The organism is Bacillus cereus group sp. MS39, assembly GCF_040448665.1.
In the GTDB taxonomy this organism is placed as follows: Bacteria; Bacillota; Bacilli; order Bacillales; family Bacillaceae_G; genus Bacillus_A; species Bacillus_A wiedmannii.
Window position 1 is genome coordinate 115,343 of record NZ_CP123058.1, and the last position, 57,671, is coordinate 173,013.

Here is a 57,671-nt window from a genome sequence, read left to right on the forward strand (position 1 = left end):
TTCAGCAATAGGATCAGCAAGTGGTGTGTCATATAAAATTGCTCTCGGGATTTCAGGAGCTATTTCTGCTAATAATGAAACAGAGTCGTGGTTAAATGACGAGAATACAATTTGATTAGATAGATGATATTCACGAACGAGAGCGATAGCTTTTTCTTCAATAGTTGGATAGTGGATAACATCTGTCTTCAACTCAATGTTGAGCTGTAAATTTGTCGTAGATAACCAAATGAATACTTCGCGTAACGTTGGAATTTTTGCTTCATGGAAAGAAGGGTCTTTATGGCTACCGGCATCTAAAGCTTGTAATTCCGCTACCGTTTTTTCAGAAACAAGACCTATGCCATTTGTTGTGCGATCTACTGTTTCATCGTGAATCACGACAAGTTCACCATCTTTTGATAGGTGGACATCAAGCTCAATTCCGTGGGCACCAATGCGTTCTGCTTCTTGGAAAGCAATCATCGTATTTTCTGGATGTGTTCCTTTTACCCCGCGGTGGGCGAAAATAAGTGGTTTATTCATACGGAAATCTCCTTATCGTTTCTTTTCTTTCATTATGAAACTGCTTTTGGAAAAATACAATTGAATGGGATAAACATTTACAAAAGTCTAACAGTTGCACAAAAGTTAACGTTAACGTAAAATGTAATAATCAAGTGAAGGGAGGAATAAACATGTATAAAATTGATGAAGTCACAAAGCAAGTTGGTTTAACAAAACGTACACTTCGTTATTATGAGGAAATTGGCTTAATTCATCCCCCTGAACGTAGTGAGGGGAACATTCGCCTGTATACAGACGAGGACATCGCCAGAATTAAAAGGATTGTAGAAGCGAAAGAAGTGTTAGGAATTACGCTTCAAGAAATGCAACATTTCTTATCGTTAAAAGAAAGAATGGAGCAAAGAAGAAATAGTGAGAATCCTCGTGACTGCGAAGTGATTCAAGAAATTAAAGAGATGCTTGAAAAACAAGTGCAAACGCTAGACGAGAAAATGGAGCAAATGCAGCGTGTAAAGGCGGAACTCGAAGATAGCCTACATCGTGCAGCGACATTTTTAGAGAGTACAAAAGGAGAATGATCAAAATGGAGAGCAAACAAAAATTAGGGAGATTGATTACAGTGGTGGCTACCTTCCTTGCCTTTTCGGGTATAGGGGTAGTCGACCCAATCTTACCAAGTATTGCTGAGCAAATTGGTGCATCGCATTGGCAAGTAGAGATGTTATTTACAGCATATATTTTAACGATGGCAATTATGATGTTACCAGCTGGAATATTCGCATCAAGATTTGGTGATAAACGAATGATGACGATCGGTCTTGCGATTGTAACTGTATTTGCGTTTATATGCGGTATATCGCAAACGATTGCCCAATTATCTATTTTCCGCGCGGGGTGGGGATTAGGAAATGCGATGTTCTTCGCAACGGCGATGACATTATTGATTGCATTAAGTAAAGAAGTTCATGAAGCAGTAGGACTATATGAAGCAGCTATCGGTTTAGGGATGGCAGGCGGACCGTTATTAGGCGGGATATTAGGTGGACATTCTTGGCGTTACCCATTTTTTGCGACGAGTATTTTAATTTTCTTAGCATTTATTTTAGTTTTCTTTTTTGTAAAAGAACCGGAGCGAAAAGTGAAACGTAAAGCGGCAGGCGTAGGGGAATTACTTAACCTGGTGAAATATAAACCGTTTATGCAAGGTGCGATTTCAGGAATGTTATACTACTACGGATTTTTCGTTGTGCTAGCATATTCACCACTTATTATGCATTTATCTGCTATTCAATTAGGGTTTGTATTTTGCGGATGGGGATTAGCGTTAGCTTACGGTTCTGCAATTTTGGCCCATAAGCTAGAAGGGAAATATGAACCGAAAGCATTGTTGAAAGGTAGTTTACTCGTATTTGCGCTTTTCTTAATCGCACTATTCTTCGTGAAAGTTATGTGGCTACAAATTGTATTAATTGTTCTATCGGGATTAGCATCTGGATTAAATAATGCATTATTTACAAGTTATGTAATGGATATTTCACCTTATGAAAGATCTGTTACATCAGGTGTTTATAACTTCGTTCGTTGGTTAGGTGGCGCAATTGCTCCAATCTTATCAGGAATCATTGGCCACACTGTTTCACCGCAAAGTCCGTTTTTAGTCGGTGGAATTGTTGTGTTAGTCGGTTTTGTAATGATTTTAATTCCGGTTCGAAAACCGGTAGAAGTAGAGACAAAAGCCCTTTCTTAAGAAAGGGTTTTCTTTCCTATTACAGGGCAATCCCTTTTCGTACATATGTTAGAACCCTCTGACTAAAATATATTTTCGGTATTTTTGTACTTTTAACTATACTTTTTGGATGTTTTGTTTTATTTTTGTTAGGGGACATTAATGATGTCCCTATTATAAATTTGCATTGAAAGGCGTGATTGTACGATGGAACTATGGTTCACTGAAAAACAAACAAAACATTTTGGGATTACGGCGCGTATTAACCGCACATTACATACGGAGCAAACAGAATTCCAAAAACTTGATATGGTTGAAACGGAAGAGTTCGGAAACATGCTTATTTTAGATGGCATGGTTATGACAACAGAAAAAGATGAGTTCGTTTATCATGAAATGGTAGCGCACGTACCTTTATTTACACATCCAAACCCTGAAAACGTATTAGTTGTAGGTGGTGGCGATGGCGGTGTTATTCGTGAAGTGTTAAAACACCCAAGCGTAAAGAAAGCAACTCTTGTTGAAATCGATGGAAAAGTAATTGAGTACTCTAAACAATACTTACCATCAATTGCAGGCGCACTAGATAATGAGCGTGTAGAAGTAAAAGTAGGAGATGGTTTCCTACACATTGCAGAAAGCGAAAATGAATATGACGTAATTATGGTAGATTCTACTGAGCCAGTAGGACCAGCAGTAAATCTATTTACAAAAGGCTTCTACGCTGGAATCTCTAAAGCGTTAAAAGAAGATGGTATTTTCGTTGCACAAACGGACAACCCTTGGTTCACACCAGAACTAATTACAACTGTGTTTAAAGACGTAAAGGAGATCTTCCCAATTACTCGTTTATACACAGCGAACATTCCAACTTACCCAAGTGGTCTTTGGACGTTCACAATTGGATCTAAAAAACATGATCCATTAGAAGTGAGTGAAGAGCGTTTCCACGAAATCGAAACGAAATACTACACAAAAGAATTACACAATGCAGCATTCGCATTACCGAAATTTGTTGGCGATTTAATTAAGTAAGAGCGTTAAATTGAAATAAATAAAGTGTAAGTTACTCATTTAAGGTGTTTGTCTAGAGGGCTTGAACATGCTAGTTACTTACACTGCTACAAATGAAGTAGTCTTCTTGTAAGAAAAAGAAGGCACAGGTAAATCGAGAAAGAGGAGCAGCTCGCTCCAAATTTGAGAAATAATGAAAGGTTGGGATACCTTAAGTTCCACACAAGGAGGAAAAGAGTATGCGTTTTGATGAAGCTTATTCAGGTAAAGTATTTATTAAAAGTCATCCAAGTTTTGAAGAGTCAGAGGCAGTTATTTACGGGATGCCAATGGATTGGACAGTAAGCTACCGTCCAGGTTCTCGTTTTGGCCCTGCACGTATTCGTGAAGTGTCAATCGGTCTTGAAGAATATAGCCCATATTTAGATCGTGAACTAGAAGAGGTAAAATATTTTGATGCGGGTGATATTCCATTACCATTTGGAAATCCACAGCGTAGCATAGACATGATTGAAGAGTATGTATCAAAACTTTTAGATGCCGATAAGTTTCCACTAGGTCTCGGCGGTGAGCACTTAGTGTCTTGGCCAATTTTTAAGGCAATGGCAAAAAAATATCCGGATTTAGCAATCATCCATATGGATGCTCATACTGATTTACGTGAATCGTATGAAGGGGAGCCTTTATCCCACTCTACACCTATTCGTAAAGTGTGCGATTTAATTGGTCCGGAAAACGTATATTCTTTCGGTATTCGTTCTGGAATGAAGGAAGAATTCGAATGGGCAAAAGAAGTAGGTATGAACTTATATAAATTTGACGTATTAGAACCGTTAAAAGAAGTATTACCGAAACTTGCAGGACGCCCAGTTTATGTCACAATCGACATTGACGTATTAGACCCAGCTCACGCTCCAGGAACAGGAACGTTAGAAGCTGGAGGTATCACATCTAAAGAATTATTAGATTCCATCGTGGCAATTGCAAATTCAAATATAAATGTAGTTGGAGCAGACTTAGTAGAAGTAGCTCCTGTCTACGACCATAGTGATCAAACACCAGTCGCAGCAAGCAAATTCGTGCGGGAAATGCTGCTCGGTTGGGTAAAGTAAAAGCGGAATCGGCTCGCTCAGAATCGCAGGTCATTGGAACGCCCGACCGAGAAGCACCTTTGGCTTCGACCGAGAGTGTGAAATGGCCGGAGATTCTAGCCGCTGTAGCTGGATAAAAAAGAGCTATTCTCAAACGATGAGAATAGCTCTTTTTCTTATGCAACCTTCTCTTCCGAAGTAATGCCGCGAATTTCATCAGCAGAACGAATTGGATATTTACGGAACACGATTGATCCGATGTATCCAACAATCGTGGTAACGATTCCACATAATACAGCAGCAATTGTTACTTTTACAACGTCATTAAATCCGAATAAGACAAGAAGTCCTGGGATTGGTGATGCTGTTCCTGGCGCATTATTAACGAGCTGGAACAGAGATGTAATAATACCAGCAAGGGCACCGCCAACGAAGTTTGTCGCATAAATTGGAATTGGATTTGCTGAAACAACATCGGCTTGTGTTAAAGGCTCGATTGCTACAGCGATTGTGTCTTTCTTTGAACAAATTTTTAGTCGTTTAAAGAAAATAAAGTTCATTGGGGCTGAGGCTGCTACGGCAAGACTACCAATTGCCATTGGTAAACCTGTTAATCCTAGCATTGCAGTTAGTGCCATAGAACTTAATGGAGAGGTAGAAATAACTGTTATTAATCCACCAAGCATAATACCCATAATGATAGGACTTTCTGTAGTTGCAACTGAAATCATAGAACCGATTTTACCGAGCGTTGCGTTCACGAGCGGATCCATAAGCATGGCCATTCCGCGTGAGATTGGTGCGGCAATAAATAAAATTGCTAAAAACTCTACACCAGCCGGTAATTTCTTTTCGAGAAATTTCACGACGAAAGCGCAAACGTATCCAGCGAAAAATCCTGGTAAAATACCGAATCCGCTAGTAGCGATACCGATTAAAACAGCATATACGGGTGAAACACCGATTGCTAGTGCGACTAAAATTGCCGCTGCGACACCGCTCATACTACCAGAAGCTTCTCCTACTGATTGTAAAAAGTCATTATGAAACATCTCTCCACCGATATAACGGTGAAATGCTTCAATAAGAAAACTTGCGATTGCTGCATTAGCTAAAGCACCCATTGCTTTCATTCCATAAGGAGCACGGTAACTAAAAAGTGTAAATAGACAAAGTACAACAAGTAATAGTGCTAAACCTTGCAAGATAGCCATTTGAAAACTGTCTCCTTTGATTTTTGTAATAAAAATTTGTATCATTCAATAATAATATAAAAGTTCATGAAACGGAAAAATTTTTTATTGGGAAATTGCTATAAGTTGAAAAACCCTTACAATAATGTAAGGAAAGTGTAAGACTTTTCAATAGAGTATAGTATGCCTTTTTCCGTATAATACAGGTATAGAAATAAGATTAGTGAGAAAGAAGTGCAAACAGGAGGCGCATGTATGAAATTGGTAATTAAAGTTTTAGCTGTATTCGCCATTATTTTAGGTGGAACAGCGTACTATTTAAACACGAAAACAGAAGGTGTGCATGCTTTTGTAGACAACTTCTTTTCAAATAAAGAAATACAAGATTATTATGCGGTTATAAATAAAGGTGAGAAAAAAGACGGTGAATACTTGTATACATTTAAAGGGTATACAGAAGACGGAAAGTTACAAGTTGTGAAAAGAATGATGAACCGTGAATTGCATACGGGGGCGTTTATAAAAATTTATGCAAAAGGTATGCAAGGAAAAGGATGGGCTGAAATCCCAAAAGAATCAATTCCGCAAAAAGCGTTGGAAAAAATAGAAAAACCGTAAAAGGAGCGAATCGTTCGCTCCTTTTTTAGTGCGTTAAAATGGTGATAGCTGAATTCTCTTTATTAGAAATGATTTTTGCACGTCCACCAATTGGGAAAGTGAAAATCGGGGTTGTATGCCCGAAACTTGCGTTTGCAATGATAGGGATATGTGTAAGTTCAGGCTTTGAAGCAATCATTTCTTGAATGTCTTCTATCGTACATTCTGCTCCTTTTTGCATTCTTCCTATAACAATGCCTTTTACATGTTCAAAGTTAGGTTGCTGCATAAGAGAATGTAAATAACGATCAAAAGTTTTAAGGGTAGCTGTTCCAGTTAAACTATCCTCTTCAAGAAATAAAATTTTATCCTGTAAATTTGGCATATATGGTGTACCTTGTAGTAAATTCAATGTGCTCATATTACCACCGATAATCTCTCCAGTTGCTTCGCCTTCGTGAATTGAAATGTATCCTTCATTTTTAATGAACTCTCGATTTTCCTGATCGATGTACCAAGAATCATCGCTCCACGTTTCAGATGGCAGGACTTCAATAGGCTCATTAGAAGTTAAGCATTTTAAAAAGTAATCGTTCGTATACTCGAGTCCTTTCTCCATTCCAAATGAAGAGAAATGGGGTCCTGAATATGTAACGAGTCCTGTTTTTGCATAGATGACATTATTTAAAGCGGTAATATCAGAATAGCCACAGAAAAACTTCGGATTTTCTCGAATTAAATTATAATCGAGATGTTTCAATAAACCATTAGAGTTGTATCCGCCAAGTGTCGTTAAAATGGCTTTTACATTCGGGTCTCTAAATGCTTCGTGGAGGTCTTGAATGCGTGAAGAAATAGAAGAGGAAGCAAATCGATCTATCTCATCAGCATATGTTGAGAATGTAACTTGAAAGCCCATGTCGGTTAATCTTTTTATAGCAAGCTCTTGATTCGTATTTGAGACAATACTTAAACTACAAGAGGGTGAAATAACTCTAATTTCATCACCTTTTTTCAATTTTGTTGGTAGCACATAACTCACCTCTTTAAATGAAAGAATATTTAGATTTAAAAAATATTTTATCATATGAAATAAGGTGAAGGTGAATTATCTTTTGAAAAGGAGTTTTCCTGATTTTTCAGCAGACAGACAGAGGTTTTTTTTGATATGATAGGAAAAGTGATTTATTATAAGTAGTATTTAATATCTATAACATTTGAAAGGTGTGCAAGACGTGGAGAAACAACTTGCAGGCTTGCCGGTACACGTTCATTTCGTAACAGAAATCCGTGAAGGGGCGAGGAAGGAAACCGTTGCTTTTGAAGCAAATGGTCAATACTATGTAAAAGGTCAAGGTACATATGTAACATTCCAAGAGCCGAACGAACAGGGCGAAGTGAAAACAATTATTAAAATTCAAGATGAACAAGTTCTCATTATGCGTTCAGGTGCTGTTTCAATGCGTCAAACGCATGTGAAAGGTGAATGGACAACTGGTACGTATACGAGTGAACTTGGTACGTTTGCATTGCAAACGAAAACTGATAATGTTCTTTTTAAATGGTCGGATGAAAAGAAAAAAGGACAACTTTTCTTAACGTACGCATTGCTTCTAAGTGAACAAGAAGCTGGCAGATATACAATTACACTTAATTTGAAGGAGGCAAAATAATGAATTCTTTAGAACAAGTAAAAGGATTAATTAAAGAAGAAATTCAAGCTGCTGTATTAAAGGCAGAATTAGCGACAGAAGAACAGATTCCAAACGTTGTATTAGAATCTCCAAAAGATAAAACAAATGGTGACTTCTCTACAAATATGGCAATGCAACTTGCACGCGTTGCGAAAAAAGCACCTCGTATGATTGCAGAAGAATTAGTTGCAAACTTCGATAAAGCAAAAGCTTCTATTGAAAAAATTGAAATCGCAGGACCTGGTTTCATTAACTTCTACATGGATAATAGCTACTTAACAGACTTAATCCCAACAATCATTAACGCTGGCGAAGCTTACGGTGAAACGAATACTGGTAAAGGTGAAAAAGTACAAATTGAGTTCGTATCTGCGAACCCAACAGGTGACCTTCACTTAGGACATGCACGTGGTGCGGCAGTGGGTGATACTTTATGTAACGTATTAGCAAAAGCAGGATACGATGTATCTCGTGAGTACTACATTAATGACGCTGGTAACCAAATTCATAACTTAGCTCTTTCTGTTGAAGCTCGTTACATGCAAGCTTTAGGTCTAGAGAAAGAAATGCCAGAAGACGGATACCATGGTGCGGACATCATTGGAATCGGTAAGCGTTTAGCTGAAGAGTTTGGCGATCGTTATGCAAAAGCTGATGCTGAAGAAAGCTATGAGTTCTATCGTTCATACGGTTTAAAATATGAGTTAGCAAAACTTCAAAAAGACTTAGAAAGCTTCCGTGTTAAGTTTGATGTATGGTTCTCAGAAACATCATTATACAAAAACGGAAAAATCGATGCTGCACTTGCAGTATTAAAAGAGCGTGACGAGATCTTTGAAGAAGGCGGTGCAACTTGGTTCCGTTCTATGACTTACGGTGACGACAAAAACCGTGTATTAATTAAAAACGACGGTTCTTACACATACTTAACGCCAGATATCGCTTACCATCGTGATAAATTAGAGCGTGGTTTCGATAAGTTAATCAACATTTGGGGTGCTGATCACCACGGTTACATTCCTCGTATGAAAGCTGCTATTCAAGCGCTAGGTTACGATAAAGAAACACTTGAAGTAGAAATCATCCAAATGGTACAACTGTACCAAAATGGTGAAAAAATGAAGATGAGTAAGCGTACAGGTAAAGCAGTTACACTTCGTGAGCTTATGGAAGAAGTAGGCGTGGACGCAATGCGTTACTTCTTCGCAATGCGTAGCGGTGATTCTCATTTAGACTTCGATATGGACTTAGCTGTATCAAAATCTAATGAAAACCCAGTATACTATGCACAGTATGCTCATGCTCGCGTATGCAGTATCCTTCGTCAAGGTGAAGAGTTAGGACTAGCTGCAGGCGGAGACGTGAATTACAAGCTTGTTACTTCGGAGAAAGAAGTAGAGTTACTGAAAAAACTTGGTGAATTCCCAGCTGTAGTTGCGGATGCAGCACAAAAACGTCTGCCACACCGCATTACAAGCTATGCATTTGAATTAGCAGCAGCATTACACAGCTTCTATAATGCAGAAAAAGTATTAAACCAAGATAACTTAGAATTAAGTAAAGCTCGCTATGAGTTAATGAAAGCAGTACGCACTACACTTCAAAATGCATTAGCAATCGTAGGAGTATCTGCACCAGAAAAAATGTAATTAAGAAAAGCGAAGCCGATTTTTCGCTTTCAGTAAAAGGCAATCACACGATGTTGTGATTGCCTTTTTGTATGGAGATAATAAAAAAATAAAATTTTATCAAACAAAAGGAGAATTTGCGTCGTCTTATATAAATGACAGGAGGTTTCCGATGGAAGAAAAGGTAGAAGAATTAATTGATATATATAAGCAGCAAATATATTCCTTATGCTATAAATTAGCGAAAACGAAAGAAGATGCAGAAGATATTTTTCAAGAGACTTGGATAAAAGTTTTTTCCTCTCGGCACCAGCTTTCTTGCGTGGAAAATTATAAAAAATGGATTACTACAATTTGTGTTCGTGCGTTTTATGATTTTTATCGTAAGAAGAAAAGGTGGAAAGATCGCGTATTGGATTTGTTTCATAAAGAGGATGGTGGAGAAATCGATTTCGCAGATGAAGTGAATATATCAGAAGAATTTATTCAAAAAGTGGAAGCGGAAATGATACGGGAAGTTATACAGCTATTGAATGAAAAATATAAAACCGTGCTCGTACTCTACTATTATGAACAATACTCTTATAAAGAAATGAGCGAAATATTAAATATACCGATTGGTACGGTGAAATACCGCCTTAATTATGCGAAGAAGCAAATGCGGGAACATTTGGAGGGGTTCGTTTATGACGGAAGATAAGTTTGATCAGAAGATAAGGAGCAGCTTAGCTGAAGACATGATTCCAAGCGAAGAGCTGATAAATAATACGAAACAGAGCGTACGAAATGCTCGAAAATTAGAGAAAAGATGGGTTATTTGTATTCATGCGATTTGGATTATTTTATTAACAATTGTTATGGAGCAGTTTGTCACTCATTTGAATCATAAAGTCCCTATGTTGATAGCAAGTGTGATTATGATGCATCTATACGTTCCTATATATGTTGTCATACAGTCATTTTTAAAGAAGGAGTATAAATTACATGATAGAGTTCGCTAAGCCATTTGTAGTATTTGAGATAGCTGGGATTACAATGCTTTTAACTTTTATAGCACTTTTAGTATGTGTAGCATCATGGGTGTATACAGATGCGAAAACGCGTGGGATAAGTAAGTGGTGGAGTGTTATAGCGATTGTATTACCATTTTTTATTGGAGTTTTGTTATATATGATACGAAGAAGTAACAAGAAAATAGAAGGAGAACATACGATGAAGGCTATGAAAAAACAAAAGATAACATTAGTTGTCATATTTGCAAGTACGATGTTTGTATTACTGAGCGGCTTTGCTTTCGTTCAAACGTTAGATGATATGTGGAGAGCTGGTGATATATATTTAGAAAATGAGAAGAAAGGGGAGACCAGCTACGAGGCAAAATTCTTATCATGGGATATTGCTGGGAAAGATATTGAACTAGAGTATGCGAAAGATACAGAAGTAACATTTTCTTATGAGACAGATGCAAAACGTGGGAATTTATGCTTTAGCTTGTATGAAAGACAAGGAGAAGGTATAAGAGAGTTAAAAGAGATCTGTGAATCGAAAAAAGGTACTTTCAAAGCTACATTAAAGGCAAATGAAAAGTATGTATTTAATATAAGTGGTGTATTGGTGAAAGATGGTTTTGTAAAAGTGAATTGGGAAATAAAATAAAGGGCCTTGAGAAAGGCCCTTTATTTTATTGGATTGTATACGTAACGGAAAAGCTAACAGGACTATAGTAAACGAAAGGTGCATGAAATTGAACATACATATTTCCATCTGTTTTTGCAGTGAAAATTCGGCCGTAACCATCAGAATAGCGCCCAATAAGGTTATGACTTGAGTCATAAACACTGTAACTAGGAGTTTTACTGTTAGGTTGAATTGTTAGTTCCTGTCCTTTTTGAAGGAAAATAGGTTCTTGTTCAGAACTACTTCCAGTTTGTAAAGAATAAAATTTTGTAAAACTTTGTTCTTGAGTGGCAGCAGCGACTTTTGTTTCAGGAATAAAAGCGGTAGCGCCAGTAATTCCTGCTAAAGTTAAAGCACTGGCTAAAATCATTTTTTTCATAGTAGAAAAAACCTCCTTATTAGTTGTAATCATTTTTGTTACACTTAATATTGTATAGGATAATGAGCAGGAGGAAATATGCTTTTATGCATATATGTATTTTCTCAATAAAAAATCACCACTTTAAAGTAGGTGATTTTTGTTATAACTAATTGTTTTTTTCTTTTGGACTGACAAAAGAAGACGGATAAAGGCTTTATATCTGTTTTTTTAAAAAAATTAATTTGTATTGAGAAATAGAAAAGTGCAACCTGAATTATTTGTATATTTTTAATGAGGATATAGATGTTATCACTTTTAAAAGAAAGGTGGCTTTTTCTGAAAAACCTAAACATATAATGTTGTGTAAATTAAGGAGAATTATATGAGGGTGGTCAACCTTAGCCAGAATATGATATGTAAAATAGGATAATTGGTTAACCTAAAGATGCCTTATAATAATGAAGTAAAAATGGGGAGCAACAATTAACTATTGATTTTTGGTAACAATTCTAGAATAATAGACTATGGAAAAAATTTGTTGTTTTTTTGGGGGAATTACGAAAAAAGGCATGTCTGTATTATTTATTGATGAAATGCTAATAGGGAATGTTGTAATTGCTTTAAATCATGTTATTACAATCAAGGTAAGTGTACTTAAAATTATAATCTATCTAACAACTGAGTAGGTAATCCTCAAAACTTCTTATTTAAGGAGTCAAGGATTTGGTGCTAATCAACTTGATTTTTTAGATTCGATAAAAATAATGAGGAGATATACAACTCTTATTTTTGATTTAACATCATTTATATATATATATATTAATACATAAACTTATATAAGTATATATAAATATTTTATTATTCGTAAAGAAATTAAAAATTTTTAGCGGATAGATGATATGTAGGTTTATTTTAATTTTTTGACATAGCTCTAGAATCAGATCCATCAGGAGAAACCCTTTTTCTCGACACCCATTTATATACTCCAAAAATGAAAAGACTGATTCCCGTATTTCTGCAAAATTCACATGAAATCAGTTGAAAATCACAATCGTTTTTAGTTACCCCCAAACTTGTTTCACTTTATTCAGATTTGGAGAATATTTCTTTTATCTTCATAGACAAATAATACTTCGTCCGTAATATTTTAATCATATAGCGCTGATGTTAAAATGTTTTTTGCATCAATTTATTTCGGTATTTAACTAAATATCAAATGTTTTAATACATGGACATTGTCAGCCGTACTTATGATGACAGAAAGCTTATCTTCTAATGATATCCTGTAAAATATGAGTATTTTAACTCGTTCCACATTTATAAGCTTTTTTGCTGGTATGCTGAGTGCGACTATAATCCGTAATTTTCGTTATTTTTCAGAATGATAAGTATGGAAGTTGATAGGATGCATATTTGCTGTGAAGTAGTTAGTCTATATTTGCCCGCACTAAAATCTTTTACACATAGAATAATCATTTTATAATCCCTAAGGCACAAAAAGAAGAATGGTTGTCATGAGTTTCGTCTGGAATGCATTTTAAATCATTTTTTCCTGATTTTAAATGTATTCCAGTATCTGTCGCCTATATGTATTTATTATTTAAACTTTTTTGTCAAAGTTTATCTATGTTCCTATTAAAAAATATAGGTCAAAAGTACATAATTGTAGGCGTGTCGAAAATGTTAGATACACTTATAAAAAATCAAGTTTCAAGTTGTTAAGTAGTAGTGAAGGGGGGAAGAGAAATCATAATAGCTATTAAAAATACGTAGGTGAAATAGTTGGATAATAGAATTTTCATCATAACATGTTTGTACCAGAAACTATTTATATTTTAAATTATGAGGAGGCTAACATAAAGTATGTATTTAAAGAGAATAACTTCTATTTTTTCGATTATAATGATTTTCATGTTTACTATAGGTCAGAGTCTTTTACCTATAGTAGCAAACGCACAAGAATTAAATACATTAGGACTTGTGGATAGTTTTAAGATTGATAAAACAGATCTTTCTATCGGACAACGGACTAAAGTAACTATAAACTTCAGTGAAAAAGATAGTCTTAAGCTGAAGTCTGGAGACACACTAACATTAACACTGCCTCCAGAATTAAAAGGATTAAATACAGAGTTTCTATTAGATGATTATGGTACTTGTAAAGTCACTGCAGGTACTGTGGTATGTACATTTAATGATAAAGTGAGTACACATCAAAATATTAAAGGGTATTTAAACTTTTTTGTGGAAGCTGCTAATGTAGGAACGGATGAAAAGAAAGAGATTGAAACCAATTTCGGTACAAATGTAGATAAGCAATCTGTAACAATTACCGGCCCAAGCAGTGGTGGGGGTACAGATCCTGGAAAGCCACCATTTTTTTATAAAACTGGTGATATGAACTCAGGTAAGAGCGATGAAGTACGTTGGTTCTTGAATATAAACTTGGCTAAAGAAGAGTTAAGTCGTGATATTGTTGTGACTGATAATTTACAGGAAGGTCAAACACTTAATAAGGATAGTTTCTATATAATTGTAGATGATTATATAGGTCGTCGATCTTTAACGCTACAAGAGCTTGAAAAGCAAGGTTACGGAACGATTACCTTTACTGGAGACAAATCATTTAAAGTTGTGCTTAATAAGGATAAAGCGCGTCTTGCCTCCTTTTCGATTGGTTATACATCTACTATAACGGAAGCTGGGAAGAAGCAAGAGTTTTTTAAGAATGATTATACGATTGATTACCAAGTTCTAAACAAGGAACCAGTTAATGAATCGGGTACTCATCCAGTCGAAAATATGACAGCTGGCGGTGGTGCTGAAGGTAACGTGACTCCAAAAGGAACACTAAAAATTGTGAAGCATATTGAAGGGGATGAAGAAAAAGTAATCCCAAATGTTTCGTTTAAGTTGTATAAAGAGCCTGATGAACAAGTTGGAGATGTATATAAAACAGATGAAAAAGGGATAATTGAAATCCCTAATTTACAACCAGGTAAATATTATGTGAAAGAAGTTTCAGCTCCAGACTATGTTGATTTCGATCCTCAAGCAAAAGTAATTTTTGAAGTTAAATCAGATGCTGTAAATGGAGTTAAGTTGCCAATTTCAAATAAGGTGAAAACTACATCTATTGCAGGGACGAAGACGTGGAAAAACGATAACGAGAAAGATCGTCCAAGTTCAATCAAAGTAGAATTACTACAAAATGAGAAAGTAGTAGACACGAAAGAAGTAACAGCGGCAGATGGTTGGAAATACAAATTCGACAACCTAGCAACGTATGATGCAAATGGAGTAGCGTACAAGTATGAAGTAAAAGAACAACCGATAGATGGATACACAACAGAAGTAAACGGTTATGATATTACAAATACAAAAGTGGTACAAAAAACCAAAGTAGAAGGAACGAAAACATGGAAGGACGGAAATGCGGAAGGTCGTCCAACGATGATTAAAGTAGACTTACTACAAAGCGGTACAGTGATTGCGACGCAAGAAGTAAGCGAAGCAACAGGTTGGAAATATGAATTTAAAGATTTGGCGATAACCAATGCAGACGGAAAAGCATATAAGTATGAAGTGAAAGAACAAGCAGTAGACGGATACGAATCCAAAGTCAATGGTTATGATATCACGAATACAAAGGTAGGCAAGACATCAGTTGCAGGAACGAAGACGTGGAAAGGTGGCACAGAGGAAGAGCATAAAGCCATCAAAGTAGACTTACTACAAAACGGTACAGTGATTGCGACACAAGAAGTCAGCAAAGAAACAGGCTGGAAGTATGAATTTAAAGATTTAGTAGCGTTCGATGCAAATGGAAAAGCATACAAGTATGAAGTGAAAGAACAACCGGTAGATGGATACGAATCCAAAGTCAATGGTTATGATATCACAAATACAAAAGTAGGCGAAACAAAAGTAGAAGGAACGAAAACATGGAAAGACGATAACGCGAAAGATCGTCCGGAAATGATCAAAGTAGATCTTTTACAAAGCGGTAAAGTAGTAGATACAAAAGAAGTAACAGCGGCAGCAAATTGGAAGTATACGTTTGAAAAACTTCAGGCATACGATGCAAACGGAGCAGCGTACAAGTATGAAGTGAAAGAACAAGCAGTACCAGGATATGAATCCAAAGTAAGTGGTACTGATATCACAAATACAAAAGTAGGCGAAACAAAAGTAGAAGGAACGAAAACGTGGAAAGACGATAACGCGAAAGATCGTCCGGAAATGATCAAAGTAGATCTTTTACAAAACGGTAAAGTAGTAGATACAAAAGAAGTAACAGCGGCAACAAATTGGAAGTACACGTTTGAAAAACTTCAGGCATACGATGCAAACGGAGCAGCGTACAAGTATGAAGTGAAAGAACAAGCAGTACCAGGATATGAATCCAAAGTAAGTGGTACTGATATCACAAATACAAAAGTAGGCAAAACAAAAGTAGAAGGAACGAAGACATGGAAAGACGGAAATGCAACAGACCGTCCGACGATGATCAAAGTAGACTTACTACAAAACGGGAATGTGATTCAAACACACGACGTACTAGCAGTAATGGGTTGGAAATATATATTCTCAGATCTAGAAGCATATGATGCGGAAGGAAAGGCTTACGAGTATACAGTGAAAGAACAGCCAGTACCAGGATATGAATCTAAAGTAAGTGGTACTGATATCATAAATACAAAAGTAGGTCAAACAAAAGTAGAAGGAACGAAGACATGGAAAGACGATAACGCAACAGATCGTCCAGAAATGATTAAAGTAGACCTTTTACAAAATGGTACAGTGATCGCGACGCAAGAAGTAAGCAAAGTAACAGATTGGAAATATGAATTCAAAGATTTAGTAGCGTATGATGCAAATGGAGTAGCGTACAAGTATAAAGTGAAGGAACAACCGATAGCTGGATATGAATCCAAAATCAACGGTTATGACATCACAAATACAAAAGTAGGCGAAACAAAAGTAGAAGGAACGAAAACATGGAAAGACGATAATGCGAAAGATCGTCCGGAAATGATCAAAGTAGATCTTTTACAAAACGGTAAAGTAGTAGATACAAAAGAAGTAACAGCGGCAACAAATTGGAAGTACACGTTTGAAAAACTCCAAGCATACGATGCAAACGGAGTAGCGTACAAGTATGAAGTGAAAGAACAGCCAGTACCAGGATATGAATCCAAAGTAAGTGGTACTGATATCACAAATACAAAAGTAGGTCAAACAAAAGTAGAAGGAACGAAGACATGGAAAGATGATAACGCAACAGATCGTCCGGAAATGATTAAAGTAGACCTTTTACAAAATGGTACAGTGATTGCGACGCAAGAGGTAAGCAAAGCAACAGGTTGGAAATATGAATTTAAAGATTTAGCAGCATATGATGCAAATGGAGTAGCGTACAAGTATGAAGTGAAGGAACAACCGGTAGCAGGATATGAATCCAAAGTAAGTGGTACTGATATCACAAATACAAAAGTAGGCGAAACAAAAGTAGAAGGAACGAAAACATGGAAAGATGATAGCGCGAAAGATCGTCCGGAAATGATTAAAGTAGACCTTTTACAAAACGGTAAAGTAGTAGATACAAAAGAAGTAACAGCGGCAACAGAATGGAAGTACACATTTGAAAAGCTCCAAGCATACGATGCAAACGGAGTGGCATACAAGTATGAAGTGAAAGAACAGCCAGTACCAGGATATGAATCTAAAGTAAGTGGTACTGATATCACAAATACAAAAGTAGGTCAAACAAAAGTAGAAGGAACAAAGACATGGAAAGACGATAACGCGAAAGATCGTCCGGAAATGATTAAAGTAGACCTTTTACAAAATGGTACAGTGATTGCGACGCAAGAGGTAAACAAAGCAACAGACTGGAAATACGAATTCAAAGATTTAGCAGCGTATGATGAAAATGGAGTAGCGTATAAGTATGAAGTGAAGGAACAAGCGGTGGCTGGATATGAATCCAAAGTAAATGGTACTGACATCACAAATACAAAAGTAGGCGAAACAAAAGTAGAAGGAACGAAAACATGGAAAGACGATAACGCAACAGATCGTCCAACAATGATCAAAGTAGACCTTTTACAAAATGGTAAAGTAGTAGATACAAAAGAAGTAACAGCAGAAACAAACTGGAAGTATACGTTTGAAAAGCTCCAAGCATACGATGAAAATGGAGTGGCATACAAGTATGAAGTGAAGGAACAACCGGTAGCAGGATATGAATCCAAAGTAAGTGGTACTGATATCACGAATACAAAAGTAGCGAAATTGACAGTAGAAGGAACAAAAACGTGGAACGATAACCAAGCAACAGATCGTCCAAGCTCGATTAAAGTAGACCTTTTACAAAATGGTAAAGTAGTAGATACAAAAGAAGTAACAGCGGCAACAAACTGGAAATATGCATTCACGGATTTAGAAGCATATGATGAAAATGGAGTAGCGTACAAGTATGAAGTGAAGGAACAGCCGGTAACGGGATACGGATCTGACGTACACGGTTATGACATCACAAATACGAAAGTAGGCGAAACAAAAGTAGAAGGAACGAAGACATGGAACGATAATAACGCAACAGATCGTCCGACAATGATCAAAGTAGACCTTTTACAAAATGGTAAAGTAGTAGATACAAAAGAAGTAACAGCAGAAACAAACTGGAAGTACACGTTTGAAAAGCTCCAAGCTTACGATGCAGAAGGTAAGGCATATAAGTATGGAGTGAAAGAACAGCCAGTAGCTGGATATGAATCCAAAGTAAAAGGTTATGACATCACGAATACAAAAGTAGGCGAAACGAAAGTAGAAGGAACAAAAACGTGGAACGATAACAATGCAACAGATCGTCCAAGCTCGATTAAAGTAGACTTACTACAAAACGGTAAAGTAGTAGATACAAAAGAAGCAACGGCGGCAACAAACTGGAAGTATACGTTTGAAAAACTCCAAGCATACGATGCAAACGGAGCAGCGTACAAGTATGAAGTGAAAGAACAGGCAGTACCAGGATATGAATCCAAAGTAAATGGTACTGACATCACAAATACAAAAGTAGGCGAAACAAAAGTAGAAGGAACGAAAACATGGAAAGACGATAACGCAAAAGATCGTCCGGAAATGATTAAAGTAGATCTTTTACAAAACGGTAAAGTAGTAGACACAAAAGAAGTAACAGCGGCAACAGAATGGAAGTACACATTTGAAAAGCTCCAAGCATACGATGCAAACGGAGTGGCATACAAGTATGAAGTGAAAGAACAAGCAGTATCAGGATATGAATCCAAAGTAAATGGTACTGACATCACAAATACAAAAGTAGGCGAAACAAAAGTAGAAGGAACGAAAACATGGAAAGACGATAACGCAAAAGATCGTCCGGAAATGATTAAAGTAGATCTTTTACAAAACGGTAAAGTAGTAGACACAAAAGAAGTAACAGCGGCAACAGAATGGAAGTACACATTTGAAAAGCTCCAAGCATACGATGCAAACGGAGTGGCATACAAGTATGAAGTGAAAGAACAGCCAGTATCAGGATATGAATCCAAAGTAAAAGGTTATGACATCACGAATACAAAAGTAGGCGAAACAAAAGTAGAAGGAATAAAGACGTGGAAAGACGGAAATGCAACAGACCGTCCGACAATGATCAAAGTAGACTTACTACAAAACGGGAACGTGATTCAAACACAAGACGTATTCGCAGTAATGGGTTGGAAATATACATTCACAGATTTAGAAGCATATGATGCGGAAGGAAAAGCTTACGAGTATACAGTAAAAGAACAACCATTAGCAGGATATGAATCCGAAGTAAATGGTACTGACATCACAAATACAAAAGTAGGCGAAACAAAGGTAGAAGGAACAAAAACGTGGAACGATAACAATGTAACAGATCGTCCAAGTTCAATTAAAGTAGATTTACTACAAAACGGTAAAGTAGTAGACACAAAAGAAGTAACAGCAGAAACAAACTGGAAGTACACGTTTGAAAAGCTCCAAGCATATGATGCAAACGGAGTAGCGTACAAGTATGAAGTGAAGGAACAACCGGTAGACGGATACAAATCCGAAGTAAAAGGTTATGACATCACGAATACAAAAGTAGGCGAAACAAAAGTAGAAGGAACAAAAACGTGGAACGATAACAATGCAACAGATCGTCCAAGTTCGATTAAAGTAGACTTACTACAAAACGGTAAAGTAGTAGACACAAAAGAAGTAACAGCGGCAACAGAATGGAAGTACACGTTTGAAAAGCTCCAAGCATACGATGAAAATGGAGTAGCGTACAAGTATGAAGTGAAGGAACAACCAGTAGCTGGGTATGAATCCAAAGTAAAAGGTTATGACATCACAAATACAAAAATCAAGGACGAGCCAAATGTAGATCCAAAAGATCCAAGCGCAGATCCAAAAGATCCAAGCACAGATCCAAAAGATCCAAGTACAGATCCGAAAAATCCAAACACAAATACAGGCAACAATAGCGATTCAAAAGTTCCACCTACTACAGAAAATGATAAGCCAACATTACTTCCTAACACAGGAGGAACATCAGCAGGAATGAGTTCAATTCTTGGAGGTATGGTATTGTTCCTTTTAGGTGGAATCCTACTCGCTCGTCAGCGAATTAAATAATAAAAAAGCTTTAGATTATTGATTACACTGTAAACTGAGTAGCTGACAAATTAAAAAATTACTATTGATATTGCTCCCTTTAGGTAAGTATTCAAAAACACTTCACAATAAGGTGAAGGGAAGAATGCAGCCTGAAGGGTTTTTTTTTATAGAAAAAAGGGAACAATTTCAAGGTGGACTCAATCAGTGGCTCTAAAACGATAACAAAACCGTTTTTAAGAAGCCCATTATCATTGGACCATAAGCTTAGAGCGTGGTATCTCATGTAATTTAAGGTCAATGCTATGTTTCATTAAGTTTTGGATGAATGCATAGCCATTTTTATGGCTAATTTAGAAATAGCATATTGTAAAGCTTTGTTCTTGAGTAGCTGATGCAACGTTTATTTTAGGAATGAAGGCAGTAGTTCCTGAAGTTCAAGTTAACACAACTGCAAGAGCACCTTTTTATAATTGAAAAACCTTCTCATTAGATGTAATCAATAGTATTTAAATTTTTTATTCTACATAATGCTATGTGATTGATATCTTTTATTTATATATTACGATTTTAATTATACACCATAATACCATGTAATGAATATGCTTTTATGCATATTCATTTTTTCTTAATAAACAGCCACCGATTAATCGGTGGCTTGAAATAGTATTAAGCGGCTTTCTCTCCTGTTTTTACGGTGGAATGAAGGCTATTATAGACGCCTGTACCAATAACCTCTAATGCCATTTTCATACGTTCAGGTGAAATGTTCTCAAATACGTTATCTTGAGGTGTGTGATATACCTTCTCGATATGATAGATTAATGGATTCCAACTATCGACACCCATCCAAATAAATAGGGCGGCAGGAATACCAACTTCAGCAAATGGCACGTGATCACTGGAGCCGAATTTCCCTTGCAGTACGAGGTCATTATTTAATTGTTTACCTGCTTGTAAGGCTGCGTCTGTTACAAGGTTTGGAGAACCGTTAGGCGTCATAGCATATAAATTCTTTGCTTTATCGTAATTTGTTGCAACCATGTCTGCGTTAAAGACACCTAAAATTCGATCGCGTTCTTTTTGGGATAAACTATTAACGTAATAATCGGAGCCAAGTAAGCCAGTCTCTTCAGAACCAAAAGCAATAAAACGAATTTCTTTATCAGTTTCTACATTTTGAAAAGCACGAGCTAACTCTAATACTAATCCTGTACCAGAAGCATTATCGTTTGCTCCAGGTGCTCCAACTACACTATCATAGTGCGAACTTACAACGACAGCTTTTTCATTACCTGTACTGTTTTTTGGTTTCTTTTTAGCGATGACGTTTAAGGATTTTAAATTAGATTCATGTCTCGCTTTTAGGGAAAGAATTGTTGTCCCTTTTTTAGCGATTTCTTCTTTAAATGCATTTCCTTGCGCATAAGCAAGACCAAAGACAGGAATAGATTGCTTTTTCGTTAGGCGGGGATTGAAGGTTTGTCCATAATTTCCGCGTCCACCAATTAAACTGTATAAAAGAACACCTTTTGCTCCTTTGCTAACAGCATTTTCAACTTGTTTATTGTAGTCTGCTACTGTTGTTCCCCTTTCAAATAGAACAATCTTTCCATTTACTTCATTTGGAATATCCTCTAATTTTGTCCCACCTTGAACAAAGATAAGAGGAGCTGTAACAGCTTCTGTAGAAATTAGTGCGTTAGGAGCAGCGCCAGCTTGCCAATTACGCTTTGTGGATAATGGGGATTCAATAAAGCCAACGTACTGATCTGGCACTTGAAATGGTTGATAGTCTACTTCATAGCCCATTGATTTAAGTTGCATACCAACGTAGCGAGAAGCCCATTCTTCTGATTTTGTCCCACCAGGGCGAGGACCAATTGTTTCGGATAAGAAACGGATGTGTTCGATGGCGCGGCTTGCATCAACTTGTTTTGTGATAGGTGAAGTCTGTGTGATTTCTGACGTGGAATCAGCTTTGGCTTGTCCAATTGGAGCCAAGCTAACAGCGAGTGATACAGCAAGCAAAGAGCTTACTATTTTTTGTTTTAAAGATTTTTTCATTTTTTCCTCTCCTATTCTTCTATTCTCTCTGACTGACAAAAGAAGACGGATAACGACTTTATTTTACCTTTACCTTTTTTATTTTTCAATATTCTGACATTGAGAAATAAAAAATACTATATGCATATTTGCATATTTTTGGTGGAGATATGTATGCTATCATTTTAAATGAAGGTTCGCTTTCTGTTTGGAAAGCTCCTACATTGCATGAATCTAGTGTACCCAAACTTTAGATTATGTAGAGAAAAGAATCCACTGTAGGGTTTCTTTTCTCGTGTTTGAATCATGTGATGATAAATATGTTTCCGCATTTCATAATTATCATCAGTGATATATGTAAGGCATCCATATGAAAATACGAGGCTGTTCAAAGGTTTTCCGTACTTTTGGGCAGCCTCACCCCGTTAAAAAGGTGGTGCCTTGATGCACCACCTTTTATTTATATAAATTTTTGCATACCTAAAAGTAATAAAAAATAGCCGTTTGGTAGGTTTCTGCTACCAAACGGCTATTTTTTATATTTCTGTTAAAATAATCGGTTCGCCGCGTGTTACGACAACTGTATGTTCACATTGTGCAACAAGGCTTTTATCAGGTGTAACGAATGTCCAACCATCATCGCCGCGCTCAATAATGTGATCAGCTTTCATAGAAATGAATGGCTCTACAGCGATAACAAGACCGTCTTTTAGAAGTGCATTATCCATTGGGTCAAAGTAGCTTAAAATGTGATTTGGTGCTTCATGTAAGCTAAGACCAATACCGTGACCAGTTAAGTTTTGAATCACATTGTATCCATTTTTATGTGCGAAATTTGAAACAGCACGACCAATTTGATTTTGCTTTGAACCAGCTTTAACCTTTTTCATTGCTGCCCAAAATGCATCAACAGCTGCTTGGCAAAGCTTTTCTTTTGCTTCATCTTCTCCAAGTACAAATGAAATACCTGTATCTGCATAATAGCCATCAAGTGCAGCAGATACGTCGACGTTTACTAAGTCGCCGTCTTTTAATACACGCTCTCCTGGAATACCGTGAGCAACTTCTTCGTTTACACTGATGCAAGTTACACCAGGGAAATCATATTCTTTTTCAGGTGCAGAAATAGCACCATGCTCATCTAATACTTTTTTACCGATCAAATCAAGCTCTTTCGTTGTCATACCTGGCTTCGCTTCTTTTTTCATTTCTTCACGTGCAAGCGCAACGATGCGGCCGATTTTTCGTAAGCCTTCTAAATCTTGTTCATTACGAATAATCATGAAAACCACTGTCCTTCCTCGAATGTATATCTTACCCGATTGTATCATGTTTATTTTCGTCCTGCTACTCGCTTGCGGTATGTAGGTTGATTCCTCTCATAAGGAATACATGACAATTGTCATATTGATGTCATGACGCATCATACTGTTTCCTAAGTTTTCCAACACGTACAATGTAAATATAAGAAACAGCGGGGGTGGAGAGATGAAAAAGATTATTGAAGTAAATGGTGTTTCTAAAACATTTAAATATAAAAAGGCAGTAAATAACGTCTCATTTTATGTGAATAAAGGAGAGATTGTAGCACTACTTGGACCGAATGGTGCAGGGAAAACGACGACGATGTCGATGATGCTTGGATTAAAGGATCCGACGGAAGGAACTGTTTCTATATTTGGAAGGAGTCCCAAGCATAGAGATGTTCGTAATAGCCTCGGTGCGATGTTACAAGAAGTAAGTGTCATTGATAGCATTACGGTGGAAGAGGCAATTGAGTTATTCCGTAGTTATTATACGAATCCGGTAGCGAAAGAAACGTTACTACAGTTATCAAAATTAGAATCGGAGCGAAAGCAAAGATGTGAGAAATTATCAGGTGGTCAAAAGAGAAGGTTAAATTTTGCGCTCGCACTTGCAGGAAATCCAGATTTGCTATTTTTAGATGAGCCGACAGTTGGGATGGATATTACGTCTCGAAGAACGTTTTGGGAAACAATTCGAAAGTTAGCAAGTGAAGGGAAAACAATTATTTTAACAACGCATTATTTAGAAGAAGCGGATGCATTGGCGAATCGCATTTTATTATTTGCGAGTGGAAAGATTATCGCAGATGGTACACCAGATGAGATGAAGGCGACGATTTCACGAAAAACAATCAAGTTTTATTCGAAGGAAAGTATTCCTGCAAAATTACTAAAAGAATTACCAAACGTAACCGAAGTACAGTCAAACGAAGGGCACTTCACTTTAACAACTGAAGATACAGATGCAACTTTAAAAGCGATTTATCAAAAGAACTTACCTGTAACAGATGTTTCGGTTGAACGTGGAAGTCTTGATGAAGCATTTGAACAGTTTATCGCAAATCAGGAGGAGGGAATCGCATGAGAGCATTTTTGATGCAATGTAAGATGGAGATATTACGTACGTTTCGCAATAAATTATTTATCTTTTTCTCATTATTAATGCCAGTTATGTTTTACTACATTTTCACAAATGTTATTCAAGTGCCACAGAACGGGAATGAATGGAAAGCTCATTATTTAATTTCTATGACTTCATTTAGTATTATTGGAACAGCACTTTTTAGCTTCGGTGTGCGTCTTTCTGAGGAAAGACAAAAAGGATGGGCACAACTTTTGAGAATTACACCTCTGCCAGAGGGAGCATACATTTCCGCAAAAATTGTTTCGCAAACAGTAGTAAATGTTTTTTCGATCGTAGTTATTTTTATAGCAGGTATTTTAATTAATGATGTTCAGTTAACGTTCGGTCAATGGATGGGCGCTGGTTTATGGTTATTACTAGGTGTAACACCGTTTTTAGCGCTTGGATCGATAGTCGGTTCTATTAAAAAGGTTGATGCTGCTGCTGGTTTAGCCAATATTTTAAATATGTGTTTAGCAATTCTTGGCGGGTTATGGATGCCAATCGAAGTATTTCCGAAAATATTAAGATCTATTGGTGAATGGACACCAACATATCACTTCGGAAGCGGTGCATGGGATATTGTAGCTGGAAAATCAGTTGGTTGGGAAAATATCGCGGTACTAGGAGGTTATTTCCTTATATTTGTTGTAATATCAATATATATAAGAAAAAGACAGGAAGCGGTATAAATGATAGAGAAGAAGAGGATTGAGATTTTTCCGAAACAGATGGGTTTCTTCCCGTATATGTGGTTCGTGTATCTGTTATTTCCAATTTACCATTTAGTGCAGGCGTCAGGGTGGAAGCTTGTAATTGGAAGCGGTATGTTGATAGTTTTTATTATCACATACCGTCAGCTTTATTTTGTGCAGAGGACGTTCGTTTTTTGGGCATGTATTCAAATGGTACTTATCTTTTTATTTGCTTTATTTTACAATCCTTTCATGATATTCTTTGGCTTTTTCACCGCAAGTGCGATGGGATTTGCACCAAATAAGAAAGTGTTTCGAGTGCTATTATGTTTGTTAGTTATAATGCTTGGGGCATTTTTATTTGTAAATATGAATCAACTAACAACTGCAAGTTTAGTAAATATCGTTCCAATGTTTATTTTAATGCTTCTTACACCATTCGGAATGCGTAATTTTAATCAGAAAAAGATGTTAAGAAATCAATTAAACGAAGCGAATGAGCAAATTAAAGACTTAGTAAAACGTGAAGAACGTCAGCGGATTGCAAGGGATCTTCATGATACGTTAGGGCATACGTTATCACTCATTACTTTAAAAAGTCAGCTCGTGGAAAAGTTAATTGTAAAAAATCCGGAGCGTGCAAGTGTGGAAGCAAAGGAAATTACGCAAACATCTCGTACCGCTTTAAAGCAGCTAAGGGAACTAATTTCTGATATGCGTATGATTACAGTAGAAGAAGAGCTTGAGCAAATAAAAGCGATCTTACAAGCTGCTACTATTGAATTAGAAATAAAACAAGAAACGAGTGCAAGTTCGTTATCACCCATTGAACAAAATATTTTAGGAATGTGTTTACGTGAGGCTGTGACAAATGTTGTAAAGCATAGTAAGGCGACGCGTTGTACAGTTTCTGTACTAGAATCACAAGGTGAATTAATTTTGACAGTAGAAGATAATGGAATTGGTTTAGCGGATCAAAACCACGATGGAAATGGCATTCGTGGTATGAAAGAGCGTATCGCTCTTATTGATGGGTTTGTTGAACTGAGCACAATCAATCCAGGGACACTATTAATAGTAAAAGTACCAGTTGTCATTAGAACAGGAAAAGATGAGGTGAGGGCATGATTCGAATTATTATTGCAGAAGATCAGCGGATGCTTCGTGGCGCATTAGGGGCCCTACTTGATCTAGAAGATGATATTGAAGTAATTGGGCAAGCTGCGAACGGGGAAGAGGCGCTAAAACTAATTGAATCGCTACAACCTGATGTAAGCATTATGGATATTGAAATGCCAATTCAAAGCGGATTAGATGTTGCGGAAACGTTGCAGAAAGAAAAATCAGCATGCAAAGTAATGATTTTAACAACATTTGCGCGCCCTGGATATTTTGAACGAGCAATGAAAGCAGGCGTGCACGGATATTTATTAAAAGATAGCCCAAGTGAAGATTTAGCTGCAGCGATTCGTAATGTAATGAAAGGAAAGCGAGAGATTTCTCAAGATTTAATGTTCGGCTTATGGCAGGAGCAAAATCCGTTATCAGATCGCGAAAAAGAAGTATTGTTACTTGCGAAAGAAGGAAAGACGGCAAATGAAATTGCGAAGGCACTTTATCTTTCACCTGGTACAGTACGTAATTACATTTCTGAAGTATTAACGAAGCTCGATGCGAAAAATAGAATTGAGGCAATTACAATTGCGGAAGAAAAGGGATGGATATGAAAAAGAAGTTTACCTATGAGTGGTAAGCTTCTTTTTTCTTATAAACAAGTATTTCAATAGAGAGTTTCGTCGCAGTCGCATCGCTCAGAATTTGAAGTATATCGCGTAATTTAGATTTTACTTCATTTTTCGACAAAAAATTTGTTATAGTTAGATTAGGTTATTGGTCTGAATTTTGGACAACCTTGCCACTAACAGTTGTAATTACTCCATTTTTATCTACTTTTACAATGAAATCTTGACTATATATTTTATAGTTTTTGTAAGTTTGTGCAAGGCGAACTTCGGTTTAATTTTCTTTTATTTCTTTATTTGTAGGTTGGGAATCTACATTCATTTCAGTTGTCATTCACCCTTGTTGAGCTTTAGCCTCATTTATTTCACCCCTTAAATACTTTTTCGCCATATTTTTTCGTATCATTTTGAGGTTGTGTCATTTTTAAAGCGTTAAACTAGGCTAAGCAATTTCAATTTTCACTTCATTTTTATCTAGTTCTTGGGTGTAAATAGCTTCTGCTGATAAAGGATAAAGAAGACCGAATGTAACGAAGGCACGGGCAAATTTTCTATAATTTATCTATAAAACTACTAATCTATTATTGTATGTGAGATGGATTGTATGAACAATTTGCCGAATTTTATATATATTATGCATTATTTCATATCAAAAATTGTCGAATTCACATTATGGTAGTGGTATGACAACTTAACAAATTAGATTGTTATAATGGGATGGTGAGTAAGTATGCACGCAGAAAAATTAGGAAGTGAAATTAAGAAGATTAGGGTAATGAGGGGATTAACACAAAAACAGTTATCCGATAACATATGTCATCAATCGGAAGTGAGTCGAATTGAATCGGGCGCGGTATACCCAAGTATGGATATATTACAAGGTATCGCAGCAAAGTTACAAGTTCCCATTATTCACTTTTATGAGGTACTTATTTATTCTGATATTGAAAGAAAAAAACAGTTTAAAGATCAAGTCATTATGCTGTGTAAGCAAAAAAAATATAAAGAGATTTATAATAGAGTATGGAATGAGCTAAAAAAGGAAGAATATCATCCTGAATTCCAGCAGTTTCTTCAATGGCAATATCATGTAGCAGCTTACATATTGAAGAAAATCGATTACGAATATTGTATTTTAGAATTAAAAAAATTGTTAAACCAACAATTAGCTGGAATAGACGTATACCAAAATCTCTATATAGAGAATGCAATTGCAAATATTTATGCTGAAAATAATTATTTTAAGAAAAGTATTGAGTTATTTGAAGATATATTAAAACAATTAGAGACATTGCATGATAATGAAGAATTCGACGTGAAGGTAAGATATAATCATGCAAAAGCATTATACTTAGACGAGCAATATGAAGGGTCACTTTATCAAGTAAATAAAGCAATTGAAATATCATGCCGAATTAATAGTATGGCATTAATTGGACAGCTATATTATCAAAGAGGCGAATGCCTAGGAAAATTGGGGTATGATGAGCCAGAGATTGAAGATGCATATAAAAAGGCAAGTTTCTTTTTTGATATATTAGAAATGCATGCATATAAAGAAGCGCTCGCAGATAAAATCAGTAGATAGATAACCAAAAAATGGATATGCATAATTGCATAGGATATGGATAAAATTTCATGATATATTAAAATAAAAAATGTGGGTGATGGAATATGAAGAAACTACTTATTGGTAGCCTATTAACGTTAGCAATGGCATGGGGTATTTCATTAGGTGATACAGCATTAGAGAAAAGCCAAGTAATTTCTCATAATGATCAAGAGGTACAATTAGCTGGAGATCTACCTTTTGAATATTAAAAAACAACCGTCTTACTTAGACGGTTGTTTTTTTGTGTAGTAACATCCAAACGTCTTTACTAGAAACGGGCTTGCTAATAAGGAATCCTTGAATGTGGTCACAGTTTTGTTCATATAAAAACGTCCATTGTTCTTCCGTCTCTACACCTTCTGCAATAACTTCTAAGTTTAGTTCTTTAGATAGTGTAATGATGGAGGAGATAATCGCTTCCTCTAAAGGACTATTTGTAATTCCGCAAATAAACTCTCGAGCAATTTTTAATGTGTTGATTGGGTATTTTGTTAAATAAGCTAAAGAACTATAACCAGTTCCAAAGTCATCGATTGAAATTTGAATACCGAGATTTTGAAGCTGTTCTAGTTTGGAAATGACAGATTGATTTTGATTAATTGCGATACTTTCTGTGATTTCGATATCTAGTGCTTCTGATTTTAGTTCGGTTTCTTCTAACACTTTTGAAATAGTAGGGATTAAATCTGCATGGTTAAATTGAACAACAGATAAATTCACACCAACTTTTAAGTGAGAAAACCCTTGATTATGCCATCTTTTTGCCTCTAAGCAAGCGGTACGTAAAATCCAATTTCCAAGTTCAATAATAAATCCGGTTTCCTCCGCTAGAGGAATGAATTGGGCAGGAGACACGATGCCGAGTTTTGGGTGCTTCCAACGAATTAATGCTTCAAAACCGATAATTTGTTTTGTTTTTGTGCTTACTTGTGGCTGATATTCTAGGAAAAATTCATTTTGTTGTAATGCTTTTGTAAGTTCACCTTCTAAGAATTGGATTTCATTTTGGGCGATACTTATTTCTTTTGAGAAGAAAACAAATCTGTTTTTTCCATTTGCTTTCGCGCGATACATAGCCATATCAGCATTTTTCATTAATTCAGTAACATCGGTCCCGTAATCAGGATACATGGCAATTCCGATACTCGGTGTAATAGACAGTTCTTCGTCTTTAATGGAGAATGGTTTGTTTAAAACGGTTAAAATTTGTTCAGCTATAAAAGCCGCACTTTTTTCTGAGTACATATCTGGTAATAGAATTGTAAACTCATCTCCACCTTGGCGAGCAACGATATCTTTTGAACGCAAGCAACCACGTAATCTTTTTGCTACTTCAATTAATAATAGATCTCCGACATCGTGACCAAGTCTATCGTTAATTTTTTTGAATCGATCTAAATCAAGGAACATAACGGCAACATCATTCACGCTAGTTTGAGCTGTATTTAAAATGTTTTTTAAATCTTTTTCAAACTTTCGGCGATTTGGTAATCCAGTCAGTGCATCATGAAAGGCTAAATGTTCTACTTGTTTTTGTTTTTCATATAAAGTTGTAATATCACGTGCTATGCCGAACATCCCAACAACTTCTTTGTTTATGAAAGTAGGGATGAGTGTAACGTGAAGATAATAGTAATAGCCTTCTTTTTCTTTTGTGCGAACTTCTAAAGTTTGTGGTCTACCTTCTTTTGTTATTTGTAAAGCTTTCTTTAGTAGATCATGGTCTTTTGAGTCAATAAAGTGTAGAAGAGAATAGCTTTCTACTTCACAATAGTAGGCAGTAAATAAGCTTTCACAAGCTGTATTAGATTGTTGGAAAATACCATCCATATTTAAAGAGAAAACGGCATCAGGATGATCTTCGAATAACGATTTATAGCGTTGTTCACTCTTTGATAACGCAGATGCACCCTCTTCTACTTTTCCTTCTAGTTGTGTAGTCAACTGTTCATATGTATCGATTAGTGCTTGATTATCTTTCCACATGTAAAGTTGTCGTAGGAATAATAAGATGAGTGATAATACTAGACCGATTAGCATGAACTTATCATCCCAAGGTTGAATAAGAATAAAGGAAAAAGTAATGATTATACTGAAATAGGGTAATATAAAGCGCACATAATCAAATCGATAATACTTTGTTTTCGTTTCATGCTGCATTGGTTTGTCCAAAATGTATAGTATGGAAGATAAACCAATTAATAAAATTGAAGCAGTATGTACTAAATAAGAGACTTCAGAAGAAGTTTTCATCCCCATGTTTAGTTGGAACAGATGTATATACCCGTACACAAGTATGATAGTAAAACCGATAATTAATGAAATTCTGCTAGCAGAATATTGTTCTCGTCTATATAGGCTAATAACGGCGTAAATTACTAATGCTTGTGCAATAAAGTATCCAATTAAAACCCAGTGATCTGTTGTTAACATACGAAAGCTTGAGAGGTCCAAAATAAAAGTTAAGGTAAAATAAATATTCATAATAACAATAAAGATACTATCGAATGAAAATTGAGCAAGGCCTCTAATAGAATAATGTTTTATGAATTTGATAGCAAACCCAGAAAAGAGCAAAATATATTGTATGATGAAAAAAGGTAGTGCCTTATATGAGAATATGACTTGATCATATATAGAAAGTGAATGAAGGAATAAAGTTATTTCCATAGTTAGTCCGCATATGCAAGTGCAGAGTAATAAAACCCAAAATAATTTATCACTACGCTTCATTTTCTTAATAGCTTTATATAAGCAATAGCAAGAAAAGAGTGCAGCAAAACAAAATAAGAAGAGAATTCCAATTTCTTTTATATTCAAGTCCTTAGGGATAAGAAATATCCAAAGGGAAAATATAATTATATACATCGTGACAAAGTGTACATATTTTTTTTGATTAATCATATTATGGCTCCGTTTCAATAAAGTTGAATCGCAGGTGGAAAATGCTAATTCCAATCATAGCATATACAATAGGTTGTTTTTTACTATAAAAATTACTTTTTTTGAAAAAAATAGCTCAACATTACAATTTACCATTGTAATGTTGAGCTATTTATTCTTTTTATCCCTCTTATAGAGGATAATTCATGTATTAATTGCAGCATTGCTAAATCTTTCTGTTTACTTTCAATCATAATATCGAAATTATGGTTGATTTTTTTTGCAATGTGTAAGAAAGGCTTAATAAACTCTAAATCAATATATTCAGAGTGAGCCCTAAATTCTTTTTTTGATTTAGGGGAGGAAATGTGAACTTTAGGAGGGACATTTGTATGTGACCAAGTTTCAAAAATTGCAGGGAGTAATACTTCTAGCGGTTCTTCGCAAAGGTTTGCCATGTGATGATGATAATCAAATACGAATGGAATCTTTTCTTTTTGGCAAATCGATAAAGTTTCAGCAGTTGTATATGTTTTATCATCATTTTCAAGCGTCATTTGCTCTTTTATATGTGAAGGAAGTTTTTTTATATTTTTATGGAAACGTCCAACCGCCTGTTCTTTATTTCCATAGGCACCACCTACATGGATGTTAATATAAGAAGAATCTGCAATTCCTATTGCATCTAATACTTTATAATGATAGGCCATATCTGTAATAGCGTTAGTTGTAATATGTGGCTTGTCGCTTGTAAATAGCGTAAATTGATTTGGATGAAAACTTACTCGCAAATTGTATTCTTTAATTAATGTCCCAATTTTACGCCAAAGCGGTGTGAACAACCCGATGTAATCAAACTCGACTTCGGGATGTGTTGCAAGTGGGACGATGGAAGAAGATAAGCGATATAATGGAATTTCATGAGCTATATTGTAATGAAGAATACGTATTGTATGCTCAAGATTTTGCCGTGTAACATCGTATAATTTATCTTCTCGTTCTTGTTTACTAAGCTTTTGAAAGCTTGTAAATGTCATCGTTTTAGCCGGAGAACAGTCCCAGAGTGCCATTGCATGTGAGACATATCCGAAACGCATAATCATAATGAATACATCTCCTTTATCCATTATCTTTCCTATAGAAAGAAAGCAAGTATCGTTCCTACCCATTCTTTCCCTCTATCAATAAGAGAAAGGGGGCTAACATCTTTAAAGGAAAGTAATGACGCATTTTCTAGATCTTCATGGAATTTGTTTTTTACTGTTTGTATAAAATGTTTATCATATAAAAGGCAGTTGATTTCATGGTTAATATATAAACTTCTCATATCAAAGTTTGCAGTTCCAATATCACAAATATAATCATCGACTATAATAACTTTAGCGTGAAAAAAACCTTGTTGAAATGCGTAAATATTACACCCAGCTTGTATTAACTTTCGGCAATATGGGAATTTTGCTTCGCGAACAAGGGCGTGATCCGCTTTTTCTGGAACGAGAACCGTGATTTGAACCCCACGTTTTCGCGCTTTTAATAATGCATTCATAATTTTCTTCCCAGGAATGAAATATGGTGTACCGATAAAGAGTTCTTTTTCCGCACTTTCGATTAAATGTAAAAATGTATTTTGCAAATAGGCACCATCAGTAGGGATAAAACGATGTAGAATGATTCCTGGTTGTTGCTTAGGAAAATAAAGAGGTGAATCTAATAAATTTTGCTTCGTATCGTCGAGCCAATCATGTAAAAATTGCTTTTGTAAATCTTGTATTCCTTCTCCTGTAAGGCGTAAATGATAATCGCGCCATAATCCTAATTTTTGATTATGCCCTAAATATTCTTCTCCAATATTAAACCCACCAATATAACCAATTTTCCCGTCAATAACTGTAATTTTTCTATGGTTTCTTTGATTTGCAGAAAAGAACGGAAAAGGAAATTTCACTTTATGACAAAATGAAAAAGAGACGCCGTGTTTTTGTAGGGAACGAATTGCCTCGTTTGATAAATAATGGCTTCCCAATCGATCGAGTAAAAGTCTTACTTCAATTCCTTCCTGTGCCTTATCGATAAGTAACTTTAAAAATTCACGACTGATTTTATCGTTTTTTACAATGAAGAATAAAACGTGCACATGGTGCCTTGCTTGTTGTATATCAGTAAATAAAGCATCATATAAATCTTGCCCGTATGTATAAAGGTGAAAATTACTTTGACGTAAAGGGAAAGTACGAGAGCGCACACGCTTTAAATGAAGAATCCTCCCATATAAAAGGTCAATTGTGATCCAAAGAGTAACGCATATTAACAAGAGAGATAAGAAGAACATAAGTGAATTCCCTCCTTTGCATTCTTTTCGCCTTCATTTTACTGGCTGCCCGGAAAATCCCGATTAGCTTCACCTTATCCCATATTAAGGGGCGGTAAGCCTCCTACTTAAAAATTAGGCTTACTTAAAGGAATCAGGCGAGAGGAAACAACCCCCTACGGATTAAAGTTTCACTTTATAGTTTCACCGAAATAAACAGCTTTATTAAAAAATATGTTGTTGTATAACAAAAAACTGTTGACTGAATGCTCACTCATTATATAATGAAGACAGGGGATAAAATTCAGAAAATTATATGTTTTTGAAGATTCTAAAAAAGAAAGAGGGCTTACAAAGAGAGGGGTAGCATAAAAATGAATAGCTTACTGATCATTAATTGGCTGGCTGCCATTGCTGTTATTGCTTATGCAGGATATTTGTTTGTGTATCTTATACGGACGAGGATGGCCTACATACAGTTAGGAAAAAAGATTGAATTTGACCGTCGTTTTAAAGAGCGTTGGGATCTCCTTAAGGTCAATGTTTTCGGTCAGAAAAAGCTGCTGAAAGATAAGAAGAGCGGCATTATTCACGTTATGTTCTTTTACGGATTTATTCTTGTCCAATTTGGAGCAATTGACTTCGTTTGGAAAGGACTCGCACCAGGATCACATCTTCCACTTGGACCACTATACCCTGCATTTACATTCTTCCAGGAAATTGTCACACTTGTTATTTTAATTGCAGTCTTTTGGGCTTTTCATAGACGTTATGTTGAGAAGCTAGTTCGTTTAAAACGTAATTTCAAATCAGGCCTTGTTCTTATCTTTATTGGTGGCTTAATGATTTCTGTGCTACTCGGTAATGGGATGGGAATTATATGGCACGGCGAGGAGCTTTCATGGAGTGAACCGATCGCTTCTGCAATCGCTTACGTTTTCTCGGGAATAAATGAAACCGCAGCCATTTCTGTGTTCTATTTCTCTTGGTGGGTGCATCTACTAATTTTGTTAACGTTTTTAGTGTATGTTCCACAATCGAAACACGCGCATTTAATTGCGGGACCAGTTAACGTTTTCTTCGGACGTCTTTCAAATCCAGGGAAACTTGAAAAGATTGACTTTGAAGATGAAACGCAAGAAACATTTGGTGTTGGTAAAATCGAAGACTTTAGACAAAATCAGCTTATTGATTTATACGCTTGCGTAGAGTGTGGTCGCTGTACAAATATGTGCCCGGCAACAGGAACAGGGAAAATGTTATCGCCGATGGATTTAATTTTAAAACTTCGCGATCATTTAACTGATAAAGGAGCAGCAGTGACATCAAAAGCACCGTGGGTTCCAGTAGTTGCTTTTAATAATACACAAGGAAATCAGTTAGCGATGATAGCAGCTGGGAAAGGGCAACAAGAATCAGCAGCTACAACGCTTGCTTACGATCCGAGTTTAATCGGAGATGTTATTACAGAGGAAGAGATTTGGGCTTGTACAACGTGCCGTAACTGTGAAGATCAGTGTCCGGTTATGAATGAGCATGTTGACAAAATTATTGATTTACGCCGCTATCTCGTTTTAACAGAAGGAAAGATGGACGCGGAAGCGCAGCGTGCGATGACAAATATCGAGCGTCAAGGGAATCCGTGGGGACTGAACCGTAAAGAGCGTGAAACTTGGCGCCAAGGTGATGATGAAGTAACGGTTCCAACTGTAAAAGAAAAATCGAAAGCTGGCGAGGAGTTCGAATATTTATTCTGGGTTGGTTCAATGGGATCATATGATAATCGTAGTCAGAAGATTGCGATATCGTTTGCGAAGTTAATGAACGAAGCAGGCATTTCATTCGCGATACTTGGTAATAAAGAAAAGAATTCTGGAGATACACCGCGGCGTCTTGGAAATGAATTTGTCTTCCAAGAGATGGCGACAAAGAATATCGAGGAATTTGAAAAAGCAGGAGTGAAGAAAATCGTTACGATTGATCCTCACGCTTATAACACATTTAAAAATGAGTATCCAGACTTTGGCTTGCAAGCAGAAGTCTATCATCATACAGAATTGTTAGCTCAGTGGGTGAAAGAAGGACGCTTAAAACCTGTTCACGCTATTGAGGAAACAGTTACGTACCATGATTCCTGTTACTTAGGAAGATACAACGAAGTATACGAAGCGCCACGCGATATTTTGAAAGCAATTCCTGGTGTGAATCTTGTAGAAATGGCACGTAACCGTGAAACCGGAATGTGCTGTGGCGCAGGTGGTGGCTTAATGTGGATGGAAGAGACAGCAGGTTCACGTATTAACGTTGCTCGTACAGAACAAGCACTAGCTGTGCAACCATCCATTATCGGTACAGGTTGTCCATATTGCTTAACGATGATTAGCGATGGGACGAAAGCGAAAGAAGTAGAAGAGAAGGTTCAAACTCTTGATGTAACAGAGATTTTAGAACGCTCTGTTATCGGACAGAAGAAAGAAGCGATGTAATCTGCAAGCATGAATACAACTTTAGAGAGAGGTGCAATCATTGCACCTCTTCTCAACGTAAGAACACCGAGCGAGCGCTCGGTGCTAAAAAAAGAGATGGGGGAAATAGATATGAGTAAAACAGTTATTTTAAGTGCTGCAAGAACACCGGTTGGGAAATTTGGAGGATCTTTAAAAGACGTGAAGGCGACAGAACTTGGGGGAATTGCAATTAAAGCAGCACTTGAGAGAGCAAATGTTTCTGCTAGTGATGTTGAGGAAGTTATATTTGGAACAGTTATTCAAGGGGGACAGGGGCAAATTCCATCGCGCCAAGCTGCGAGGGCTGCTGGAATCCCTTGGGAAGTACAGACGGAAACAGTGAATAAAGTTTGTGCATCAGGGCTTCGTGCGGTTACGTTAGCGGATCAAATTATTCGTACTGGCGATCAATCACTAATTGTAGCTGGCGGTATGGAGTCAATGAGTAACAGTCCTTACATTTTACGAGGCGCAAGATGGGGATACAGAATGGGTAACAACGAAATCATCGATTTAAACGTTGCTGACGGCTTGACATGCGCATTTTCAGGTATACACATGGGTGTTTATGGTGGAGAAGTTGCGAAGGAAGATGGAATCTCTCGCGAAGCGCAAGATGAATGGGCATATCGTAGCCATCAGCGTGCGGTTTCAGCGCATAAAGAAGGACGTTTTGAAGAGGAAATCGTGCCAGTAACGATTCCGCAAAGAAAAGGCGATCCTATCGTCGTTGCAAAAGATGAGGCGCCGCGCGCGGATACAACGATTGAAAAATTAGCGAAATTAAAACCTGTATTTGATAAGACGTCGGCAGTGACAGCGGGTAATGCTCCTGGACTAAATGATGGCGGTGCTGCGCTCGTATTAATGAGCGAAGACAGAGCGAAGCAAGAAGGAAGAAAGCCATTAGCAACAATTTTGGCACATACAGCAATTGCAGTGGAGTCTAAAGATTTCCCAAGAACGCCAGGTTATGCAATTAACGAATTGTTGAAAAAAACAGGCAAGACAATTGAAGATATCGATTTATTCGAGATTAATGAAGCATTTGCAGCGGTAGCAATTGCAAGTACAGAGATTGCAGGAATTGACCCAGATAAATTGAATGTAAATGGCGGCGCAGTGGCAATGGGACATCCAATTGGAGCAAGTGGAGCGCGTATTATCGTTACACTTATCCACGCACTGAAGCAGCGCGGCGGCGGAATTGGAATTGCTTCTATTTGTAGCGGTGGCGGTCAAGGTGACGCAATTATGATCGAAGTTCGTTAATTTACGTGTAGGTGATTTTTGATTTATTAACAATTTATATTGAGGGGGAAGAAAGAATGGGTGTACAAAAAATAGTTGTAATTGGTGCAGGACAAATGGGTTCGGGAATCGCACAAGTATGTGCAATGGCAGGATATGATGTGAAGGTACAAGATTTAAAACAAGAGCAATTAGACAGAGGATTGGCTATTATTACGAAAAACTTAGCGCGCCAAGTGGAAAAAGGACGCATGAAGGAAGAAGAGAAGGAAGCGACGTTAAATCGCCTTACAGTAACGCTTGATTTAGATTGTGTGAAGGAAGCGGATCTTGTTATTGAAGCGGCTGTTGAGAAAATGGATATAAAAAAGAAAATCTTTGCGAATCTAGATGAAATTGCTCCAGATCACGCAATTTTAGCGACGAATACGTCATCTCTACCAATTACAGAAATTGCAGCGGTAACGAAACGTCCGGAGAAAGTAATCGGTATGCACTTTATGAATCCCGTTCCGGTTATGAAGCTTGTTGAAATTATTCGTGGTTTGGCTACAGATGATGAGGTGTACGAAACAATTGAAGATATTACGAAAAAAATCGGGAAAGTGCCAGTTGAAGTAAATGATTTCCCAGGATTTGTATCGAACCGTATTTTATTACCGATGATTAACGAAGCGATCTATACGTTATATGAAGGTGTAGCGACGAAAGAAGCGATTGATGAAGTAATGAAACTAGGTATGAATCATCCGATGGGACCACTTACATTAGCTGATTTTATCGGTTTAGATACATGTTTATACATTATGGAAGTGTTGCATGAAGGATTAGGAGATAGTAAATATCGCCCATGTCCATTATTACGCAAGTATGTGAACGCAGGATGGTTAGGACGTAAAACAGGCCGTGGTTTCTACGTTTACGAATAAAGTCCTCCTTTTATTAAAATAGTGGTCTTACCAAATTATTAAAAAGATATATAGCAAACGGAGGCGGAGTACATGAATTTTCATTTTACTGAAGAGCAACAAATGATGAGGAAAATGGTTCGAGATTTTGCGCAGAAGGAAATAGCTCCCTTTGTTCCTAGTATGGAACAAGGGGTGTTCCCAAAAGAGATTTTGCAGAAGATGGGTGAGCTTGGACTAATGGGTATTCCAGCGCCTGCAAAATATGGCGGGGCAGAAATGGATTTTATTTCTTACATTTTAGCAATTGAGGAAATTTCAAAGGTAAGTGCGACGGTTGGTGTAATTTTAGCTGTACATACGTCAGTTGGAATGAACCCGATTTTATATTTTGGAACAGAAGAACAGAAGCAGAAATATGTTTCTAAACTTGCGACTGGTGAATATTTAGGTGCATTTGCATTAACAGAACCAAATGCAGGATCAGATGCAGGGAGTTTGAAATCAAGAGCTGTAAAGAAAGGCGATCACTACATTATTAATGGATCGAAAGTATTTATTACAAATGGCGGTGAAGCAAGTACATACATTGTATTCGCTTCTACAAATCCAGAGGTAGGAAAAAGTGGGATTTCTGCATTTATAGTAGAGAAAGATACACCGGGCTTAATTATCGGCAAAGATGAGCATAAAATGGGACTTCTTGGTTCTCGCACGGTACAACTTACGTTTGAAGATATGAAAGTGCCGGCCGAGAATTTACTTGGTGAAGAAGGACAAGGATTTAAGGTGGCAATGGCGAATTTAGATGTTGGACGAATTGGAATCGGAGCGCAGGCATTAGGAATCGCGGAAGCGGCGCTTGCATGTGCAATTGATTATGCGAAAGAGCGTGAGCAATTCGGCAAGCCAATTGCGGCGCAGCAAGGAATCGGATTCAAACTTGCAGATATGGCAACTAGTGTAGAAGCAGCGCGATTACTTGTATACAGAGCGGCATCGCTAAGAGCGCAAGGATTACCATGCGGTAAAGAAGCTTCTATTGCGAAATTATTCGCTTCTAAGACGGCTGTTGAAGTTGCGATTGAAGCGGTGCAAGTATTTGGCGGTTATGGTTATACGAAAGACTATCCAGTAGAACGATTTTTCCGTGATGCGAAAATCACGCAAATATATGAAGGAACGAGTGAGATACAGAAACTTGTTATTAGTCGAGCTTTATAAAAGGACAAGGGGGAGACGGGAATGCATTTTAAACTATCAGAAGAACATGAAATGATAAGAAAAATGGTTCGGGATTTTGCTAAGAACGAAGTAGCACCGACGGCAGCTGAGCGTGATGAAGAAGAGAGATTTGATCGTGCACTATTTGATCAAATGGCAGAGCTTGGTTTAACCGGAATTCCGTGGCCTGAAGAATACGGTGGAATTGGAAGCGATTACTTAGCGTATGTGATTGCTATCGAAGAATTATCTCGTGTTTGTGCTTCAACAGGTGTAACGCTGTCTGCACACACTTCACTTGCTGGTTGGCCAATTTTTAAATTTGGAACGGAAGAACAAAAGCAAAAGTTTTTACGACCGATGGCAGAAGGAACGAAAATTGGTGCATACGGTTTAACGGAACCAAGTTCTGGCTCAGATGCTGGCGGAATGAGGACAACTGCGAAACGAGATGGAGACCATTACATTTTAAATGGATCGAAAATCTTTATTACAAATGGCGGTATTGCTGATATTTATGTTGTTTTTGCGTTAACTGATCCCGAATCGAAGCAGCGTGGTACGAGCGCGTTTATTGTGGAAAGTGATACACCAGGATTTTCAGTTGGGAAGAAGGAAAGCAAGTTAGGGATTCGCTCTTCACCAACAACTGAAATTATGTTCGAAGATTGCCGTATTCCTGTAGAGAACCTACTCGGGGAAGAGGGCCAAGGATTTAAAGTTGCGATGCAAACATTAGATGGCGGCCGTAATGGTATTGCCGCGCAAGCAGTCGGTATTGCGCAAGGGGCTTTAGATGCTTCTGTAGATTATGCAAGAGAGCGTCATCAGTTTGGGAAACCAATTGCGGCGCAGCAAGGAATTGGCTTTAAACTTGCAGATATGGCAACGGATGTGGAGGCGGCACGTCTTCTAACATACCAAGCGGCTTGGCTTGAATCGGAAGGGCTTCCGTATGGGAAAGAGTCAGCGATGTCAAAAGTATTTGCAGGGGATACAGCGATGAAGGTGACGACTGAAGCGGTACAAGTATTTGGTGGTTACGGTTATACGAAAGATTATCCAGTAGAGCGTTATATGCGCGATGCAAAGATTACACAAATATATGAGGGAACACAAGAGATTCAAAGGCTTGTAATTTCTCGTATGTTAACGAAGTAGGATCAAAGGCGTAGGTATTTTCCTACGCTTTTTCCTTCCAAAAAATAATAGGGAGAGGTGAAGGGGATGGTTAAACACAATGTACATGCGTCCGTGAAAGATGAAAAATTAGTTGCGTTAAGACGTGAACAAATGATTAAAGGTGCGGTGCAATTGTTTAAGCAAAAAGGGTTCCCACGTACAACAACGAGAGAGATTGCGAAGGCGGCTGGGTTTAGTATTGGAACACTTTATGAGTACATTCGTACAAAAGATGATGTTTTATATTTAGTTTGTGATAGTATTTATGAACATGTAAAAGAAAGATTAGAGGAAGTAGTGTGTACAGAGAAGGGAAGTATAGAAAGCTTAAAGATAGCGATAACGAATTATTTTAAAGTGATGGATGAATTGCAAGAAGAAGTATTAATTATGTATCAAGAGGTACGTTTTTTACCGAAAGAATCACTCCCATATGTATTAGAAAAAGAGTTTCAAATGGTCGGGATGTTTGAGAATATTTTAGAGCAGTGTACAGAAAATGGGACATTTACATTAAATAAAAAAGAGATACAGCTTCTTGCACATAATATTTTCATACAAGGACAAATGTGGGGATTTAGACGTTGGGCCCTGCAAAAACTGTATACGCTTGAAGAATATACAGAAATGCAAATTAGGTATGTACTGCAAGGAGCGCATATGTTTCCGAAATAAGGAATAGACAAATTATAATTTTATTACCATATTAAAGTTTCCCGTTTTTTTTGTAGCATATTTGTGCGACTTTTGTTTATAATGAATAGTATGGATTTTTTTAAGCAGACCGTTATATATAAGGTTATATTTGAAGAAAGGAAGTGCCGCATAAGTGAATTTTAAGCAATATTCACCAGAAGAGCTAAAAGAATGTTCAATGATTGAAGTTGTACATAGCGTTTTAGGGGATAAAAGACAAGCAACGACATTCAACGAGTTGGTTCGAGAAATCGCTCAAGTGCTGGGACTATCTCAAGAGCAAGTTAATGCGAAACTCGCACAATTTTATACAGATTTAAACATCGATGGACGTTTCATTAATTTAGGAGAAAATCGTTGGGGACTACGTAGCTGGTACCCATATGAGCAAATTGATGAAGAAATCTTACCTCAGCCAAAACCGAAGAAGAAACGTAAAGTTGAAGAGGACGGTTTTGACGACTACATCGAAGAAGATGAAGACTTCGACGATGCAGAAGCAAGTGAAGAAGAGGTAGAAGATTTGGACAAGGTTCTTGAAGAAGAAGACGGAGATGACGATGATCTTGATGATTTAGATGAAGATGATGAAGATGACTTCGCCGAAGAAGAACTTGAGTACGATGAAGCTGAAGCTGAAGAAGAAGAAGAGGAAGAACTGTAGTTCTTGACTTTTCATTATCGTCCATGTAGAATCATTTTTGGGCTCTTTAAAAAAGGACGATAATACTTTTAAAGTGTAAATATAAAAGAAAATTGCTCCCTACTTATTACTTTATGTGATGAGGGGAGCAATTTTCTTTTTTGTTTTTTGTTTAGAAAATAAAAAGAGTCTAACAATAAGATGGATACAGTGTTATCTACATACGTTGCGCTTTGCAACGGTGATTATATAACAGCAAAATAGGAGGGAGCTTTTTCATGACTAAGTATATTTTTGTAACAGGCGGTGTAGTATCGTCTCTAGGAAAAGGTATTACAGCAGCATCTCTTGGAAGACTTTTAAAAAATCGTGGTTTAAACGTAACGATTCAAAAGTTTGATCCGTACATTAACGTAGACCCAGGGACTATGAGCCCATACCAACACGGTGAGGTATTCGTAACAGATGATGGTGCAGAAACTGATTTAGACCTTGGTCACTATGAGCGTTTCATCGACATCAACTTAAACAAATACAGCAACGTAACAACAGGTAAAATTTACTCTTCAGTTCTTCAAAAAGAGCGCCGTGGTGAATACCTAGGAGGAACAGTTCAAGTTATTCCTCACATTACTAACGAAATTAAAGAGCGTGTATACCGTTCTGGTCGCGAAACAAACGCGGACGTTGTTATTACAGAAATTGGTGGAACTGTTGGTGACATCGAGTCTCTACCATTCTTAGAAGCAATCCGTCAAATTAAGAGCGACATCGGTCGTGACAATGTAATGTACATTCACTGTACGTTAATCCCGTACTTAAAAGCAGCGGGTGAAATGAAAACAAAACCAACGCAACATAGCGTTAAAGAGCTTCGCAGCTTAGGTATTCAACCAAATATTATCGTTGTTCGTACAGAATTGCCTGTTTCTCAAGATATGAAAGACAAGCTTGCATTATTCTGTGACATTGATACAAAAGCAGTTATCGAAGCACGCGATGCAGATACTTTATATGCGGTTCCATTATCTCTTCAAGAGCAAAATATGGACCAAATCGTTTGCGATCACTTAAAATTAGACAATCCAGCTGCAGATATGACAGAATGGACTGCGCTAGTTAATAAAGTACGTAACCTTTCTAAGAAAACAAAAATTGCTCTTGTTGGTAAATACGTAGAGCTTCAAGATGCATACATTTCTGTTGTAGAAGCACTTCGTCATGCGGGTTATTCATTCGACACAGATGTAGAAGTGAAATGGGTAAACGCTGAGCACGTAACACTAGAGAACGTACAAGAATTAGTTGGTGACACAGATGGTATCCTTGTACCTGGTGGATTCGGCGATCGTGGTGTAGAAGGTAAAATCGTTGCAATTCAATATGCTCGTGAAAACAAAGTTCCATTCTTAGGAATTTGCCTAGGTATGCAACTTGCATCAATCGAATTCGCACGTAACGTATTAGGATTAGAAGGAGCTAACTCTTCTGAAATAAATCCTGACACACCTTATGCAATCATTGACTTATTACCAGAACAAAAAGATGTAGAAGACTTAGGTGGCACACTTCGTCTTGGTCTATACCCATGTAAGCTTGCTGAAGAAACAAATGCTTACAATGCTTACAACGAGCCGGTTGTATATGAGCGTCATCGTCATCGTTATGAGTTCAACAATCAATTCCGTCCGGATATGGAAAAAGAAGGATTTGTATTCTCTGGTACAAGCCCAGACGGTCGTCTAGTTGAAATCATTGAATTAAAAGACCACCCTTGGTTCGTGGCAGCACAGTTCCATCCAGAACTTGTATCTCGTCCAAATCGTCCACAACCATTGTTCCATGACTTCGTAAGTGCTTCTATTACGAATAAAGAGAGCAAGTAATAAAAAAAAGCGCCTGAAATAGGGCGCTTTTTTTAATATTCATTTAACATTTCATCGATTGTAAATTTGATTCCATGATATGCAAATAAAGCTATCATTAAACTTGGGAATCCGTAGCGATTGCCTTCATCGTCTGGAATAAGGCCTTTTAACAGCTTAGTATCAATATGTACATCTGTATATTGTTCTAGTGATTCAGTACCTTCTTGAATAGCAGAGATGCCGACAATAGAGTGTCCATCAGCTTGAAGTTTTTTTGCCATTGCTACAACTTCTTCATCTGTTGAAAAACGGCTAATAAGAAGTACGCGGTCTGCAGAAGTTACCTCTACTTCTTTACCATTTTCAAATAATCGTTTTGCTTGCTTCATTGGCTCAGCACCGAATAATGCTTCAGCAACAACGCCCTCCATTTCATTTGTACCATGTAAATAAATGAAACCGTCGCCAACTAATGCTTGAGCAAGTAGACGGGCGCTATCTTCTATATTCATTTCTTCTTTTTGAGAAACTCTGGAGAAATAACCACTTAATTGAGTTGAAAAAATTTTTAACATAATGTTACTCCCTTTCGTACGTGTTTACCGGCTTTCATTATAGTTTATTTTTTTAGAAAGGTGAAATCGAAGGGTAGCATAACAAAATAGGAAACGGTAAAATAAGAAAGAATAGGAAGGGATTTGCCAAAGAATAGCGAAAATTAATCGTTAAGATATAAGAAGCTTTAAATCTTGTATTTATACAGAAAGGTTGGGAGTTATGGAAGGTAAAATTTTAATCGTTGATGATCAATATGGCATTCGTGTGTTATTACATGAAGTGTTCCAAAAAGAAGGTTATCAGACATTCCAAGCAGCGAATGGATTTCAAGCTTTAGATATCGTGAAAAAAGATAATCCAGATTTAGTAGTGTTAGATATGAAAATTCCAGGTATGGATGGTATAGAGATTTTAAAACATGTAAAGGAAATTGATGAGAGTATTAAAGTAATTTTAATGACTGCTTATGGAGAGCTTGATATGATCCAAGAAGCGAAAGATTTAGGAGCTTTAATGCACTTTGCTAAACCGTTTGATATTGATGAGATTCGTCAAGCGGTGAGAGAACAGCTTGCTGTAGAGGCGTAAAAAATGAATTTTTTATAAAAAATATGGAAAAAAGCGTTTACATGGACTAATGAGCAGGTGAATACGGTTGAGTTTTTGAGTACAAGTTGTTATCCTATTGAGTGTAGAAAAAAGTCCGGTATGTAAATATACATATTTTACCTTATTCTGGTCATACTACCAGCGATAAGAACTTATCGGATACAAAAAACGTTTTTTAGGAGGATTCACCATGCCTTTAGTTTCTATGAAAGAAATGCTAAACACAGCACTAGAAGGAAAATACGCAGTTGGTCAATTCAACATGAACAACTTAGAGTGGACTCAAGCTATCTTAGCTGCTGCGGAAGAAGAAAAGTCTCCTGTAATCCTAGGTGTATCTGAGGGTGCAGCTCGTCATATGACTGGTTTCAAAACAGTTGTAGCTATGGTTAAAGCTTTAATCGAAGAAATGAACATCACTGTTCCTGTAGCGATTCACCTTGACCATGGTTCAAGCTTCGAAAAATGTAAAGAAGCAATTGATGCAGGTTTCACATCTGTAATGATCGACGCTTCTCACCACCCATTCGAAGAAAACGTTGAAACTACTAAAAAAGTAGTAGAATACGCACACGCTCGTAACGTATCTGTTGAAGCTGAGCTTGGAACAGTTGGCGGACAAGAAGACGACATCATCGCTGAAGGCGTAATTTACGCTGATCCATCAGAGTGTAAGCACCTTGTTGAAGCAACAGGTATCGATTGCCTAGCTCCAGCTTTAGGTTCTGTACACGGTCCTTACAAAGGTGAGCCTAACTTAGGATTCGCTGAAATGGAACAAGTTCGTGACTTCACTGGCGTACCTTTAGTATTACACGGTGGTACTGGTATCCCAACTGCTGATATCGTAAAAGCTATTTCTTTAGGTACTTCAAAAATTAACGTAAACACTGAGAACCAAATTGAGTTTACAAAAGCTGTTCGTGAAGCATTAAGCAAAGACCAAGAAGTTTACGATCCTCGTAAATATATTGGACCTGGCCGCGAAGCTATTAAAGCAACTGTTGCTGGTAAAATGCGTGAATTCGGTTCTAACGGTAAAGCGTAAGAATAAAATTCCGTTTTGGAAACCGTCTAGTCTTTTAGACGGTTTCCTTTCGTTGTATAATGAAAGCGTGAACAAGTCTAAAGATTTTTATCATTTTGTTTTTGAAATAGAAAATAATGTGCATAGTCCTATTAATAAATGTGATAATGTATCTAAATTGATAATGTAAATTCGATGAATAGTTAATCTTTATCTATTCGTACTACGGGAGAAATGAAGATAATGGTTTCCTATTTATTGAGTGTTAGGGTGGAAAGAGTGATTGAGATTCTTAAGGGGAGCTTTCTATAAGGATATAGAAAGTAAATACATTCACAAGAAGGGAGCTCAATATGGAAAAATTGCTAATTGAAGGCGGAAGAGCTTTAAATGGAACAATTCGAGTGAGTGGTGCAAAGAACAGCGCCGTTGCACTAATTCCAGCGACAATTTTAGCAGATACTCCAGTAACTATTGGTGGTGTCCCTAATATTTCGGACGTGAAAATGTTAGGAGACTTGCTAGAGGAAATTGGAGGAAGAGTAGCTTATGGACAGGAGGAAGAGATGATAGTCGATCCTTCTAACATGGTTGCAATGCCTTTACCGAATGGAAAAGTGAAAAAATTGCGTGCTTCTTATTATTTAATGGGTGCGATGCTTGGCCGTTTTAAAAAAGCTGTTATTGGGCTTCCAGGTGGATGTCATTTAGGACCGAGGCCTATTGATCAGCATATTAAAGGATTTGAAGCGTTAGGTGCACATGTTACGAATGAACAGGGTGCGATTTATTTAAGAGCAGATGAATTGCGCGGGGCACGTATTTATTTAGATGTTGTTAGTGTAGGAGCTACAATTAATATTATGCTAGCAGCTGTGCGAGCGAAAGGTAGAACTGTTATTGAAAACGCAGCGAAAGAACCAGAGATTATTGATGTAGCTACATTGTTAACAAGCATGGGTGCACGCATTAAAGGTGCGGGCACAGATGTAATCCGAATTGATGGTGTGGATTCACTGCACGGTTGTCACCATACGATCATTCCGGATCGTATTGAAGCGGGTACGTATATGATTTTAGGAGCTGCATCAGGAGGAGAAATAACGGTTGATAATGTGATTCCTCAGCATTTAGAGTCAGTTACAGCGAAGTTAAGAGAAGCTGGTGTCCAAGTTGAAACGAACGATGACCAAATTACAGTGAACGGTAATAGAAGGTTAAAAGTAGTTGATATAAAAACGCTTGTATATCCAGGATTCCCAACAGATTTACAACAACCATTTACAACGCTTTTAACAAAGGCGCACGGAACGGGTGTTGTAACGGATACGATTTACGGCGCACGCTTTAAACACATTGATGAATTACGTCGTATGAACGCACAAATTAAAGTGGAAGGTCGTTCGGCAATTGTAACTGGTCCTGTTTTATTACAAGGTGCAAAAGTGAAAGCGAGTGATTTGCGAGCTGGAGCGGCCCTTGTTATTGCAGGGTTAATGGCGGATGGAATTACAGAAGTAACCGGACTTGAGCATATTGATCGAGGTTATGAAAATATAGTAGACAAGCTTAAAGGTCTTGGCGCAAACATTTGGCGAGAACAAATGACAAGTCAAGAAATTGAAGAGATGAAGAACGCATAAGTGATACTTCCGCAAGGGGGAAGCGAAGCATCACTACTTGCGGAAGTATACTTTGTAGAGAAACACGGTTCACAAAATACGGCAGAAATATAAAGACTTAAAGGAGAGGGATTATCGTGGAAAGAAGTTTATCTATGGAGTTAGTACGTGTAACAGAGGCTGCAGCATTATCATCAGCGCGTTGGATGGGGCGCGGGAAAAAGGATGAGGCAGACGGTGCAGCAACATCAGCTATGCGTGATGTATTTGATACAATCCCGATGAAAGGTACAGTTGTAATTGGTGAAGGCGAGATGGACGAAGCACCAATGCTGTATATCGGAGAGAAATTAGGTACAGGATATGGACCACGTGTAGACGTTGCGGTTGATCCTTTAGAAGGGACAAACATCGTAGCAGCTGGTGGATGGAATGCTCTTGCTGTTATTGCAATTGCAGATCATGGTAATTTGTTACATGCTCCTGACATGTACATGGATAAAATCGCGGTTGGCCCAGAAGCGGTTGGGGCGGTCGATATTGATGCGCCTATTATCGATAACTTACGTGCGGTTGCGAAAGCGAAAAATAAAGATATTGAAGATGTTGTAGCGACAGTTTTAAACCGTCCACGTCATCAAGCGATTATCGAAGAAATTCGTAAAGCTGGTGCTCGTATTAAATTAATTAACGATGGAGATGTGGCTGGAGCAATTAACACCGCATTTGATCGCACAGGTGTAGATATTTTATTCGGCTCTGGTGGAGCACCTGAGGGTGTATTAGCAGCAGTTGCATTAAAATGTTTAGGTGGAGAAATTCATGGAAAGCTTCTGCCTCAAAATGAAGCTGAATTAGCTCGCTGTAAAAAAATGGGTATTGAAGATATAAATCGTATCCTTCGCATGGAAGACTTAGTAAAAGGTGACGATGCAATCTTTGCGGCAACAGGCGTAACAGACGGAGAACTATTACGCGGCGTTCAATTTAAAGGTAGCGTAGGAACAACACAATCCCTTGTTATGCGTGCAAAATCAGGCACAGTACGCTTCGTAGACGGACGTCATAGCTTGAATAAAAAACCAAACTTGGTTATTAAGTAAAAAGCGTAAGCAGCTCGTTCAGAATGGGAGGGGCATTGTAGCTCCTGACCATTCTAGCTACTGGAACTAGGTTAAATAAAAGCGAAGACAAATTTTCTTGTCTTCGCTTCTTGTATTTGTGTTTCAACGTATTGATTAAAACTAGATAAAAGGGTTACAATAGTGAATATTACCCTACTTGAACTTATTGCCTTTCATTATTAATTATTTGCCTTCCGTATTTTTTCCCTTTACCCATGTGAAAAGAGAATAACGTTAAAGTGTGGTGTCTGAATGAATTTGTCAATTGCAGCATTAGAAAACATGAAATTAAAAGAGTTATACGAGCTTGCGAAAGAATTTAAGATTTCGTATTATAGCAAATTAACGAAAAAAGAGTTAATCTTCGCTATCCTAAAAGCTCGAGCAGAAAAAGAAGGTTTCTTCTTCATGGAAGGCGTATTAGAAATTATTCAATCAGAAGGATTTGGATTCCTACGTCCTATCAACTATTCTCCAAGCTCAGAAGATATTTATATCTCAGCTTCGCAAATTCGTCGTTTCGATTTACGTAATGGAGACAAGGTTTCTGGTAAAGTACGACCTCCGAAAGAAAATGAACGCTATTTTGGATTATTACAAGTTGAAGCTGTAAACGGAGATGATCCAGAGTCAGCAAAAGAGCGTGTGCATTTCCCTGCATTAACACCATTATACCCAGATCGCCAAATGAAATTGGAAACGGAACCGAAAAAGTTACCGACACGCATCATGGATTTAATCGCACCAGTTGGATTTGGACAACGTGGTTTAATTGTCGCGCCTCCAAAGGCTGGTAAAACAAGTCTATTAAAAGAAATCGCACACAGTGTTACAACAAATCACCCGGAAGCTGAATTAATTGTACTTTTAATTGATGAGCGTCCAGAGGAAGTAACAGACATCGAACGTTCTGTTAAAGGAGATGTTGTAAGCTCTACTTTTGATGAAGTGCCAGAAAATCATATTAAAGTAGCGGAACTTGTGTTAGAACGTGCAATGCGTCTTGTAGAGCACAAAAAAGATGTTATCATTTTAATGGATAGTATTACCCGTTTAGCGCGAGCTTACAACCTTGTTATTCCGCCAAGTGGTAGAACATTATCGGGTGGTATCGACCCAGCTGCCTTCCATAGACCGAAGCGTTTCTTTGGAGCTGCACGTAATATTGAAGAAGGCGGTAGCTTAACGATTTTAGCAACAGCGCTTGTTGATACAGGATCTCGTATGGACGATGTAATTTACGAAGAATTTAAAGGAACTGGAAATATGGAACTTCACTTAGATCGTTCATTAGCTGAGCGTCGTATCTTCCCGGCAATTGATATTCGCCGTTCTGGTACACGTAAAGAAGATCTATTAATTCCGAAAGAACATTTAGACAAGCTATGGGGTATTCGTAAAACAATGCGTGATACACCAGACTTTGTCGAAGGTTTCTTACGTAAACTTCGTCAAACAAAGACAAATGAAGAATTTTTACAAAACATTGTTGCAGACTCAAAAAGATATGTAACAACTAAGTAAAGGGAAAAGATTGGGACTCGCTTATTTTGTGGTAAGCGAGTTTTTTATGTTTTTTTAAGGGAATATTAGAGAGAGCAATATATGGGGGAATTTTGTTTTTTGAGATGAAAATCATATTTGGGTCGAGAGTTTGAAGTGTCCTGGATTCTGAACGAGCCGCTTGTGCTTTTAATTATATCCAGCTTCAGCGGCTAGAATGGTCGGTGGCTTCACTTCTTCCTATGAGGCAAAAAGCGCCTCTACGTCAGAAGCTCCATCCCCCTCCCATTCTGAGCGAGCCGTTTGCGCTTTTAATTATATCCAGCTCCAGCGGCTAGAATGGTCGGTGGCTTCACTTCTTCCTACGAGGCAAAAAGCGCCTCTACGTCAGAAGCTCCATCCCCCTCCCATTCTGAGCGAGCCGTTTGCGCTTTTAATTATATCCAGCTCCAGCGGCTAGAATGGTCGGTGGCTTCGCGTCTTCCTACGAGGCAAAAAGCGCCTCTACGTCAGAAGCTCCATCCCCCTCCCATTCTAAACGAGCCGCTTGTGCTTTTAATTCGATCCAGCTTCAGCGGCTAGAATCTCCGGCCATTTCGCTCTCTCGGTCGAAGCAAAAAGCGCTTCTTGGTCGAGAGCTCCAATGTCCTGCGATTCTGAACGAGCCGCTTGTGCTTTTAATTATATCCAGCTCCAGCGGCTAGAATCTCCGGCCATTTCGCTCTCTCGGTCGAAGCAAAAAGCGCTTCTTGGTCGAGAGCTCCAATGTCCTGCGATTCTGAACGAGCCGCTTGTGCTTTTAATTATATCCAGCTCCAGCGGCTAGAATCTCCGGCCATTTCGCTCTCTCGGTCGAAGCAAAAAGCGCTTCTTGGTCGAGAGCTCCAATGTCCTGCGATTCTGAACGAGCCGCTTGTGCTTTTAATTATATCCAGCTCCAGCGGCTAGAATCTCCGGCCATTTCGCTCTCTCGGTCGAAGCAAAAAGCGCTTCTTGGTCGAGAGCTCCAATGTCCTGCGATTCTGAACGAGCCGCTTGTGCTTTTAATTATATCCAGCTCCAGCGGCTAGAATCTCCGGCCATTTCGCTCTCTCGGTCGAAGCAAAAAGCGCTTCTTGGTCGAGAGCTCCAATGTCCTGCGATTCTGAACGAGCCGCTTGTGCTTTTAATTATATCCAGCTCCAGCGGCTAGAATCTCCGGCCATTTCGCTCTCTCGGTCGAAGCAAAAAGCGCTTCTTGGTCGAGAGCTCCAATGTCCTGCGATTCTGAACGAGCCGCTTGTGCTTTTAATTATATCCAGCTCCAGCGGCTAGAATCTCCGGCCATTTCGCTCTCTCGGTCGAAGCAAAAAGCGCTTCTTGGTCGAGAGCTCCAATGTCCTGCGATTCTGAACGAGCCGCTTACGCTTTTAAATTTTAAAAAGACAAAAACAGGTAGTTGCAAAATGGAGTTAGCCTTGTTATAATTTCATCATATGTGTTTCATCAATATAGTTGTGTAAGCAGCTGAAGATGAAAAACTCTGTTTCGAAAATGATTCAGGGCGGAAGGAGATGAAAAGAATGAAAGCAGGAATCCATCCAAATTACAATAAAGTTGTATTTATGGACACGAACACAGGCTTCAAATTCTTAAGCGGGTCTACTAAAGGCTCTAGCGAAACTGTTGAGTGGGAAGATGGTAACACTTATCCATTACTAAAAATTGAGATCAGTTCTGATTCTCACCCATTCTACACTGGACGTCAGAAGTTTGCTACTGCAGACGGACGTGTTGACCGCTTCAATAAGAAATACGGTATCAAGTAATAAAGAACATAAAACAGGCAAGTGTATGTATTCGCTTGTCTGTTTTTTTTGCAAAAATATTAAACCTTTACCCTACTTTGGATTAGGAAAGTAGATGAAAGGAGAGCTCAATGTACTTAATGAATCAAAATGGTTGGATTGAAGTGATTTGCGGGAGTATGTTTTCTGGAAAATCAGAAGAGCTCATCCGCCGTATACGCCGTACGCAATTTGCGAAACAACATGCGATTGTATTTAAACCATGTATTGATAATCGTTATAGTGAAGAAGATGTTGTATCACATAATGGATTAAAGGTTAAAGCAGTTCCTGTTTCAGCTTCAAAAGATATATTTAACCATGTAGCAGAAGAAATGGATGTTATTGCAATCGATGAGGTACAATTTTTTGATGGGGACATTGTGGAAGTGGTGCAAGTATTGGCAAATCGTGGCTATCGTGTCATTGTAGCTGGATTAGACCAAGATTTCCGTGGTCTACCATTTGGACAAGTTCCTCAGCTGATGGCGATTGCTGAACATGTAACTAAGTTGCAGGCAGTGTGTTCTGCATGCGGATCTCCTGCAAGTCGTACGCAACGTTTAATCGATGGAGAACCAGCGGCATTTGATGATCCAATTATTTTAGTTGGGGCTTCAGAATCGTATGAACCACGTTGTCGTCATTGTCATGCAGTACCTACAAAACAAAGATAAATGAAACTCGCTATGTAGAGCGGGTTTTTTTCGAAAATAGATGAAGATTGGTGGCCGGCTCTTCGTACAGCTAAGAACTTTAGGCAGTCAGAGCTGAGCAAGCCGCTTACGCTTTTAAATATTATCTAGCTCCAGCGGCTAGAATGGTCGGTGGTTTCGCTTCTTCCTGCGAGGCAAAGAGCGCCTCTCTGTCAGAAGCTCCAACCTCCTCCCATTCTGAGCAAGCCGCTTACGCTTTTAAATATTATCTAGCTCCAGCGGCTAGAATCTCCGGCCATTTCACTCTCTCGCTCGAAGCAAAGAGCGCTTCAAGGTCGAGAGTTCCAAATAGCCTGCGATTCTGAGCAAGCCGCTTACGCTTTTAAATATTATCTAGTTCCGGTGGCTAGCTCTTCGTGTCTAAGAACCTCCCGCACGAGAAGACAAAAAGCGTCTTCTGTGCGAGAGAACCTTAGCCAGTCAGAGCTGAGTGAGCCACCTCCACTTTTAAATATAATTTGCGTTTTTTTGATTAAGTACCATATACTATTTGTATTAGATACTAGGATGTAGAGGTGAATGGTGTGTTAGATCGTTTGCAGGCTGTAGAAGATCGTTATGAGAAGTTAAATGAATTGTTAAGTGATCCAGAGGTTATTAGCGATACGAATAAGCTTCGTGAGTATTCAAAGGAACAATCTGATATGCAGGAAACGGTAGAGGTGTACCGTGAGTATAAAGATGTTCGTGAGCAATTAAGAGATGCAAAAGCAATGTTAGAAGATAAGTTAGACGCTGATATGCGTGACATGGTAAAAGAAGAGGTTTCTGAATTAGAAGGACAAGATAAAGAATTGTCAGAGCGTCTGAAAATTTTACTTGTTCCAAAAGACCCTAATGATGATAAAAACGTTATCGTTGAGGTTCGTGGTGCTGCTGGTGGTGACGAGGCCGCTTTATTTGCTGGTGATTTATATCGTATGTATAGCCGTTATGCTGAGGTACAAGGTTGGAAAACTGAAATTATCGAAGCGAGCTATACAGAGTTAGGTGGATATAAAGAGATTATCTTTATGATTAACGGTAAAGGTGCTTTCGCGAAGCTGAAATTCGAGAATGGTGCTCACCGTGTACAACGTGTTCCTGAAACGGAATCTGGTGGACGTATTCATACATCTACAGCAACTGTAGCTGTATTACCAGAGGCAGAAGAAGTAGAAATTAGTATTCATGAAAAAGATGTTCGTGTTGATACGTTTGCTTCTAGTGGTCCTGGTGGACAAAGTGTTAATACAACGATGTCAGCGGTACGTTTAACGCATTTACCGACTGGTGTAGTTGTATCGTGTCAGGATGAGAAATCACAAATCAAGAATAAAGAAAAAGCGATGAAAGTATTACGCGCACGTGTTTATGATAAGTTTAGACAAGAAGCGCAAGCTGAGTATGATCAAAACCGTAAACAAGCTGTTGGTACGGGTGATCGTTCAGAGCGTATTCGTACGTATAATTTCCCGCAAAACCGCGTTACAGACCATCGAATCGGTTTAACGATTCAAAAGCTAGATCAAATCTTACAAGGTAAGTTAGATGATTTCATCAATGCCTTAGTGATGGAAGATCAGGCTCAAAAGATGGAGGCAGCTGAGTAATGCGTGTCTATGAAGCCCTGAAATGGGCTTCTTCTTTTTTACAGGAAAATGGACGAGATGAAAATGCGGGAGAACTTGTCCTTTGTCATGTATTAAAGACGAACAGAACCGGAATGCTCATGAATATGCGTGAAGAAATAACTGTGGAACAAGAAACAAGTTTTACGGAGTTTATTCACAAGCATGTAGAAGGTATTCCTATTCAATATATGATTGGTTATGAAATGTTTTATGGACGGTCGTTCTTTGTGAATGAAGAAGTATTAATACCAAGACCAGAAACAGAAGAGCTTATAGTGGGAGTGTTAGAAAGAATCGAGCGTCATTTTGGCGATGAGAAACTACATGTGGCGGACATTGGTACAGGTAGTGGAGCGATTTCTATTACGCTTGCTTTAGAAAATAAAAATCTTCATGTGTATACGGTAGATATTGCACAAGAGTCGATTGAAGTTGCAAAAGAAAATGCAAAAACTTTAGGCGCAGAAGTAACGTTCTATCATGGTGATTTATTGTCACCATTTTATAAAACAGGTCAAAAGTTAGATGTTGTTGTTTCAAACCCTCCATATATACCGGAAGAGGATTGGCGTGGCCTTTCTCCTGTGGTGAAAGAGCATGAGCCAAAGAGAGCACTTGTTGGCGGTGAAGACGGATTAGATTTCTATCGCCGTTTTATGGAAGAGTTGCCGAATGTGTTGCAGAAGAAAGCAATTGTGGCATTTGAAATTGGAGTAGGGCAAGGTGAGGATGTAAAATGGTTGTTACAACAAGCTTTTCCACATGCTCATGTTGAGGTTGTTTTTGATATTAATGGAAAAGATCGTATGGTATTTGCAGAGATGGAGTAAGGTTCACACCTTACTCTATTTTTTTTGTGGAAAAATTTATATAGATTTTGAATTTAATAGTTTAGAAAGATGAAAGTCTGTCCACACTGTTTGTAGAAGGGACGGTGGAGGAAATGAAAAAACAAGTTATTGCTTATCTTCTTCTATTATTAATTGGTGCACAGTTGCTTGTGCAGTTTGGATATATGAAAGCTGATGCGAAAGGGCCTTCAGTTATTCCGAAAGAGGCCGTTCGATTACGGATTTTAGCAAATAGTGATTCAGATAAAGATCAGGCTTTAAAGCGCAAAGTGCGTGATGAAGTAAAAGCACAAATTGATGGATGGGTAGCAGATTTAACTTCATTTGAAGAGGCACGTAAAGTCATTCAAAGTCATATTCCAGAAATCGAAAAAATAGTGGCAAATACGTTGAAAAAAGAAGGAAGTAAAGATTCATTTCAAGTGAAATTTAGTAAGAATGTAAAGTTCCCTACAAAGGTATATGGTAATTTTATTTATCCAGCAGGGGAATATGAGGCGGTATTGATTACAATTGGGGAAGGGGAAGGGGCAAACTGGTGGTGTGTATTATTTCCACCGATGTGTTTCTTAGATTTTTCAAGTGGTACAGCTGTAAGGAAAGAAGAACATGTTGTGAAGGCTGAATCTCCTGAAGAGGAGCAAGTAAAACAAATAGATGATGAAGAAGTAGTAAATACAGAAGAGAAAAAAGAGGATGAGGTGAAAGAAAAGAAAGCTGTAAAGCAGGAAGTCGCAAAAAAAGTAACAGCTTCTGAAAAGAAAGTAGTAAAAAATGAAACGAAAGTAGAAGAACAACCTGTAAGTAAAGAGGAAACAAAAACTGTGGAAAAAGTGGAGAAACCTGTGGAACAAAAACAAGAAAAACAAAATGAGTATGTAAAAGTAGAGGAGGAAGAAGAAAAGCCAGAAGTTAAGTTATTTATTGTAGAAGCTTTTACATCTTTATTCTCTAAATAGTACTATTCGTAAATCCCTTCTCATATATAACAAAGAGGAGGGATTTACTATGAAGAAAGTATATTTTGCTACGAAAGCAGATGTGGAAAGACTGCATTCTTTTTTCGGACAAGCTAATAAAAAAGATGATAAAATAAATGAGTTGTACGCGCAATTTATGATTTTGGAAGAGGCGGAAGAAATACGGGCTGTCATCGGATATGAACAAAGTGAAGAACACGCACTGATTCGTTCTTGTTTATTCACACCTAATGTGGATAAACAGACTTTCTTATATTTTTTCGAAATGTTTTTGCAGTATATGAACGAAAAAAATATTCGACAATTGTACTTACTAACAAATCATCCACAATCTATAACAATCTTTCAGTTTTTTGACTTTGTTACTATAGAGAAAGAAAACGTACCAGAGGGAATTCGACAGTTAGAACACTTTTGTAAAAATATAAAAGAGCCAAATGCAATAATACTAAATTGTCAGCTATTCACAAAGTTATCCACGGATTAATTAGGTTTATCCACATTTTGTGGATAAACCTTGTTTGTCTTTTGGATAAATCTCATAGTAAACTAAAAATAGACAAGTATTTCAGGGTAGAAAAGGACGTGGGAAAAAATGCATACAAATATGTGGGTTGTGGATAATGTTGTGGAAAGAAAAAAATATTATCCACAGTTACAAGAAGCAGCAAAATTATTAAGGGAAAACGAGGCGATTGCCTTCCCTACAGAAACGGTATATGGACTAGGTGCAAACGCGATGAATGATGAAGCAATCGCGAAAATTTTTGAAGCGAAAGGAAGACCGAGTGATAATCCACTTATTGTCCACATCGGTACAAAATCACAGTTAGATGGGATTGTGAAAGAAATCCCGCCAGTTGCAGAGAAGTTAATGGAGCATTTTTGGCCAGGCCCGTTAACAATTATTTTACCTAGAAAAGAAGGGATTTCAGAGAAGGTGACGGCAGGACTTAATACGGTTGGAGTAAGAATGCCTGATCATCCAGTAGCGCTTGCTCTTATTGAAGAGGCAAATGTACCTGTTGCAGCACCGAGTGCGAATCGCTCTGGGCGCCCAAGTCCGACACTAGCTTCTCACGTATATGAAGATTTAAATGAGAAAAT

At 37.6% G+C, this 57,671-nt stretch carries 47 protein-coding genes and 1 pseudogene (2 of these 48 running past the window's edge); 37 read left to right on the forward strand and 11 right to left on the reverse strand.

The genetic code is table 11. The annotated features are described in order from the left end of the window. On the reverse strand, window positions 1–525 hold the 5' portion of the coding sequence (locus QEP67_RS00565; RefSeq protein ID WP_001039758.1) for a glycerophosphodiester phosphodiesterase. 201 nt of this gene lie to the left of the window's left edge; the window shows 525 of its 726 coding nt (coding positions 1–525); the start codon lies at window positions 523–525; the stop codon falls past the left edge of the window. A 152-nt stretch (window positions 526–677) separates the two neighbouring features. Between QEP67_RS00565 and QEP67_RS00570 the strand changes: the two genes are divergently transcribed. The 4 genes from QEP67_RS00570 to speB all read left to right on the forward strand — a co-directional run bounded on the left by QEP67_RS00570 (window position 678) and on the right by speB (window position 4,359). Then, the gene (locus QEP67_RS00570; protein ID WP_353706494.1) at window positions 678–1,085 is read left to right on the forward strand and encodes a MerR family transcriptional regulator; all 408 of its coding nucleotides are present in this window, start codon (window positions 678–680) and stop codon (window positions 1,083–1,085) included. A gap of 5 nt (window positions 1,086–1,090) precedes the next feature. Further along, window positions 1,091–2,254 (forward strand): MFS transporter, encoded by a 1,164-nt coding sequence (locus QEP67_RS00575; RefSeq protein WP_000444245.1) that lies wholly within the window; start codon window positions 1,091–1,093, stop codon window positions 2,252–2,254. A 186-nt stretch (window positions 2,255–2,440) separates the two neighbouring features. Next, window positions 2,441–3,268, forward strand: a complete 828-nt coding sequence (speE, locus tag QEP67_RS00580) for a polyamine aminopropyltransferase (protein WP_000424696.1) — start codon at window positions 2,441–2,443, stop codon at window positions 3,266–3,268. A gap of 218 nt (window positions 3,269–3,486) precedes the next feature. Further along, window positions 3,487–4,359: an agmatinase gene (gene speB / locus QEP67_RS00585; RefSeq protein ID WP_001209823.1), complete on the forward strand. Its 873-nt coding sequence runs from the start codon at window positions 3,487–3,489 to the stop codon at window positions 4,357–4,359. Window positions 4,360–4,514: 155 nt separating this feature from the next. Here speB and QEP67_RS00590 read toward each other — a convergent pair whose 3' ends face one another. After that, window positions 4,515–5,552, reverse strand: a complete 1,038-nt coding sequence (locus QEP67_RS00590; protein ID WP_000996323.1) for a PTS sugar transporter subunit IIC — start codon at window positions 5,550–5,552, stop codon at window positions 4,515–4,517. 234 nt (window positions 5,553–5,786) lie between these two features. Between QEP67_RS00590 and QEP67_RS00595 the strand changes: the two genes are divergently transcribed. Beyond that, a complete protein-coding gene (locus QEP67_RS00595; protein WP_000779928.1) occupies window positions 5,787–6,149 on the forward strand; it encodes a YxeA family protein in 363 nt (120 codons plus the stop codon). 25 nt (window positions 6,150–6,174) lie between these two features. On the opposite strand, the gene QEP67_RS00600 is transcribed toward QEP67_RS00595, so the two are convergent. Further along, window positions 6,175–7,215 (reverse strand): S66 peptidase family protein, encoded by a 1,041-nt coding sequence (locus QEP67_RS00600; RefSeq protein WP_074651464.1) that lies wholly within the window; start codon window positions 7,213–7,215, stop codon window positions 6,175–6,177. A gap of 148 nt (window positions 7,216–7,363) precedes the next feature. On the opposite strand from QEP67_RS00600, the gene QEP67_RS00605 reads away from it, so the two are divergent. The 5 genes from QEP67_RS00605 to QEP67_RS00625 all read left to right on the forward strand — a co-directional run bounded on the left by QEP67_RS00605 (window position 7,364) and on the right by QEP67_RS00625 (window position 11,106). Then, window positions 7,364–7,801, forward strand: a complete 438-nt coding sequence (locus QEP67_RS00605; protein ID WP_000414868.1) for a DUF1934 domain-containing protein — start codon at window positions 7,364–7,366, stop codon at window positions 7,799–7,801. Beyond that, the gene (argS, locus tag QEP67_RS00610; RefSeq protein ID WP_064459791.1) at window positions 7,801–9,471 is read left to right on the forward strand and encodes an arginine--tRNA ligase; all 1,671 of its coding nucleotides are present in this window, start codon (window positions 7,801–7,803) and stop codon (window positions 9,469–9,471) included. The genes QEP67_RS00605 and argS overlap by 1 nt, the downstream gene beginning before the upstream one ends. A 151-nt stretch (window positions 9,472–9,622) precedes the next feature. Beyond that, entirely contained in the window at window positions 9,623–10,150 is a 528-nt protein-coding gene (locus tag QEP67_RS00615) for an RNA polymerase sigma factor (protein WP_000391645.1), read from the forward strand. Continuing rightward, window positions 10,137–10,451 carry a hypothetical protein gene (locus tag QEP67_RS00620; RefSeq protein WP_000133818.1) on the forward strand — a complete coding sequence of 105 codons (315 nt, stop codon included), beginning with the start codon at window positions 10,137–10,139 and terminating at the stop codon, window positions 10,449–10,451. Before QEP67_RS00615 ends, QEP67_RS00620 begins: the two co-directional genes overlap by 14 nt. Beyond that, window positions 10,435–11,106 (forward strand): hypothetical protein, encoded by a 672-nt coding sequence (locus QEP67_RS00625; protein WP_000568887.1) that lies wholly within the window; start codon window positions 10,435–10,437, stop codon window positions 11,104–11,106. The genes QEP67_RS00620 and QEP67_RS00625 overlap by 17 nt, the downstream gene beginning before the upstream one ends. A 25-nt stretch (window positions 11,107–11,131) precedes the next feature. Here the strand turns inward: QEP67_RS00625 and QEP67_RS00630 are convergent, their stop codons facing one another. Then, a complete protein-coding gene (locus QEP67_RS00630) occupies window positions 11,132–11,506 on the reverse strand; it encodes a hypothetical protein (protein ID WP_000738236.1) in 375 nt (124 codons plus the stop codon). 1,845 nt (window positions 11,507–13,351) lie between these two features. Here QEP67_RS00630 and QEP67_RS00635 point away from each other — a divergent pair. Then, a complete protein-coding gene (locus tag QEP67_RS00635; RefSeq protein WP_353706495.1) occupies window positions 13,352–20,161 on the forward strand; it encodes a Cna B-type domain-containing protein in 6,810 nt (2,269 codons plus the stop codon). 648 nt (window positions 20,162–20,809) lie between these two features. Here the strand turns inward: QEP67_RS00635 and QEP67_RS00640 are convergent. Beyond that, window positions 20,810–22,207: a M28 family metallopeptidase gene (locus QEP67_RS00640; RefSeq protein ID WP_000749135.1), complete on the reverse strand. Its 1,398-nt coding sequence runs from the start codon at window positions 22,205–22,207 to the stop codon at window positions 20,810–20,812. Between the two features lie 515 nt (window positions 22,208–22,722). Then, a complete protein-coding gene (gene map, locus QEP67_RS00645; protein WP_002108936.1) occupies window positions 22,723–23,517 on the reverse strand; it encodes a type I methionyl aminopeptidase in 795 nt (264 codons plus the stop codon). Between the two features lie 157 nt (window positions 23,518–23,674). Here map and QEP67_RS00650 point away from each other — a divergent pair, with 157 nt between their 5' ends. The 4 genes from QEP67_RS00650 to QEP67_RS00665 are packed head-to-tail and all read left to right on the forward strand — an operon-like array spanning window position 23,675 to window position 27,038. After that, complete coding sequence (locus QEP67_RS00650; RefSeq protein ID WP_064473163.1) at window positions 23,675–24,577, forward strand: ABC transporter ATP-binding protein; 903 nt, start codon at window positions 23,675–23,677, stop codon at window positions 24,575–24,577. After that, window positions 24,574–25,308: an ABC transporter permease gene (locus QEP67_RS00655; protein ID WP_001201067.1), complete on the forward strand. Its 735-nt coding sequence runs from the start codon at window positions 24,574–24,576 to the stop codon at window positions 25,306–25,308. The genes QEP67_RS00650 and QEP67_RS00655 overlap by 4 nt, the downstream gene beginning before the upstream one ends. Beyond that, entirely contained in the window at window positions 25,309–26,439 is a 1,131-nt protein-coding gene (locus QEP67_RS00660; RefSeq protein WP_000570627.1) for a sensor histidine kinase, read from the forward strand. It begins immediately after the preceding gene. Beyond that, window positions 26,436–27,038: a response regulator transcription factor gene (locus QEP67_RS00665; RefSeq protein WP_000619265.1), complete on the forward strand. Its 603-nt coding sequence runs from the start codon at window positions 26,436–26,438 to the stop codon at window positions 27,036–27,038. The genes QEP67_RS00660 and QEP67_RS00665 overlap by 4 nt, the downstream gene beginning before the upstream one ends. A gap of 13 nt (window positions 27,039–27,051) precedes the next feature. Here the strand turns inward: QEP67_RS00665 and QEP67_RS00670 are convergent. Further along, window positions 27,052–27,375 (reverse strand): annotated as a pseudogene (locus QEP67_RS00670) (bacillolysin). Window positions 27,376–27,783: 408 nt separating this feature from the next. Between QEP67_RS00670 and plcR the strand changes: the two are divergent. Both plcR and QEP67_RS00680 read left to right on the forward strand, forming a co-directional pair. Continuing rightward, on the forward strand, window positions 27,784–28,641 hold the full coding sequence (gene plcR / locus QEP67_RS00675; protein WP_000542915.1) for a transcriptional regulator PlcR: 858 nt from the start codon (window positions 27,784–27,786) through the stop codon (window positions 28,639–28,641). A gap of 86 nt (window positions 28,642–28,727) precedes the next feature. Next, window positions 28,728–28,874 carry a quorum-sensing peptide PapR gene (locus QEP67_RS00680; protein WP_000734732.1) on the forward strand — a complete coding sequence of 49 codons (147 nt, stop codon included), beginning with the start codon at window positions 28,728–28,730 and terminating at the stop codon, window positions 28,872–28,874. 16 nt (window positions 28,875–28,890) lie between these two features. Here the strand turns inward: QEP67_RS00680 and QEP67_RS00685 are convergent, their stop codons facing one another. The 3 genes from QEP67_RS00685 to cls all read right to left on the reverse strand — a co-directional run bounded on the left by QEP67_RS00685 (window position 28,891) and on the right by cls (window position 33,877). After that, window positions 28,891–31,569 carry a DUF4084 domain-containing protein gene (locus tag QEP67_RS00685; RefSeq protein WP_000609939.1) on the reverse strand — a complete coding sequence of 893 codons (2,679 nt, stop codon included), beginning with the start codon at window positions 31,567–31,569 and terminating at the stop codon, window positions 28,891–28,893. A 128-nt stretch (window positions 31,570–31,697) separates the two neighbouring features. Beyond that, window positions 31,698–32,651, reverse strand: coding sequence for a UV DNA damage repair endonuclease UvsE (uvsE, locus tag QEP67_RS00690; RefSeq protein WP_033658954.1), 954 nt, complete (start codon window positions 32,649–32,651; stop codon window positions 31,698–31,700). Window positions 32,652–32,683: 32 nt separating this feature from the next. Beyond that, window positions 32,684–33,877 carry a cardiolipin synthase gene (gene cls / locus QEP67_RS00695; RefSeq protein WP_000465813.1) on the reverse strand — a complete coding sequence of 398 codons (1,194 nt, stop codon included), beginning with the start codon at window positions 33,875–33,877 and terminating at the stop codon, window positions 32,684–32,686. A gap of 353 nt (window positions 33,878–34,230) precedes the next feature. Here cls and QEP67_RS00700 point away from each other — a divergent pair, with 353 nt between their 5' ends. The 8 genes from QEP67_RS00700 to pyrG all read left to right on the forward strand — a co-directional run bounded on the left by QEP67_RS00700 (window position 34,231) and on the right by pyrG (window position 44,153). Then, on the forward strand, window positions 34,231–36,342 hold the full coding sequence (locus tag QEP67_RS00700; RefSeq protein WP_048566721.1) for a (Fe-S)-binding protein: 2,112 nt from the start codon (window positions 34,231–34,233) through the stop codon (window positions 36,340–36,342). A 9-nt stretch (window positions 36,343–36,351) separates the two neighbouring features. Beyond that, window positions 36,352–37,635 carry an acetyl-CoA C-acetyltransferase gene (locus QEP67_RS00705; protein WP_002108940.1) on the forward strand — a complete coding sequence of 428 codons (1,284 nt, stop codon included), beginning with the start codon at window positions 36,352–36,354 and terminating at the stop codon, window positions 37,633–37,635. 56 nt (window positions 37,636–37,691) lie between these two features. Beyond that, window positions 37,692–38,543 (forward strand): 3-hydroxybutyryl-CoA dehydrogenase, encoded by an 852-nt coding sequence (locus QEP67_RS00710; protein WP_048566720.1) that lies wholly within the window; start codon window positions 37,692–37,694, stop codon window positions 38,541–38,543. Window positions 38,544–38,615: 72 nt separating this feature from the next. Further along, window positions 38,616–39,746: an acyl-CoA dehydrogenase gene (locus QEP67_RS00715; RefSeq protein ID WP_001009068.1), complete on the forward strand. Its 1,131-nt coding sequence runs from the start codon at window positions 38,616–38,618 to the stop codon at window positions 39,744–39,746. Window positions 39,747–39,767: 21 nt separating this feature from the next. Beyond that, window positions 39,768–40,907, forward strand: coding sequence for an acyl-CoA dehydrogenase AcdA (gene acdA, locus QEP67_RS00720; RefSeq protein WP_048566719.1), 1,140 nt, complete (start codon window positions 39,768–39,770; stop codon window positions 40,905–40,907). Window positions 40,908–40,973: 66 nt separating this feature from the next. Next, entirely contained in the window at window positions 40,974–41,603 is a 630-nt protein-coding gene (locus tag QEP67_RS00725) for a TetR/AcrR family transcriptional regulator (RefSeq protein ID WP_000238598.1), read from the forward strand. A 154-nt stretch (window positions 41,604–41,757) separates the two neighbouring features. Further along, window positions 41,758–42,288 (forward strand): DNA-directed RNA polymerase subunit delta, encoded by a 531-nt coding sequence (gene rpoE / locus QEP67_RS00730; protein ID WP_001009784.1) that lies wholly within the window; start codon window positions 41,758–41,760, stop codon window positions 42,286–42,288. A 257-nt stretch (window positions 42,289–42,545) separates the two neighbouring features. After that, window positions 42,546–44,153, forward strand: a complete 1,608-nt coding sequence (gene pyrG, locus QEP67_RS00735) for a CTP synthase (protein ID WP_000170449.1) — start codon at window positions 42,546–42,548, stop codon at window positions 44,151–44,153. 32 nt (window positions 44,154–44,185) lie between these two features. On the opposite strand, the gene QEP67_RS00740 is transcribed toward pyrG, so the two are convergent. Beyond that, window positions 44,186–44,710 carry a DUF2529 domain-containing protein gene (locus tag QEP67_RS00740; protein ID WP_000912405.1) on the reverse strand — a complete coding sequence of 175 codons (525 nt, stop codon included), beginning with the start codon at window positions 44,708–44,710 and terminating at the stop codon, window positions 44,186–44,188. A 202-nt stretch (window positions 44,711–44,912) separates the two neighbouring features. Between QEP67_RS00740 and spo0F the strand changes: the two genes are divergently transcribed. From spo0F to QEP67_RS00800, 12 genes are all read left to right on the forward strand, one after another. Further along, entirely contained in the window at window positions 44,913–45,281 is a 369-nt protein-coding gene (gene spo0F / locus QEP67_RS00745) for a sporulation initiation phosphotransferase Spo0F (RefSeq protein WP_000398593.1), read from the forward strand. 211 nt (window positions 45,282–45,492) lie between these two features. Further along, the gene (locus QEP67_RS00750) at window positions 45,493–46,350 is read left to right on the forward strand and encodes a class II fructose-bisphosphate aldolase (protein ID WP_048566718.1); all 858 of its coding nucleotides are present in this window, start codon (window positions 45,493–45,495) and stop codon (window positions 46,348–46,350) included. 332 nt (window positions 46,351–46,682) lie between these two features. Beyond that, on the forward strand, window positions 46,683–47,972 hold the full coding sequence (gene murA / locus QEP67_RS00755; RefSeq protein WP_000413258.1) for a UDP-N-acetylglucosamine 1-carboxyvinyltransferase: 1,290 nt from the start codon (window positions 46,683–46,685) through the stop codon (window positions 47,970–47,972). Window positions 47,973–48,088: 116 nt separating this feature from the next. Further along, the gene (gene glpX / locus QEP67_RS00760) at window positions 48,089–49,054 is read left to right on the forward strand and encodes a class II fructose-bisphosphatase (RefSeq protein WP_000442336.1); all 966 of its coding nucleotides are present in this window, start codon (window positions 48,089–48,091) and stop codon (window positions 49,052–49,054) included. Between the two features lie 273 nt (window positions 49,055–49,327). Next, complete coding sequence (gene rho, locus QEP67_RS00765) at window positions 49,328–50,599, forward strand: transcription termination factor Rho (RefSeq protein WP_001053898.1); 1,272 nt, start codon at window positions 49,328–49,330, stop codon at window positions 50,597–50,599. 1,541 nt (window positions 50,600–52,140) lie between these two features. Continuing rightward, complete coding sequence (locus tag QEP67_RS00770; RefSeq protein ID WP_000643447.1) at window positions 52,141–52,386, forward strand: type B 50S ribosomal protein L31; 246 nt, start codon at window positions 52,141–52,143, stop codon at window positions 52,384–52,386. A 110-nt stretch (window positions 52,387–52,496) separates the two neighbouring features. Next, complete coding sequence (locus tag QEP67_RS00775) at window positions 52,497–53,081, forward strand: thymidine kinase (protein ID WP_000281084.1); 585 nt, start codon at window positions 52,497–52,499, stop codon at window positions 53,079–53,081. A gap of 563 nt (window positions 53,082–53,644) precedes the next feature. Next, window positions 53,645–54,712, forward strand: a complete 1,068-nt coding sequence (gene prfA / locus QEP67_RS00780) for a peptide chain release factor 1 (RefSeq protein ID WP_002096180.1) — start codon at window positions 53,645–53,647, stop codon at window positions 54,710–54,712. Further along, the gene (gene prmC, locus QEP67_RS00785; RefSeq protein WP_001267076.1) at window positions 54,712–55,563 is read left to right on the forward strand and encodes a peptide chain release factor N(5)-glutamine methyltransferase; all 852 of its coding nucleotides are present in this window, start codon (window positions 54,712–54,714) and stop codon (window positions 55,561–55,563) included. Before prfA ends, prmC begins: the two co-directional genes overlap by 1 nt. A gap of 113 nt (window positions 55,564–55,676) precedes the next feature. After that, window positions 55,677–56,543 (forward strand): stage II sporulation protein R, encoded by an 867-nt coding sequence (gene spoIIR, locus QEP67_RS00790; protein ID WP_048566759.1) that lies wholly within the window; start codon window positions 55,677–55,679, stop codon window positions 56,541–56,543. A 49-nt stretch (window positions 56,544–56,592) separates the two neighbouring features. After that, the gene (locus tag QEP67_RS00795) at window positions 56,593–57,051 is read left to right on the forward strand and encodes a hypothetical protein (RefSeq protein WP_000758432.1); all 459 of its coding nucleotides are present in this window, start codon (window positions 56,593–56,595) and stop codon (window positions 57,049–57,051) included. 108 nt (window positions 57,052–57,159) lie between these two features. After that, window positions 57,160–57,671, forward strand: the beginning of a protein-coding gene (locus QEP67_RS00800) for an L-threonylcarbamoyladenylate synthase (protein ID WP_000557344.1). Its footprint extends 532 nt past the window's final position; 512 of the gene's 1,044 nt are visible here — the first part of the coding sequence; it begins with the start codon at window positions 57,160–57,162; the stop codon falls past the right edge of the window.

Excerpts from the sequence above, each read along its gene's own strand:
- QEP67_RS00570 (WP_353706494.1), top strand. The coding sequence starts at position 678 with ATGTATAAAATTGATGAAGTCACAAAGCAAGTTGGTTTAACAAAACGT.
- QEP67_RS00575 (WP_000444245.1), top strand. The coding sequence starts at position 1,091 with ATGGAGAGCAAACAAAAATTAGGGAGATTGATTACAGTGGTGGCTACC.
- speE (WP_000424696.1), top strand. The coding sequence starts at position 2,441 with ATGGAACTATGGTTCACTGAAAAACAAACAAAACATTTTGGGATTACG.
- speB (WP_001209823.1), top strand. The coding sequence starts at position 3,487 with ATGCGTTTTGATGAAGCTTATTCAGGTAAAGTATTTATTAAAAGTCAT.
- QEP67_RS00590 (WP_000996323.1), bottom strand. The coding sequence starts at position 5,552 with ATGGCTATCTTGCAAGGTTTAGCACTATTACTTGTTGTACTTTGTCTA.
- QEP67_RS00595 (WP_000779928.1), top strand. The coding sequence starts at position 5,787 with ATGAAATTGGTAATTAAAGTTTTAGCTGTATTCGCCATTATTTTAGGT.
- QEP67_RS00600 (WP_074651464.1), bottom strand. The coding sequence starts at position 7,215 with ATGATAAAATATTTTTTAAATCTAAATATTCTTTCATTTAAAGAGGTG.
- argS (WP_064459791.1), top strand. The coding sequence starts at position 7,801 with ATGAATTCTTTAGAACAAGTAAAAGGATTAATTAAAGAAGAAATTCAA.
- QEP67_RS00615 (WP_000391645.1), top strand. The coding sequence starts at position 9,623 with ATGGAAGAAAAGGTAGAAGAATTAATTGATATATATAAGCAGCAAATA.
- QEP67_RS00620 (WP_000133818.1), top strand. The coding sequence starts at position 10,137 with ATGACGGAAGATAAGTTTGATCAGAAGATAAGGAGCAGCTTAGCTGAA.
- QEP67_RS00625 (WP_000568887.1), top strand. The coding sequence starts at position 10,435 with ATGATAGAGTTCGCTAAGCCATTTGTAGTATTTGAGATAGCTGGGATT.
- QEP67_RS00630 (WP_000738236.1), bottom strand. The coding sequence starts at position 11,506 with ATGAAAAAAATGATTTTAGCCAGTGCTTTAACTTTAGCAGGAATTACT.
- QEP67_RS00635 (WP_353706495.1), top strand. The coding sequence starts at position 13,352 with ATGTATTTAAAGAGAATAACTTCTATTTTTTCGATTATAATGATTTTC.
- QEP67_RS00640 (WP_000749135.1), bottom strand. The coding sequence starts at position 22,207 with ATGAAAAAATCTTTAAAACAAAAAATAGTAAGCTCTTTGCTTGCTGTA.
- map (WP_002108936.1), bottom strand. The coding sequence starts at position 23,517 with ATGATACAATCGGGTAAGATATACATTCGAGGAAGGACAGTGGTTTTC.
- QEP67_RS00650 (WP_064473163.1), top strand. The coding sequence starts at position 23,675 with ATGAAAAAGATTATTGAAGTAAATGGTGTTTCTAAAACATTTAAATAT.
- QEP67_RS00655 (WP_001201067.1), top strand. The coding sequence starts at position 24,574 with ATGAGAGCATTTTTGATGCAATGTAAGATGGAGATATTACGTACGTTT.
- QEP67_RS00660 (WP_000570627.1), top strand. The coding sequence starts at position 25,309 with ATGATAGAGAAGAAGAGGATTGAGATTTTTCCGAAACAGATGGGTTTC.
- QEP67_RS00665 (WP_000619265.1), top strand. The coding sequence starts at position 26,436 with ATGATTCGAATTATTATTGCAGAAGATCAGCGGATGCTTCGTGGCGCA.
- plcR (WP_000542915.1), top strand. The coding sequence starts at position 27,784 with ATGCACGCAGAAAAATTAGGAAGTGAAATTAAGAAGATTAGGGTAATG.
- QEP67_RS00680 (WP_000734732.1), top strand. The coding sequence starts at position 28,728 with ATGAAGAAACTACTTATTGGTAGCCTATTAACGTTAGCAATGGCATGG.
- QEP67_RS00685 (WP_000609939.1), bottom strand. The coding sequence starts at position 31,569 with ATGATTAATCAAAAAAAATATGTACACTTTGTCACGATGTATATAATT.
- uvsE (WP_033658954.1), bottom strand. The coding sequence starts at position 32,651 with ATGATTATGCGTTTCGGATATGTCTCACATGCAATGGCACTCTGGGAC.
- cls (WP_000465813.1), bottom strand. The coding sequence starts at position 33,877 with ATGTTCTTCTTATCTCTCTTGTTAATATGCGTTACTCTTTGGATCACA.
- QEP67_RS00700 (WP_048566721.1), top strand. The coding sequence starts at position 34,231 with ATGAATAGCTTACTGATCATTAATTGGCTGGCTGCCATTGCTGTTATT.
- QEP67_RS00705 (WP_002108940.1), top strand. The coding sequence starts at position 36,352 with ATGAATACAACTTTAGAGAGAGGTGCAATCATTGCACCTCTTCTCAAC.
- QEP67_RS00710 (WP_048566720.1), top strand. The coding sequence starts at position 37,692 with ATGGGTGTACAAAAAATAGTTGTAATTGGTGCAGGACAAATGGGTTCG.
- QEP67_RS00715 (WP_001009068.1), top strand. The coding sequence starts at position 38,616 with ATGAATTTTCATTTTACTGAAGAGCAACAAATGATGAGGAAAATGGTT.
- acdA (WP_048566719.1), top strand. The coding sequence starts at position 39,768 with ATGCATTTTAAACTATCAGAAGAACATGAAATGATAAGAAAAATGGTT.
- QEP67_RS00725 (WP_000238598.1), top strand. The coding sequence starts at position 40,974 with ATGGTTAAACACAATGTACATGCGTCCGTGAAAGATGAAAAATTAGTT.
- pyrG (WP_000170449.1), top strand. The coding sequence starts at position 42,546 with ATGACTAAGTATATTTTTGTAACAGGCGGTGTAGTATCGTCTCTAGGA.
- QEP67_RS00740 (WP_000912405.1), bottom strand. The coding sequence starts at position 44,710 with ATGTTAAAAATTTTTTCAACTCAATTAAGTGGTTATTTCTCCAGAGTT.
- spo0F (WP_000398593.1), top strand. The coding sequence starts at position 44,913 with ATGGAAGGTAAAATTTTAATCGTTGATGATCAATATGGCATTCGTGTG.
- QEP67_RS00750 (WP_048566718.1), top strand. The coding sequence starts at position 45,493 with ATGCCTTTAGTTTCTATGAAAGAAATGCTAAACACAGCACTAGAAGGA.
- murA (WP_000413258.1), top strand. The coding sequence starts at position 46,683 with ATGGAAAAATTGCTAATTGAAGGCGGAAGAGCTTTAAATGGAACAATT.
- rho (WP_001053898.1), top strand. The coding sequence starts at position 49,328 with ATGAATTTGTCAATTGCAGCATTAGAAAACATGAAATTAAAAGAGTTA.
- QEP67_RS00770 (WP_000643447.1), top strand. The coding sequence starts at position 52,141 with ATGAAAGCAGGAATCCATCCAAATTACAATAAAGTTGTATTTATGGAC.
- QEP67_RS00775 (WP_000281084.1), top strand. The coding sequence starts at position 52,497 with ATGTACTTAATGAATCAAAATGGTTGGATTGAAGTGATTTGCGGGAGT.
- prmC (WP_001267076.1), top strand. The coding sequence starts at position 54,712 with ATGCGTGTCTATGAAGCCCTGAAATGGGCTTCTTCTTTTTTACAGGAA.
- spoIIR (WP_048566759.1), top strand. The coding sequence starts at position 55,677 with ATGAAAAAACAAGTTATTGCTTATCTTCTTCTATTATTAATTGGTGCA.
- QEP67_RS00795 (WP_000758432.1), top strand. The coding sequence starts at position 56,593 with ATGAAGAAAGTATATTTTGCTACGAAAGCAGATGTGGAAAGACTGCAT.